At 57.6% G+C, this 57,671-nt stretch carries 51 protein-coding genes (1 of these 51 running past the window's edge); 17 read left to right on the forward strand and 34 right to left on the reverse strand.

Annotated elements, in window-relative coordinates:
* Window positions 1-115: 115 nt before the first annotated feature.
* Entirely contained in the window at window positions 116-682 is a 567-nt protein-coding gene (gmhB, locus tag AS136_RS09670; protein ID WP_008807333.1) for a D-glycero-beta-D-manno-heptose 1,7-bisphosphate 7-phosphatase, read from the reverse strand.
* Window positions 683-870: 188 nt separating this feature from the next.
* Between gmhB and metN the strand changes: the two genes are divergently transcribed.
* The 7 genes from metN (at window position 871) to AS136_RS09705 (ending at window position 7,360) form a co-directional block, all read left to right on the forward strand.
* Entirely contained in the window at window positions 871-1,902 is a 1,032-nt protein-coding gene (gene metN / locus AS136_RS09675) for a methionine ABC transporter ATP-binding protein MetN (protein ID WP_012968897.1), read from the forward strand.
* Entirely contained in the window at window positions 1,895-2,548 is a 654-nt protein-coding gene (locus tag AS136_RS09680) for a methionine ABC transporter permease MetI (protein WP_004204478.1), read from the forward strand. Before metN ends, AS136_RS09680 begins: the two co-directional genes overlap by 8 nt.
* Window positions 2,549-2,591: 43 nt before the next feature.
* Window positions 2,592-3,407 (forward strand): methionine ABC transporter substrate-binding lipoprotein MetQ, encoded by an 816-nt coding sequence (gene metQ, locus AS136_RS09685; protein ID WP_008807336.1) that lies wholly within the window; start codon window positions 2,592-2,594, stop codon window positions 3,405-3,407.
* Between the two features lie 107 nt (window positions 3,408-3,514).
* Complete coding sequence (rcsF, locus tag AS136_RS09690) at window positions 3,515-3,922, forward strand: Rcs stress response system protein RcsF (RefSeq protein ID WP_008807337.1); 408 nt, start codon at window positions 3,515-3,517, stop codon at window positions 3,920-3,922.
* A complete protein-coding gene (gene tsaA / locus AS136_RS09695; RefSeq protein ID WP_008807338.1) occupies window positions 3,919-4,626 on the forward strand; it encodes a tRNA (N6-threonylcarbamoyladenosine(37)-N6)-methyltransferase TrmO in 708 nt (235 codons plus the stop codon). The genes rcsF and tsaA overlap by 4 nt, the downstream gene beginning before the upstream one ends.
* A gap of 113 nt (window positions 4,627-4,739) precedes the next feature.
* A complete protein-coding gene (gene proS, locus AS136_RS09700) occupies window positions 4,740-6,458 on the forward strand; it encodes a proline--tRNA ligase (protein ID WP_012968899.1) in 1,719 nt (572 codons plus the stop codon).
* Between the two features lie 59 nt (window positions 6,459-6,517).
* Window positions 6,518-7,360, forward strand: coding sequence for a YaeF family permuted papain-like enzyme (locus AS136_RS09705; protein WP_063266756.1), 843 nt, complete (start codon window positions 6,518-6,520; stop codon window positions 7,358-7,360).
* 130 nt (window positions 7,361-7,490) lie between these two features.
* On the opposite strand, the gene nlpE is transcribed toward AS136_RS09705, so the two are convergent.
* Genes nlpE through AS136_RS09720 form a run of 3 tightly spaced genes read right to left on the reverse strand, consistent with a single transcriptional unit; the run spans window position 7,491 to window position 9,187 of the window.
* Window positions 7,491-8,189 (reverse strand): envelope stress response activation lipoprotein NlpE, encoded by a 699-nt coding sequence (gene nlpE, locus AS136_RS09710; protein WP_012542804.1) that lies wholly within the window; start codon window positions 8,187-8,189, stop codon window positions 7,491-7,493.
* Between the two features lie 42 nt (window positions 8,190-8,231).
* A complete protein-coding gene (gene arfB, locus AS136_RS09715) occupies window positions 8,232-8,645 on the reverse strand; it encodes an alternative ribosome rescue aminoacyl-tRNA hydrolase ArfB (RefSeq protein ID WP_008807342.1) in 414 nt (137 codons plus the stop codon).
* The gene (locus AS136_RS09720) at window positions 8,642-9,187 is read right to left on the reverse strand and encodes a YaeQ family protein (protein ID WP_012968902.1); all 546 of its coding nucleotides are present in this window, start codon (window positions 9,185-9,187) and stop codon (window positions 8,642-8,644) included. Before AS136_RS09720 ends, arfB begins: the two co-directional genes overlap by 4 nt.
* A gap of 196 nt (window positions 9,188-9,383) precedes the next feature.
* Here AS136_RS09720 and AS136_RS09725 point away from each other — a divergent pair, with 196 nt between their 5' ends.
* Window positions 9,384-9,584 carry a YaeP family protein gene (locus tag AS136_RS09725; protein WP_002889429.1) on the forward strand — a complete coding sequence of 67 codons (201 nt, stop codon included), beginning with the start codon at window positions 9,384-9,386 and terminating at the stop codon, window positions 9,582-9,584.
* On the forward strand, window positions 9,571-9,831 hold the full coding sequence (gene rof, locus AS136_RS09730) for a Rho-binding antiterminator (protein WP_002889424.1): 261 nt from the start codon (window positions 9,571-9,573) through the stop codon (window positions 9,829-9,831). The genes AS136_RS09725 and rof overlap by 14 nt, the downstream gene beginning before the upstream one ends.
* A gap of 12 nt (window positions 9,832-9,843) precedes the next feature.
* Here the strand turns inward: rof and tilS are convergent, their stop codons facing one another.
* The 20 genes from tilS to rpsB form a co-directional block, all read right to left on the reverse strand.
* Entirely contained in the window at window positions 9,844-11,157 is a 1,314-nt protein-coding gene (gene tilS, locus AS136_RS09735; protein WP_032740443.1) for a tRNA lysidine(34) synthetase TilS, read from the reverse strand.
* Between the two features lie 53 nt (window positions 11,158-11,210).
* Window positions 11,211-11,600, reverse strand: a complete 390-nt coding sequence (locus AS136_RS09740; RefSeq protein ID WP_002889387.1) for a VOC family protein — start codon at window positions 11,598-11,600, stop codon at window positions 11,211-11,213.
* A 46-nt stretch (window positions 11,601-11,646) separates the two neighbouring features.
* On the reverse strand, window positions 11,647-13,800 hold the full coding sequence (locus AS136_RS09745) for a lysine decarboxylase LdcC (RefSeq protein ID WP_004204462.1): 2,154 nt from the start codon (window positions 13,798-13,800) through the stop codon (window positions 11,647-11,649).
* Window positions 13,801-13,913: 113 nt separating this feature from the next.
* On the reverse strand, window positions 13,914-14,873 hold the full coding sequence (accA, locus tag AS136_RS09750) for an acetyl-CoA carboxylase carboxyl transferase subunit alpha (protein ID WP_008807345.1): 960 nt from the start codon (window positions 14,871-14,873) through the stop codon (window positions 13,914-13,916).
* A gap of 12 nt (window positions 14,874-14,885) precedes the next feature.
* On the reverse strand, window positions 14,886-18,368 hold the full coding sequence (gene dnaE / locus AS136_RS09755; RefSeq protein WP_008807346.1) for a DNA polymerase III subunit alpha: 3,483 nt from the start codon (window positions 18,366-18,368) through the stop codon (window positions 14,886-14,888).
* Between the two features lie 17 nt (window positions 18,369-18,385).
* A complete protein-coding gene (gene rnhB / locus AS136_RS09760) occupies window positions 18,386-18,985 on the reverse strand; it encodes a ribonuclease HII (RefSeq protein ID WP_012542806.1) in 600 nt (199 codons plus the stop codon).
* Window positions 18,982-20,133 carry a lipid-A-disaccharide synthase gene (gene lpxB / locus AS136_RS09765; RefSeq protein WP_008807348.1) on the reverse strand — a complete coding sequence of 384 codons (1,152 nt, stop codon included), beginning with the start codon at window positions 20,131-20,133 and terminating at the stop codon, window positions 18,982-18,984. Before lpxB ends, rnhB begins: the two co-directional genes overlap by 4 nt.
* Window positions 20,133-20,921 (reverse strand): acyl-ACP--UDP-N-acetylglucosamine O-acyltransferase, encoded by a 789-nt coding sequence (gene lpxA, locus AS136_RS09770; RefSeq protein WP_008807349.1) that lies wholly within the window; start codon window positions 20,919-20,921, stop codon window positions 20,133-20,135. The genes lpxB and lpxA overlap by 1 nt, the downstream gene beginning before the upstream one ends.
* Window positions 20,922-20,924: 3 nt before the next feature.
* Window positions 20,925-21,380, reverse strand: a complete 456-nt coding sequence (gene fabZ / locus AS136_RS09775; RefSeq protein ID WP_004145858.1) for a 3-hydroxyacyl-ACP dehydratase FabZ — start codon at window positions 21,378-21,380, stop codon at window positions 20,925-20,927.
* Window positions 21,381-21,485: 105 nt separating this feature from the next.
* A complete protein-coding gene (gene lpxD / locus AS136_RS09780) occupies window positions 21,486-22,511 on the reverse strand; it encodes a UDP-3-O-(3-hydroxymyristoyl)glucosamine N-acyltransferase (protein ID WP_008807350.1) in 1,026 nt (341 codons plus the stop codon).
* 3 nt (window positions 22,512-22,514) lie between these two features.
* Window positions 22,515-23,000 carry a molecular chaperone Skp gene (gene skp / locus AS136_RS09785; protein WP_002889325.1) on the reverse strand — a complete coding sequence of 162 codons (486 nt, stop codon included), beginning with the start codon at window positions 22,998-23,000 and terminating at the stop codon, window positions 22,515-22,517.
* A gap of 121 nt (window positions 23,001-23,121) precedes the next feature.
* The gene (gene bamA, locus AS136_RS09790) at window positions 23,122-25,551 is read right to left on the reverse strand and encodes an outer membrane protein assembly factor BamA (protein WP_008807351.1); all 2,430 of its coding nucleotides are present in this window, start codon (window positions 25,549-25,551) and stop codon (window positions 23,122-23,124) included.
* 31 nt (window positions 25,552-25,582) lie between these two features.
* Complete coding sequence (gene rseP, locus AS136_RS09795; RefSeq protein ID WP_008807352.1) at window positions 25,583-26,935, reverse strand: sigma E protease regulator RseP; 1,353 nt, start codon at window positions 26,933-26,935, stop codon at window positions 25,583-25,585.
* Between the two features lie 11 nt (window positions 26,936-26,946).
* Window positions 26,947-27,804: a phosphatidate cytidylyltransferase gene (cdsA, locus tag AS136_RS09800; RefSeq protein ID WP_008807353.1), complete on the reverse strand. Its 858-nt coding sequence runs from the start codon at window positions 27,802-27,804 to the stop codon at window positions 26,947-26,949.
* 12 nt (window positions 27,805-27,816) lie between these two features.
* Complete coding sequence (gene ispU, locus AS136_RS09805) at window positions 27,817-28,575, reverse strand: (2E,6E)-farnesyl-diphosphate-specific ditrans,polycis-undecaprenyl-diphosphate synthase (protein ID WP_012968905.1); 759 nt, start codon at window positions 28,573-28,575, stop codon at window positions 27,817-27,819.
* A gap of 237 nt (window positions 28,576-28,812) precedes the next feature.
* Window positions 28,813-30,015 (reverse strand): 1-deoxy-D-xylulose-5-phosphate reductoisomerase, encoded by a 1,203-nt coding sequence (gene ispC / locus AS136_RS09810; protein ID WP_063266757.1) that lies wholly within the window; start codon window positions 30,013-30,015, stop codon window positions 28,813-28,815.
* 227 nt (window positions 30,016-30,242) lie between these two features.
* On the reverse strand, window positions 30,243-30,800 hold the full coding sequence (gene frr / locus AS136_RS09815; protein ID WP_002889308.1) for a ribosome recycling factor: 558 nt from the start codon (window positions 30,798-30,800) through the stop codon (window positions 30,243-30,245).
* Between the two features lie 150 nt (window positions 30,801-30,950).
* Window positions 30,951-31,676, reverse strand: a complete 726-nt coding sequence (pyrH, locus tag AS136_RS09820; protein ID WP_004098747.1) for a UMP kinase — start codon at window positions 31,674-31,676, stop codon at window positions 30,951-30,953.
* Window positions 31,677-31,823: 147 nt separating this feature from the next.
* Window positions 31,824-32,675: a translation elongation factor Ts gene (gene tsf, locus AS136_RS09825; RefSeq protein WP_004151930.1), complete on the reverse strand. Its 852-nt coding sequence runs from the start codon at window positions 32,673-32,675 to the stop codon at window positions 31,824-31,826.
* A 119-nt stretch (window positions 32,676-32,794) separates the two neighbouring features.
* Window positions 32,795-33,520, reverse strand: a complete 726-nt coding sequence (rpsB, locus tag AS136_RS09830; protein ID WP_008807356.1) for a 30S ribosomal protein S2 — start codon at window positions 33,518-33,520, stop codon at window positions 32,795-32,797.
* A 323-nt stretch (window positions 33,521-33,843) separates the two neighbouring features.
* On the opposite strand from rpsB, the gene map reads away from it, so the two are divergent.
* The 4 genes from map to AS136_RS09850 all read left to right on the forward strand — a co-directional run bounded on the left by map (window position 33,844) and on the right by AS136_RS09850 (window position 38,708).
* A complete protein-coding gene (map, locus tag AS136_RS09835) occupies window positions 33,844-34,638 on the forward strand; it encodes a type I methionyl aminopeptidase (RefSeq protein WP_004204446.1) in 795 nt (264 codons plus the stop codon).
* 57 nt (window positions 34,639-34,695) lie between these two features.
* On the forward strand, window positions 34,696-37,359 hold the full coding sequence (glnD, locus tag AS136_RS09840) for a bifunctional uridylyltransferase/uridylyl-removing protein GlnD (protein ID WP_012542810.1): 2,664 nt from the start codon (window positions 34,696-34,698) through the stop codon (window positions 37,357-37,359).
* 30 nt (window positions 37,360-37,389) lie between these two features.
* Window positions 37,390-38,214: a 2,3,4,5-tetrahydropyridine-2,6-dicarboxylate N-succinyltransferase gene (gene dapD, locus AS136_RS09845; protein ID WP_002889295.1), complete on the forward strand. Its 825-nt coding sequence runs from the start codon at window positions 37,390-37,392 to the stop codon at window positions 38,212-38,214.
* 107 nt (window positions 38,215-38,321) lie between these two features.
* Window positions 38,322-38,708, forward strand: a complete 387-nt coding sequence (locus AS136_RS09850) for a DUF3461 family protein (protein ID WP_002889292.1) — start codon at window positions 38,322-38,324, stop codon at window positions 38,706-38,708.
* A 116-nt stretch (window positions 38,709-38,824) separates the two neighbouring features.
* On the opposite strand, the gene cdaR is transcribed toward AS136_RS09850, so the two are convergent.
* The 3 genes from cdaR to dgt all read right to left on the reverse strand — a co-directional run bounded on the left by cdaR (window position 38,825) and on the right by dgt (window position 43,233).
* The gene (gene cdaR / locus AS136_RS09855; RefSeq protein ID WP_002889289.1) at window positions 38,825-39,982 is read right to left on the reverse strand and encodes a DNA-binding transcriptional regulator CdaR; all 1,158 of its coding nucleotides are present in this window, start codon (window positions 39,980-39,982) and stop codon (window positions 38,825-38,827) included.
* Window positions 39,983-40,150: 168 nt separating this feature from the next.
* Window positions 40,151-41,584 (reverse strand): serine endoprotease DegP, encoded by a 1,434-nt coding sequence (gene degP / locus AS136_RS09860; protein WP_008807359.1) that lies wholly within the window; start codon window positions 41,582-41,584, stop codon window positions 40,151-40,153.
* Between the two features lie 134 nt (window positions 41,585-41,718).
* Window positions 41,719-43,233, reverse strand: a complete 1,515-nt coding sequence (dgt, locus tag AS136_RS09865; protein WP_008807360.1) for a dGTPase — start codon at window positions 43,231-43,233, stop codon at window positions 41,719-41,721.
* Window positions 43,234-43,316: 83 nt separating this feature from the next.
* On the opposite strand from dgt, the gene mtnN reads away from it, so the two are divergent.
* Genes mtnN through AS136_RS09880 form a run of 3 tightly spaced genes read left to right on the forward strand, consistent with a single transcriptional unit; the run spans window position 43,317 to window position 45,468 of the window.
* Window positions 43,317-44,015 (forward strand): 5'-methylthioadenosine/S-adenosylhomocysteine nucleosidase, encoded by a 699-nt coding sequence (gene mtnN, locus AS136_RS09870; RefSeq protein WP_008807361.1) that lies wholly within the window; start codon window positions 43,317-43,319, stop codon window positions 44,013-44,015.
* The gene (gene btuF / locus AS136_RS09875; protein WP_012542811.1) at window positions 44,008-44,808 is read left to right on the forward strand and encodes a vitamin B12 ABC transporter substrate-binding protein BtuF; all 801 of its coding nucleotides are present in this window, start codon (window positions 44,008-44,010) and stop codon (window positions 44,806-44,808) included. The genes mtnN and btuF overlap by 8 nt, the downstream gene beginning before the upstream one ends.
* Window positions 44,809-44,844: 36 nt before the next feature.
* Window positions 44,845-45,468, forward strand: coding sequence for a TRIC cation channel family protein (locus AS136_RS09880; protein ID WP_002889277.1), 624 nt, complete (start codon window positions 44,845-44,847; stop codon window positions 45,466-45,468).
* Between the two features lie 85 nt (window positions 45,469-45,553).
* Here AS136_RS09880 and erpA read toward each other — a convergent pair whose 3' ends face one another.
* Window positions 45,554-45,898 (reverse strand): iron-sulfur cluster insertion protein ErpA, encoded by a 345-nt coding sequence (gene erpA / locus AS136_RS09885; protein ID WP_008807363.1) that lies wholly within the window; start codon window positions 45,896-45,898, stop codon window positions 45,554-45,556.
* 81 nt (window positions 45,899-45,979) lie between these two features.
* Window positions 45,980-47,398: a H(+)/Cl(-) exchange transporter ClcA gene (gene clcA / locus AS136_RS09890; RefSeq protein WP_008807364.1), complete on the reverse strand. Its 1,419-nt coding sequence runs from the start codon at window positions 47,396-47,398 to the stop codon at window positions 45,980-45,982.
* Between the two features lie 180 nt (window positions 47,399-47,578).
* Here clcA and hemL point away from each other — a divergent pair, with 180 nt between their 5' ends.
* Window positions 47,579-48,859 carry a glutamate-1-semialdehyde 2,1-aminomutase gene (hemL, locus tag AS136_RS09895; RefSeq protein WP_022065539.1) on the forward strand — a complete coding sequence of 427 codons (1,281 nt, stop codon included), beginning with the start codon at window positions 47,579-47,581 and terminating at the stop codon, window positions 48,857-48,859.
* A gap of 223 nt (window positions 48,860-49,082) precedes the next feature.
* Here hemL and fhuB read toward each other — a convergent pair whose 3' ends face one another.
* The 5 genes from fhuB to mrcB all read right to left on the reverse strand — a co-directional run.
* Window positions 49,083-51,065 (reverse strand): Fe(3+)-hydroxamate ABC transporter permease FhuB, encoded by a 1,983-nt coding sequence (fhuB, locus tag AS136_RS09900; protein WP_022065537.1) that lies wholly within the window; start codon window positions 51,063-51,065, stop codon window positions 49,083-49,085.
* Window positions 51,062-51,955 (reverse strand): Fe(3+)-hydroxamate ABC transporter substrate-binding protein FhuD, encoded by an 894-nt coding sequence (fhuD, locus tag AS136_RS09905; RefSeq protein ID WP_012968911.1) that lies wholly within the window; start codon window positions 51,953-51,955, stop codon window positions 51,062-51,064. The genes fhuB and fhuD overlap by 4 nt, the downstream gene beginning before the upstream one ends.
* Window positions 51,955-52,752: a Fe3+-hydroxamate ABC transporter ATP-binding protein FhuC gene (fhuC, locus tag AS136_RS09910; protein ID WP_022065535.1), complete on the reverse strand. Its 798-nt coding sequence runs from the start codon at window positions 52,750-52,752 to the stop codon at window positions 51,955-51,957. The genes fhuD and fhuC overlap by 1 nt, the downstream gene beginning before the upstream one ends.
* A gap of 45 nt (window positions 52,753-52,797) precedes the next feature.
* The gene (gene fhuA / locus AS136_RS09915) at window positions 52,798-55,005 is read right to left on the reverse strand and encodes a ferrichrome porin FhuA (RefSeq protein ID WP_063266758.1); all 2,208 of its coding nucleotides are present in this window, start codon (window positions 55,003-55,005) and stop codon (window positions 52,798-52,800) included.
* Between the two features lie 234 nt (window positions 55,006-55,239).
* On the reverse strand, window positions 55,240-57,671 hold the 3' portion of the coding sequence (gene mrcB, locus AS136_RS09920) for a bifunctional glycosyl transferase/transpeptidase (RefSeq protein ID WP_063266759.1). 127 nt of this gene lie beyond the right edge of the window; 2,432 of the gene's 2,559 nt are visible here — the last part of the coding sequence; its start codon lies beyond the right edge, outside the window — the gene reads right to left on this strand; its stop codon occupies window positions 55,240-55,242.

Here is a 57,671-nt window from a genome sequence, read left to right on the forward strand (position 1 = left end):
TGTGAAGTGATTCACATCCGCCGTGTCGATGGAGGCGCATTATAGGGAGCTCTCCGGGAATGACAAGCGGAAAAATACAATTTTATTTCAACCGCTCATCTTTTAAACGCAACGCTTATTTTTGCTGCTTTTTAATCGCCGCAGGCAGCTCTGCCAGGCTATTTAGCACCCAGTCAGCCGCTTTTTCCGCTTCTTCAGTCAGGGGCTTACCGGTACGCACCAGCACTTTAGTACCGACATCTGCCGCCGCAGCAGCCTGCATATCTTCCAGTTTGTCCCCTACCATATAGGAAGAAGCCATATCGATATGCAGATAATCGCGGGCGGAGATCAGCATCCCCGGATGCGGTTTACGACAATCACAAGTCTGACGGTACTCCTCCACCGCACCCTGCGGGTGATGCGGGCAATAGTAGATACCGTCCAGGTCGACGCCACGATCGGCCAGAGACCAGTCCATCCATTCGGTCAGCGTTTCAAACTGGGCTTCGGTAAATTTACCGCGAGCAATACCGGACTGGTTAGTGACCAGCACCAGCGCATAGCCCATCTCTTTTAGTTCGCGCATCGCGTCAATGACGCCATCGATAAATTCAAAATTGTCGATTTCGTGGACGTAGCCATGATCGACATTAATAGTGCCGTCACGGTCGAGAAAAATTGCGGGTACTGACTTTGCCACCGGTTTGCTCCTGAAAAAGGCTAGTGCCGTTAGTATCGCATGTTTCAGCATGCAAGAAAGTGCTCATTATAAAGAGTCAGATTGATTTAGACGTCTGGATGCCTTAACATCCATTTCATTGACAGGCATCGCCTGGATACGGCAGAAGAAAATGCCACGGCAAACGGCTAAACGATAATAAATAACTGATGATTAAACTTTCCAATATCACCAAAGTGTTCCAGCAGGGGAATCGCAGCATTCAGGCGCTGAATAACGTCAGCCTGCATGTCCCTGCCGGACAAATTTATGGCGTCATCGGTGCCTCCGGCGCCGGTAAAAGTACGCTGATTCGCTGCGTCAACCTGCTGGAGCGCCCGACCGAGGGCAGCGTACAGGTTGACGGTCAGGAATTGACTGCACTGTCGGAAAAAGAGCTAACCCGTGCGCGCCGTCAGATTGGCATGATTTTCCAGCATTTTAACCTGCTGGCCTCCCGGACCGTTTTCGGCAACGTCGCGTTGCCCCTGGAACTGGATAACACCCCGCAGGCAGAAATCAAACGCCGTGTGACGGAGCTGCTGGATCTCGTCGGTCTGGGTGATAAGCACGACAGCTACCCGGCTAATCTCTCCGGTGGCCAGAAACAGCGCGTCGCTATTGCCCGCGCGCTGGCCAGCAACCCGAAGGTATTGCTGTGCGATGAAGCCACCAGCGCCCTCGACCCGGCCACCACCCGTTCCATTCTCGAACTGCTGAAAGACATTAACCGGCGTCTGGGACTGACCATTCTGCTGATCACCCACGAAATGGATGTGGTGAAACGCATCTGCGACTGCGTGGCGGTCATTAGCAACGGTCAACTGATCGAGCAGGATACGGTGAGCGAAGTCTTCTCCCATCCGAAGACGCCGCTGGCCCAGCAGTTTATTCAGTCCACGCTGCACCTCGATATTCCGGATGACTACCAGGCGCGCCTGAAATCTACCGCCGCAGCGGATAGCGTGCCGATGCTGCGTATGGAATTTACCGGCCACTCCGTCGATGCGCCGCTGCTCTCTGAAACCGCGCGTCGCTTCAATGTGAATAACAACATTATCAGCGCGCAGATGGATTATGCCGGCGGGGTGAAGTTCGGCATCATGCTCACCGAAATGCACGGTACACAGGAAGACACTCAGGCGGCCATCGCCTGGCTGCAGGAACATCATGTAAAAGTAGAGGTATTGGGTTATGTCTGAGGCAATGATGTGGCTGCTGTTGCGCGGCGTATGGGAAACGCTGGCAATGACCTTTGTCTCCGGCTTCTTCGGTTTTGTCCTTGGTCTGCCGGTGGGCGTGCTGCTGTATGTGACCCGGCCGGGGCAAATCGTCGCCAATGCCAAACTGTACCGTACTCTGTCGGCGCTGGTGAACATTTTCCGTTCCATTCCGTTCATTATCCTGCTGGTCTGGATGATCCCGTTTACCCGCGTAATCGTCGGCACCTCGATCGGCCTGCAGGCGGCAATCGTTCCGCTGACGGTGGGCGCCGCGCCGTTTATCGCCCGCATGGTGGAGAACGCCCTGCTGGAGATCCCGACCGGGCTCATCGAAGCTTCCCGCGCGATGGGCGCCACACCGCTGCAGATCGTCCGCAAGGTTCTGCTGCCTGAAGCGCTGCCGGGGCTGGTCAACGCCGCCACCATCACGCTTATTACCCTGGTAGGCTACTCCGCCATGGGCGGCGCGGTGGGCGCCGGTGGTCTGGGGCAGATTGGTTATCAGTACGGTTATATCGGCTACAACGCAACGGTGATGAATACCGTACTGGTGTTACTGGTTATTCTGGTTTATTTAATTCAATTCTCTGGCGATCGTATCGTCCGGGCTGTGACTCATAAATAACGTTATTGGCAGACAACACTCATTCTTACAGGAAGGAAATAACATGGCCTTTAATTTCAAAACCTTTGCGGCAGTTGGCGCGTTAATCGGTTCTCTGGCGCTGGTGGGTTGCGGTCAGGATGAAAAAGATCCGAATCATATTAAAGTCGGCGTTATCGTCGGGGCGGAACAGCAGGTCGCTGAAGTTGCGCAGAAAGTGGCAAAAGAGAAGTATGGTCTCGATGTTGAGCTGGTGACCTTCAACGATTACGTGCTGCCAAACGAAGCGCTAAGCAAAGGCGATATCGACGTGAACGCCTTCCAGCATAAACCGTATCTCGACCAGCAGATTAAAGACCGTGGCTATAAGCTGGTCTCCGTTGGCAACACCTTCGTCTATCCGATCGCGGGTTACTCGAAGAAAATCAAATCGCTGGACGAACTGCAGCCGGGCTCGCAGATCGCCGTCCCGAACGATCCGACTAACCTCGGCCGTTCCCTGCTGCTGCTGCAGCAGGTGGGTCTGATCAAACTGAAAGACGGCGTGGGCCTGCTGCCAACCTCTCTGGATATCGTCGAGAACCCGAAAAACCTGAAAATTGTTGAACTGGAAGCGCCACAGCTGCCGCGTTCGCTGGACGACGCACAGATTGCGCTGGCCGTCATCAACACCACTTACGCCAGCCAGATTGGCCTGACCCCGGCGAAAGACGGTATCTTTGTTGAAGGCAAAGAGTCTCCTTACGTGAACCTGATTGTGGCGCGTGAAGACAATAAAGATGCTGAGAATGTGAAGAAATTCGTTCAGGCTTACCAGAGCGATGAAGTTTACGAAGCGGCGAACAAGATCTTTAACGGCGGCGCAGTGAAAGGCTGGTAATCTTTTCTCACCGTAATATCATTCAGGACGGGCTTCACGCCCGTCTTGTCATTTATGCAAGCACCTGATTCAATAACGCCCTGTTTTTTATTCATTGAGGAAATACTATGCGTGCTTTACCGGTCTGTTTGTTAGCACTCATGTTAAGCGGTTGTTCCATGCTAAGCAGATCCCCCGTTGAACCTGTTCAAAGCACTGCAACCCCCCCGGTTAAATCTGAGCCGAGCAAACCACGCGCAACCCGTCCGGCGCCGGTACGTATTTATACCGATGCGTCAGAGCTGGTGGGAAAACCGTTCCGCGATCTGGGTGAAGTGACTGGTGAGTCATGCCAGGCCTCAAATCAGGATTCTCCGCCGAACATCCCAACCGCCCGCAAGCGTCTGCAGGTGAATGCGGCACGCATGAAAGCCAATGCCGTCCTGCTTCACCGCTGCGAAGTGACCAGCGGCACGCCAGGCTGCTACCGTCAGGCGGTTTGTCTGGGCTCGGCGCTTAACGTTTCGGCACAATGAGTGCATTCCAGTTCGCGCAGATAGGCGTTATCCGCTCGCCGTATAAAGAGAAATTTGCCGTTCCTCGCCAGCCTGGTCTGGTGAAACACGGCGGCGGAGAACTGCATCTGGTTGCGCCCTACAACCAGGCCGACGCCGTGCGAGGCCTGGAAAACTTCAGCCATCTGTGGATCCTGTTTGTGTTTCATCAGACCATGGAAGGCGGTTGGCGTCCGACGGTGCGCCCTCCCCGACTGGGAGGCAATGCGCGGATGGGCGTCTTCGCCACCCGTTCGACGTTTCGCCCCAACCCCATCGGCATGTCGCTGGTTGAGCTGAAAGGCATTCGCTGTCAGAAGGATCAGGTGATCCTGGAACTCGGTAGCCTCGATCTCGTCGACGGGACGCCGGTGGTTGATATCAAACCGTATCTTCCTTTCGCCGAAGCCCTGCCGGATGCCAGCGCCAGCTATGCGCAACAGGCGCCGCTGGCGGGTATGAACGTCAGTTTTACACCGGAAACAGAAGCACAGTTACTGACCCTGGAAAAACGCTACCCGCATATCAAAGCGTTTATCCGCGAAGTATTGGCGCAGGATCCGCGCCCGGCCTACCGTAAAGAGGAAGAAGCAGGAAAAAATTATGCCGTCTGGTTGCTGGATTTCAACGTCCGCTGGCGGGTGATTGCCTCTGGTTTTGAAGTCTTTGCCCTCGAAGCGCGCTAATTTTATTTTTCCTCTCTTTTGGCATCTTTGCCACACTGGTAAACTAAACCACTTTTTTTGTTTCAGGCTGGGCAACCAGCCTGTTCCGCTCGTTTAACTGGAACCGTTACAACATGCGTACTAGCCAATATCTGCTCTCCACTCTGAAGGAGACACCTGCCGACGCCGAGGTAATCAGCCACCAGCTGATGCTGCGCGCCGGGATGATCCGCAAGCTGGCCTCCGGGTTATACACCTGGCTGCCGACCGGCGTGCGCGTCCTGAAAAAAGTCGAAAACATCGTGCGTGAAGAAATGAATAATGCCGGTGCGATCGAGGTGTTAATGCCGGTCGTTCAGCCTTCTGAACTGTGGCAGGAGAGCGGTCGCTGGGAGCAATATGGCCCGGAACTGCTGCGCATTGCCGATCGCGGCGATCGCCCGTTCGTCCTCGGACCAACCCACGAAGAGGTCATTACCGATCTGATCCGCAACGAGCTGAACTCCTATAAGCAGCTGCCGCTGAACTTCTATCAGATCCAGACCAAATTCCGCGACGAAGTGCGCCCGCGTTTCGGCGTGATGCGCTCCCGTGAATTCCTGATGAAAGATGCTTACTCTTTCCATACCTCTCAGGAATCGCTGCAGGAAACCTACGACGCGATGTATACCGCTTACAGCAAAATCTTCAGTCGTATGGGGCTGGATTTCCGTGCGGTACAGGCTGACACCGGTTCTATCGGCGGCAGCGCCTCTCATGAATTCCAGGTGCTGGCGCAGAGCGGCGAAGACGATGTGATCTTCTCCGACAGCTCCGACTACGCGGCAAACATCGAGTTTGCGGAAGCCGTTGCGCCAAAAGAGCCGCGCGCAGCCGCCACCCAGGAGATGACCCTGGTTGATACGCCGAACGCCAAAACCATCGCCGAGCTGGTTGAGCAGTTCGACCTGCCGATCGAAAAAACCGTGAAGACCCTGCTGGTGAAAGCGGTTGAAGGTAGCGCCTCCCCGCTGGTTGCCCTGCTGGTGCGCGGCGATCACGAGCTGAACGAAGTGAAAGCGGAAAAACTGCCGCAGGTCGCCAGCCCGCTGACCTTCGCCACCGAAGAAGAGATCCGCGCTCTGGTGAAAGCGGGTCCGGGCTCCCTGGGTCCGGTGAACCTGCCGATCCCGGTGGTTATCGACCGTACCGTCGCGGTAATGAGCGATTTCGCCGCTGGCGCTAACATCGATGGCAAACACTACTTCGGCATCAACTGGGATCGCGACGTCGCGACTCCGGAAGTTGCTGATATTCGTAACGTCGTTGCCGGCGATCCGAGCCCGGACGGCAAGGGTACTCTGCTTATCAAGCGCGGTATCGAAGTGGGCCACATCTTCCAGCTGGGTACTAAGTACTCTCAGGCGATGAATGCCGCAGTTCAGGGCGAAGATGGCCGTAACCAGATCCTGACCATGGGTTGCTACGGTATTGGGGTGACCCGTGTGGTGGCCGCCGCTATCGAGCAGAACTTTGACGATCGCGGGATTATCTGGCCAGACGCCATCGCGCCGTTCCAGGTGGCAATTCTGCCGATGAATATGCACAAGTCCTATCGCGTGCAGGAGCTGGCCGAGAAGCTGTACGCCGAGCTGCGTGCGCACGGCATCGATGTGCTGATGGACGACCGTAAAGAGCGTCCGGGCGTGATGTTCGCCGATATGGAACTGATCGGTATTCCGCACACCATCGTGCTGGGCGATCGGAACCTCGATAACGATGATATCGAATACAAGTATCGTCGCAATGGTGAGAAGCAGCTGATTAAAACCGGTGATATCGTGGAATATCTGGTTAAAGCGATAAAAGGCTAAGCAACCACCTCAGGGCCCTGAACGGATGTCAGGGCCTTTTTTTTACAAGGAAAGTACCCATGACTGCACCTATCCTCAGCAGCGGATTGCTTACTTCCGCCCTGCTGCTGCTTACCGCCTGCACCATAGACGTCGGCCGCAGCGCCGCTTCCGCATCCGCTACCGAGGGCCGCTCCCCGCCATGGGCTGTCACTCTCCAGCGTCAAAGCTCGATTTCCGGCAGCGGGCTCCACGAAATTGACGAAAGCGATCTCAGTTCCGGCGACCTGCTCTTCTCGTCCAGCCTGGGTATCACTTCGCTTGGGATCCGCGCCTTCAGCGCCTCTTCCGTTAGCCACGTCGCACTGTATCTTGGCGAGGGTCAGATCGCGGAAGCCACCGGCGCTGGCGTACAGGTGATTTCTGTTCAGCAGGCGCTGGCGCATAGCGATAAACTCTTTGCCCTCAGGGTGCCCGACCTGACGCCGGACCAGGCAACGGCGATGAAAAATTTTGTCTGGCAGGTCAAAGACAGCGGGTATAACTATCGCGGCATTATTCAGTTTATCCCTTATATGGTCACCAAACCGCTCTGCTCGCTCAACCCTTTCTCGCGTAACTTTCGTCAGCAGTGCGTGAGCGGCCTGGCCAAAGCGCAACTGGGCGATGCGGCAAGCGCCGACAAGAAAGCGTGGTTTTGCTCGGAGTTTGTCAGCGAGGCCTTCGTCAGAGCCGGGCATCCGCTGACCCTGGCGCAGGCGGCGTGGATAAGTCCTTCCGATCTGCTGCACATGCGGGAAGGAGACGTCGCCACGTTTAAACCCGAAACGCAGCTACAGTATGTCGGGCATCTGAAACTGGGCGTTTATCTTCAGGCCGGCAAGCTGGTGGGGCTGAATAAACCGAAGGACGATGCGGAGTAAAGAAAAGATTTGCGCTTTTCCGCCAGCCAGACCCACGCTCACTCTGTATATGACAGGGCGAATAGCAGGAGCAAGTAGGGGGACTGTGTGGGATCATCCCCTGCCCGTTTCCCGGGCAGGGGCCTGACAATCAATGGCTACAGTCTTTACCGGGAATAAATTTGCCGGCCTGGTCCGTCATCAGCGTCTTCATCATTTCGCCGGTGTCCGGGTTCGCCTCGAGGGTAAAGTGCCCCTCCACCACCAGCAGCACCGGTCGTGAATCATTGCCGCGGGCAGCGGCATAATCCCGCTCAAGCTGGGCATTGTTCGCCACCGCGACGCGTTTACCGGTCGCGCAATCGGTAAAGGTTGCCGCATCGGCCATATAGAAATACATGCCGCGCATCGCCATCGGGGTGGTCGGCAGGCTGGCCTTCACCGGCTCCAGGGTATAATTGAGAGGAGACTGAACGGGGCTCCCGTTGCGGTCAAGCATCTCCAGCTTGTCGCCCTTCGCGCGAAAATATGATTTCTCGCCTTTGCTGTCGGTCAGCACCAGTTTATCCGCTGTGCGAGCCCAGGTGCCATAAGAGGCAAAAGATGACGGTTCACGACGAGCGCCCTGGTAGTGCTCGTTCATCACCCAGGTACCGTCTTTTTCCAGGAACAGCGAGGTGTCGATACCTTCACAATCCGCGCAAGGCAGCACCCCACGCCAGCTTTGCTGCATCGGTTTGAGCTCTTCCATCGCCGCTGGCTGTACGGTGTCAGTCTCGGCGCGATGGTTACAACCAAACAGCGCGAACAGCGAGCAGGCCGCTATCACGGAGAATACGATTTTCTTCACTTTGCTTTCCTTATCATCCATTTCACCCGTTCGCCGACGTCTTCACTGGCGAACTTTCCCACGCAGCGCCTTGACTGAGGACTTCTGTGCCTTGGAAGCAAGGCGTCGCTCTTTGGATGCCCGAGTCGGTCGCGTCTCCCGGCGACTTTTTTGCACTGCGGTTAATTCTTTTATGAGGGCCACCAGCCGGGCAATCGCCGCTTCGCGGTTCATCTCCTGGCTGCGGTATTCCTGAGCCTTAATGATAACCACACCGTCAGCAGAAATTAAGTGGTGCCTGGCGGCGAGCAGGCGCTCTTTGTAAAACTCCGGCAGGCTTGAAGCTTTAATATCAAAGCGCAGATGGATTGCCGTCGACGCTTTGTTCACATGCTGGCCCCCGGCCCCCTGGGCACGAATACCTTCCAGCGTGACCTCGTTATCGGCAAGGGTCACGCTGCGGCTAATGGTAATCATGCCGGTGCTTGCCAGGACGTCAAATGAATTTCCAGATTATTCCGAGCATCGGATAACCAGATACTACCGTCCTGCAGAGTGGCCTGCAGTGTCATGGTACGGTCGGCAAAGGCGCTAAGCTGCGCCAGTTGCGCGTCATCAAGATACCAGATGGTTAACTTCGGGTACGCCGCAAGCTTGTTCTGATTCTGCTGCCACCAGATTTCAGCGGCCCGGCTATTATAGGCAAACAGCGCCACCGCCTGCGCCCGTGAGCAGGCTTTCTTAATCCGCCGCTCATCCGGCAGACCCAGTTCGATCCACAGATCGACCCCGAGATGATCGTTAAGCAGCCACAGCTCCGGCTCGTCGTCCGACGACAGGCCGCGGGTAAACTGCAGCCGTTCATCGGCATATTTGATCCACGCCAGCAGGCGCAGCATCATGCGCTCCTGGGTTTCCGAGGGGTGCTGCGCCAGCGTCAGGTTAGCATCCAGAAACTGGTTGCGATCCAGATCGGCTACATTTACCGCAGCTTTATATATTGTCGCTTTCAGCGCCATGAATAAACTCCTGAAAAGAATGGCGGACATTGTAGCGAAACTGGCGGCAAAAGGCTGTCGTCAATCGCAGCAACCTGTTTCATCCTGCTGAAATTGCTTAAATGACTATGATATAGTTCCCTTGCTAAACAGAGTTTATCTTCGTAGGCTTAAACTTGCATCCCACGGTTGAGTCAGAACGCTGACAGGAGGGCATGTGGACCACTATTGTGAGTTAATACGCAAGCGGTATGCGGAAATAGCCAGCGGAGACTTAGGGTATATCCCGGATGCGCTGGGTTGCGTGTTGAAAGTATTGAATGAGATTGCGGCGGATGAGGCCCTTTCGGAGTCAGTCAGGGAAAAGGCCGCTTATGCGGCAGCAAACTTACTGGTGAGCGATTATGTCAATGAATGATACTTATCAACCCATTAACTGCGATGATTACGACAACCTGGAACTGGCTTGCCAGCATCACCTGGTGCTGACGCTGGCGCTGAAGGATGGCGAACAGCTGCAGGCAAAGGCCAGCGATCTAATCTCGCGTAAAAATATCGAGTATCTGGTGGTCGAACTCGCCGGCAACGTCCGCGAGCTGCGCCTGGATAAAATCGCCAGCTTCAGTCACCCGGAAATCGGCACCGTGGTGGTGAGCGAATCCTGAATCAAAACGGGCTTAACCGCCCGTTTTCCTCCATGACAGCCTGACCCCTTCCCCGTCCTTCACTTCACCTTCGGTGGTCACAAACAGATCGTCCGCTGCAGCGATCGGCGTTTCGCCGTAAAACAGCAGCGGCGTAGTGTCTCGTCGCCAGGGAGGAACGCCCAGCTCCTGCCAGATCTTCTTCAGCTTACGTCCGCCGTGGCGTCCGACGATATGCAGATGGCCGCTGGCGCGAAAGCGGACAGTGACCGGCTCATCCGCAGACGGCGGGCGCAGCCTGCCGCCGGGCTGCAGCATCAGCTCGCCGAGACCGTCTGCCAGCCGCAGCGGCTGGCGCCAGTCGGGCCAGTGCTGGACACTTTCCGTCTGGCCGGGAAGATACTTCACCCAGTACAAACGCTGTTGAAAACGGCGGACGGTAAAATCCCCGAGCCGCAGACAAGGGCTGGCATCTTCCCGCGCCAGCGCCACCTCATGCCAGAGGCGCTCTGGCACCTCCCGGGCTGGCATCGGCGCCTGCTGCCCGGCGAGCCAGCGACGCAGCAGCGCCGCGCGACGGGGTGGGCTCATCGACGTCAGAGGCGTGATAGCCAGCGAGCCATCTTCGGCCACCAGCGACGCCAGCTCCGCCGCCAGCATTTCGTCCAGCAGTTGTTCCTGCTCGGCGCACAGGCTGGCGCTGCGGGCAACGGCCTCGCTAAAGTGCGGCCAGCGCTCGCGCAGGACCGGGATCACCCGCAGGCGCAGAAAGTTGCGGTCATAGGTATCGTCCTGATTACTCTCATCTTCAATCCACGACAGCTGATGGGCGAGCGCCCACTGGCGTAGCGATTCGCGGGTTTCATTGAGGAGAGGACGCAGTAGTCGACTGTCGGCAAAGGCAGAGGATGGCGCCATCGCCGACAGACCAGTAGGACCGCTGCCGCGTTTTAACGCCAGCAGCAGCGTTTCGCACTGGTCATCCTGGTGCTGAGCGGTCACTAACACCTCGCCGGCATTGAGCGTATCCTGAAAGGCCTGATAGCGCGCCGCACGGGCATGGGCCTCCACGCCGAGACCGCCCCTGGCTAACGTCACATGATGCACCACCAGCGGCACCTGCCACTGCAGGCAAATCTGCCGACAATGCGCCACCCAGTCGTCTGCATGGGCGCTCAGGCCGTGGTGAACATGCACCGCCCGCAGCGTCAGCGAGGGATCCTGTTCCCGCAGCAGCACCAGCTGGTGCAGGAGAACCGTCGAATCCAGACCGCCGCTGAAGGCCACCAGCAGCTGGCGATGGGGATGAAGCGTATGCGCAATATCAGCCGTCATATCCACGAACATACCGAGAAGTGATGGCCCGGCACGTTACCGGGCCAGGGTCGCGCTGGCAAGGTTTACTGCTGATATATTTCCAGCGGCAGGTCGTCCGGATCGCTAAAGAAGGTAAAGCGTTTGCCGGTAAAGGGATCGACGCGAATCGCTTCGCACTCGACGCCATGCGCCGTCAGATGCGCTACCGCGGCGTCGATATCATCCACGCTAAAGGCCAGATGACGCAGCCCGCAGGCTTCGGGGCGACTGGGGCGGGCCGGGGGAAACGGGAACGAGAACAGCTCAATCACGTACTCGCCATTGAGCGCCAGATCGCCCTTCCAGGAGTCGCGCTCGGCGCGATAGAACTCACTTTGCAGCGTAAACCCCAGAATATCGCAATAGAACGCTTTACTGCGGGCGTAGTCAGTCGCAATGATGGCAATATGGTGAACCCGTTTCAAACCCAGCATGGTCAAACTCCTTCTGTTAAGCCAGCCACGTTACTCGTGCGCGCCGTTAACGCGCAAGCCTTTCGTCATTTTTTAAGACTCGTACCCGATACACGCCGTCCTCATCGCGCTTCGCCCCGTGAATATCGGTCTCAAACCCCGGATAATGACGGCCGATGGAGCAGAGCATCAGCAGGAAATCGAGCACTGCCCGGCTCTCCTCCGTGATCATCTCTCCCGGCATCAGCAGCGGTACGCCCGGTGGATAAGGGAGGATCATGTTGGCCGAAATCCGGCCGACCAGGTTCTCCAGTTCAATGGTTTCCACCTCACCCTTAATCTGGCGCTGCCAGGCGTGATGCGGCGTCATTTTCATTTCCGGCAGGACGTCAAAGGCGCTGAGCATCAGCTGCGGCAGCTGGTGCTGACGGATCAAGCGGTGGATCCCCTGTGCCAGATCCTGGATCCGCATGTTGCGGTAGAAGTCGGGATCTTCCGCGTACAGATCCGGCAACATATTTTTCACCCGCAGATTAAGATCGTAGGCGCGTTTGAACTCGGTCAGACCGCGCAGCAGCCCCATCGCCCGGGTTTTATCAATACCGATGCTGAACAGGAACAGCAGGTTGTAGGGGCCCGTTTTTTCCACCACCACGCCCCGCTCGTCGAGGAACTTCGCCACCAGCGCCGCCGGGATCCCCTCTTCATCCATATTCCCCTGCTCGTCCATGCCCGGCGTCAGAATGGTGACCTTCACCGGATCGAGATACATATGATCCGCATCGGCATCTTTGAAACCGTGCCAGTCTTCGCCAGGCGCCACCGGCCAGCACTCGGCTTTATCCACCGCTTCCGGCTGCCAGATATCAAAGAACCAGCCGTCCGACTCCTCGCGCAGTCGCTGCACCTCTTTGCGGAAGTCCAGCGCCCGCTCAATGGAGCGCTGGATCAGGCGCTTACCGGAGTTACCGCGCAACATCGCCGCCGCGGTCTCAATTGACGCGACGATGGGATAGCTCGGCGACGTCGAGGTATGCATCATAAAGGCTTCATTAAAGGTCTCTTCATCATAGTTGCCCTTAATGTGGATCAGCGAGGCCTGCGACAGCGCGGCCAGCATCTTATGCGTGGACTGCGTCTCGAAGATGACTTTTCCGGGGATCCGCTCACCGCTCATGCCGCTTTTCCCCTGATATATCGGATGGAAATGGGTATAGGGCACCCAGGCGGAATCGAAATGGATCGACGGGACGTCGAGCGTCTCCTTAAGCCAGGTGGTGTTATAGAGCAGACCATCGTAGGTGGAGTTGGTGATCACCGCATGCACGGGCCACTGCGCCCCGCCCGTGTCGCGCACTTTCTGCTGAATGCTGTCGCGGGTAAATTCGCGCCGGGGGATACCGCCGAGGATCCCCAACGCGTTGCGGGTCGGCTTCAGCCACAAGGGAACCACATCGCTCATCATCAGCAGGTGGGCCAGTGATTTGTGACAGTTACGGTCAATCAGCAGCGTGCTGCCGGCGGGCGCCGAGTACATACCGACAATTTTGTTGGACGTCGAGGTGCCATTGGTCACCATGTAGCTCTGTTCAGCGCCAAAGGCGCGGGCAATATACTCCTCCGCCTCCAGATGCGGGCCGGTATGATCCAGCAGGGAGCCCAGCTCGGTGACCGAAATCGAGACATCCGCCTTCAGCGTATTTCCGCCAAAGAAATCATAGAACAGGCAGCCCACCGGGCTTTTCTGATAGGCGCTACCGCCCATATGGCCCGGTGTACAAAAGGTATACTTCCCCTCCTGTACATAGTTAAACAGCGCGCGGGTAAACGGCGGGGTGATATTGTCCAGGTACTCGCGGGTATACTGCCCAATGCGGGTGGCGATCTCTTCGGAGAGTCCCAGCGCATATTCGAAGAACCACAGCGTCATGCGTAGATCTTGACTGCTGACGTCCATCGTGGAGTGGGCATTAATAAAGGCGTACAGGGGCAGATATTCATTGAGCTGATTGATATCGCTGCACAGATCGACGCTGTATTCATCCCAGTCGAAGATCACCCCGCAGATGCGCGGGTTGTGCTCAATAAACTGCAGCAGGTCGGCGCTGTTTTGCGGCCAGATGGTCTGGAAGCCCTGGCGCTGCAGCGCCGCTTCCAGTTCTTTGATCGGCTCGTCTTTATGGTAGACGCCGTGAGGCCCCATGATGGCGATGATATTCACGCTTTCCTCCTGGTATTCACCTAAGTCAAGCATCATAGCAATCCCCTGGGCGCATCGCACACAAAAAAAGGGCCGGAAAATCCGGCCCTTAGTGTTTTTCGCTAGCGGAAAACTTAGGCGTAACCGTAGCTCATCAGACGCTGATAGCGGCGGTTCAGCAGCTCTTCTTCGCTGAGCAGATCGAGATCGGCCAGGTCTGCCAGCAGCTGCGCTTTCAGGCTCGCTGCCATTGCTTCCGGGTTGCGGTGCGCGCCGCCCAACGGTTCCTGAACGATAGAATCAATCAGCTTCAGCTCTTTCAGACGCGGTGCGACGATACCCATCGCTTCCGCGGCCAGCGGTGCTTTATCCGCGCTTTTCCACAGAATGGACGCGCAGCCTTCCGGCGAAATCACCGAATAGGTGCTGTACTGCAGCATATTGACCTTGTCGCCCACGCCAATCGCCAGCGCGCCGCCGGAGCCGCCTTCGCCGATCACGGTGCAGATAACCGGCACGCTCAGACGCGACATCTCACGCAGGTTGCGGGCAATCGCTTCCGACTGGCCGCGCTCTTCCGCGCCGACGCCCGGGTAGGCGCCAGGGGTGTCGATGAAGGTGATGATCGGCATTTTAAACCGCTCGGCCATTTCCATCAGGCGCAGCGCTTTGCGGTAGCCTTCCGGGGCCGGCATACCAAAGTTGCGACGGATCTTCTCTTTGGTTTCGCGACCTTTCTGGTGGCCGATGATCATCACCGGACGACCATCAAGACGCGCGATACCGCCGACAATCGCTTTATCGTCAGCGTAGGCGCGGTCACCGGCCAGTTCGTCAAATTCGTCGAACGCCAGGCGGACATAATCCAGGGTATAAGGACGGCGCGGGTGGCGCGCCAGTTGCGCAACCTGCCATGCACCGAGATCGGCGAAGATTTTGCGCGTCAGCTCTACGCTTTTCTCGCGCAGACGATGCACTTCTTCGTCGATGTTAATATCCAGTTTCTCATCCTGACGGCTTACCGCAGTCAGGGAATCGATTTTCGCTTCCAGCTCTGCAATCGGCTGTTCAAAATCTAGGAAATTCAGACTCATAGTATTCCTGTATTAGTCAAACTCCAGTTCCACCTGCTCCGAGCCGATAAGGCCACGCAGATCGTTAAGTAAACGATCGCTCGGAGAGACGCGCCATGTTGCGCCGAAACGCAACCGCGCGCGTGCATCCGCCCTCTGATAGTAGAGGTGCACTGGAATGGTTCCCGAACGGTGGGGTTCCAGAGACTGACGGAGTCGGTTTAAAAGCTGGTCATCAATTTGCCTGTCCGTCAGCGAGATAGCAAGCCCGCGAGCATATTTTTCCCGGGCTTCGTCAATGTCCATGACTTCGCGGGCGGTCATTTTAAGCCCCCCGCTAAAGTCATCAAAGCTGACCTGTCCGCTGACGATAAGTATGCGGTCTTTTTCCAGCAACTGCTGATATTTATCCAGCGCGTCGGTGAACAACATCACCTCCAGACGCCCGGAACGGTCATCCAGGGTACAGATGCCGATACGATTGCCGCGCTTGGTGACCATTACCCGCGCCGCAATCACCAGCCCCGCCGCCGTGGTCACTTTACCACGATCGGTCGGATGCATGTCTTTGAGCCGCACGCCGCCGACGTAGCGCTCAATCTCTTTCAGGTACTGGTTAATCGGGTGCCCGGTCAGGTATAGCCCCAGGGTTTCCCTTTCACCATCCAGCACCACCTGCTCAGGCCATGGCTGGCAGCTGGCGTAGGACTGTTCTATTTGTTCAGGCTCTTCCGCCAGTACGCCGAACATATCGGCCTGGCCAATAGCCTCCGCTTTCGCGTGCTGGTCGGCGGCTTTCAACGCATCGCCCAGCGAGTTCATCAGCGCCGCGCGATGCGGACCGAGACGATCGAACGCCCCGGACATAATCAGTTTTTCCAGCACCCGGCGGTTGAGCTTTTTAATATCGGTCCGCGCGCAGAGGTCGAACAGCTCGCGGAAATAACCGCCATTGTTGCGCGCCTCAATGATCGCTTCGATCGGCCCTTCGCCAACGCCTTTGATGGCGCCGATGCCGTAGACAATCTCGCCGTCGTCGTTAACGTGGAAATGGTACAGGCCGGAGTTAATATCCGGGGGCAAAATTTTCAGCCCCATGCGCCAGCACTCGTCCACCAGGCCAACGACCTTCTCGGTGTTGTCCATATCGGCGGTCATTACCGCCGCCATAAACTCAGCCGGATAGTGCGCCTTAAGCCACAGCGTCTGGTAGGAGACCAGCGCGTAGGCGGCGGAGTGCGACTTGTTAAATCCGTAACCGGCGAATTTCTCCACCAGGTCGAAGATTTTCATCGCCAGTTCGCCGTCAACGCCGTTTTTCTTCGCCCCATCTTCAAAGATAGAACGCTGCTTGGCCATCTCCTCCGGTTTTTTCTTACCCATCGCACGGCGCAGCATATCCGCGCCGCCGAGGGTATAACCGGAGAGCACCTGGGCAATCTGCATGACCTGTTCCTGATACAGGATAATGCCGTAGGTCGGCTCCAGCACCGGTTTCAGGCTCTCATGCTGCCACTGCACGTCCGGGTAGGAAATCTCTTCGCGGCCGTGCTTACGGTCGATAAAGTTATCTACCATCCCCGACTGCAGCGGACCCGGGCGGAACAGGGCCACCAGCGCGATCATATCTTCGAAGCAGTCAGGCTGCAGACGCTTAATCAGATCTTTCATGCCGCGCGATTCAAGCTGGAAGACCGCGGTGGTTTCCGAGCGCTGCAGCATGTCGAAGCTTTTCTTGTCATCCAACGGGATAGCGGCGATATCCAACGGCCCTTCGCCGTTTTTCGCCCGCCGCTTGTTGATCATCTCCAGCGCCCAGTTAATGATAGTGAGCGTACGCAGACCGAGGAAGTCGAATTTTACCAGCCCGGCGTATTCCACGTCGTTTTTGTCAAACTGGGTAACCGGATGCAGCCCCTGCTCATCGCAATACAGCGGCGCAAAGTCGGTAATTTTAGTGGGAGCGATAACCACCCCACCGGCGTGTTTACCGGCGTTTCGCGTCACCCCTTCCAGCTTACGCGCCATGTCGATCAGCGCTTTAACTTCTTCGTCCGCCTCATAGATTTCCGGCAGCTGCGGTTCGGCTTCAAACGCTTTCGCCAGCGTCATACCCGGATCGGGCGGCACCAGCTTGGAGATACGGTCGACAAAGCCGTACGGGTGACCCAGCACGCGGCCCACATCGCGGATGACCGCTTTCGCCGCCATGGTACCGAAGGTGATGATCTGCGATACCGCATCGCGGCCATACATGTCCGCCACGTGCTCAATAACCTGGTCGCGTTTCTCCATGCAGAAATCGACGTCGAAGTCGGGCATCGAGACACGTTCCGGGTTAAGGAAACGTTCGAACAGCAGGTCGAATTCCAGCGGATCAAGATCGGTGATCTTCAGCGCGTAGGCCACCAACGAGCCGGCGCCGGAACCGCGGCCCGGGCCAACCGGCACGCCGTTATCCTTCGACCACTGGATAAACTCCATGACGATCAGGAAGTAGCCCGGGAACCCCATCTGGTTGATCACCTGCAGTTCAATATCCAGACGCTGGTCATACTCCGGGCGCTTTTCAGCACGGACGGCAGGATCCGGGAAGAGGAATTCCAGCCGCTCTTCCAGACCCTCTTTCGATTTCATGACCAGGAAATCTTCCGTGGTCATATCGCCGGTCGGGAACTGCGGCAGGAAATATTCGCCAAGCCGCACGGTGACGTTGCAGCGTTTGGCGATCTCGACGCTGTTCTCCAGCGCTTCCGGGATATCGGCGAACAGCTCGCACATCTCCTCCTCACTGCGCATATATTGCTGCGGCGAGTAGTTGCGCGGCCGTTTCGGGTCGTCGAGCGTAAAGCCGTCGTGGATCGCGACGCGGATTTCATGGGCGTCGAAATCGCTGGTGTCGAGGAAGCGGACATCGTTGGTCGCCACCACCGGCAGGCCGCGCGCTTCCGCCAGCGCCACGGCGGCGTGGAGATAGGCCTCTTCATCCTGACGACCGGTGCGGATCAGCTCAAGAAAATAACGGTCCGGGAAATGCTCTTCATAGAACGCGACGCACTGTTCCACTAACGGCATATTGCCGCGGATCAGGCTAACGCCGACGTCGCCTTTACGGCCGCCGGAAAGCAGAATCAGCCCTTCCTGGTGTTCCACCAGCCAGTCGCGGTCAATCCACGGCCCCAGCGCGCCGTAGCCGCGCTGATAGGCGCGGGAAATGAGCAGCGTCAGGTTCTGGTAACCGGTGTTGTTCGCCGCCAGCACGGTCAGCTCGGTAAACTCATCGCCGAGCAGGTCGCACTGCACGTGAAAATCGGCGCCGACAATCGGCTTAATACCCGCGCCGTGTCCCGTCCCGTAGAACTTCACCAGCCCGCACAGGTTGGTGAAATCGGTGATCGCCAGCGCCGGCATGCCAAGCGAGGCCGCCTTCTTGACCAGCGGCCCGGTCTTTGCCAGCCCATCGATCATGGAATAGTCGCTGTGCACCCGCAGGTGTACGAAACGTGGTTCAGCCATCTTTAGATCCCGGTGACTTAGTTGGACGCCAGGCCCAGGGCACGCTTCACCGGACCAAAACTGCGCCGGTGATGCTCTGTTGCGCCGTGTTCCTGCAGCTTCTGCAGGTGAACAGCGGTGGGATAGCCTTTATGCTGGGCAAATCCGTAGTGGGGAAATGCGAGGTCCAGCGTGGCCATTTCGGCGTCACGAGTGACTTTTGCCAGAATAGACGCTGCGCTGATTTCTGCCACCCGGCTGTCGCCTTTCACCACCGCCAGAGAGGGCATCGGCAGCGACGGACAGCGGTTGCCATCGATCAGGACAAACTCAGGAACAATGCTCAGGCCGGCGACGGCGCGCTGCATCGCCAGCATAGTGGCATGCAGAATATTCAGCTCGTCGATTTCGTGCGGCTCGGCACGCCCCAGGCTCCAGCACAGCGCTTTCTCTTTAATCTCATCGCACAGCGCCAGGCGACGCTTTTCGCTGAGTTTTTTGGAATCATTCAGACCCACAATCGGCTTCGCCGGATCGAGGATCACCGCCGCGGTCACGACCGCGCCAACCAGCGGCCCGCGGCCAACCTCATCAACGCCGGCAACCAGATGGGTATGCGGATAGACGAACTCCATCATTGTTTTGCTAACTCCAGTACGGCGTCCGCGGCCTGCTCATCGGCGTTGCAGCGGATCTGCTGATGCAGCGCGCGGAACGTCTCATGCATCTCGTGGCTGGTTTTGCCATCGGCCAGCAGCGGCTGCAGGGCGGCGGCCAGCGCCTGCGGCTCGCACTCATCCTGCAGTAGCTCTTTGACCAGCTCGCGACCGGCCAGCAGATTCGGCAAGGAGACGTAGTCGGTTTTCACCAGACGCTTTGCCAGCCAGAAGGTGAACGGCTTCATGCGGTAGCCAACCACCATCGGGCACTTCGCCAGCATGCACTCCAGCGCCGCCGTCCCGGAGGCCAGCAGCGCGGCGTCGCTGGCGATCATCGCATCGCGCGCCTGACCGTCCAGCATATGCACGATCATATCCGGCGCCGTCTCAGCTTTGATTCGCTCAAACTGCTCCCGCCGTTTGGCATTGACCAGCGGCACTACCACCTGCAAATCGGGATAGGTGACGCGTAACAACTGCGCGGTTTTCAGAAAGTCCGCGCTGAGCATTTCGACTTCCGCGCCGCGGCTGCCGGGCAGCAGCGCCAGACAGCGCACATTGTGCGGGATCCCTAACCGGTCGCGCGCAGCGCCTTTGTCAGGATCCAGCGGCATCGCATCCGCCATGGTATGGCCGATAAAGCGGCAGGGGACGTTAAATTTGTCATAAAACGCTTTTTCGAAAGGCAGAAAAGCCAGCACCAGGTCGGTCGCTCTGCCGATTTTGAAAACGCGTTTTTGTCGCCAGGCCCAGACCGACGGGCTGACGTAGTGAATCGTTTTGATGCCCTGCTTTTTCAGATTCCCTTCGAGGGTAATATTGAAGTCAGGGGCGTCGATGCCGACGAAGACATCGGGGCGCAGCTCGCCAAAGCGGCGGGTAAGATCGGCGCGAATATGCAGGAGACGGCGTAAGCGACCGAGCACCTCAACAATGCCCATCACCGCCAGCTCTTCCATTTCGTACCAGGCTTCGCACCCTTCCGCCTGCATCAGCGGCCCCGCCACGCCGACAAAGCGCGCGTCAGGGATGCGCGCTTTGAGAGCCCGGATGAGGCCTGCACCAAGAATATCGCCGGAGGTTTCTCCGGCGACCAGGGCAATCGTCAGGGGACGCGGTTCAGCCATTAACGAATCAAGCCGCGAGTGGAACGGGCAAAGAAATCAACAAACGGCTGAACTTCAGGATGCTGAGTCGCCAGTTCGGCGATTTCCGGTTTGGCTTCGTCCAGCGTTTTGCCGCTGCGGTACAGCAGTTTATACGCGTTACGAATCGCGGTAATCGCCTCACGGCTAAAGCCGCGGCGTTTCAGCCCTTCGATGTTGACGCCAAACGGCGTCGCGTGGTTACCCTGGGCAATCACGAACGGCGGAACATCCTGCGCCACGCCGGAGCATCCGCCTACCATGACGTGTGCGCCGATGATGCAGAACTGGTGTACTGCGGTCATGCCGCCGATGATGACGAAATCATCCAGAGATACGTGACCGGCCAAGGTTGCGTTATTGGCCAGAATGCAGCGATCGCCAAGCGTACAATCGTGCGCCACATGGGCGTTGATCATCAGCAGGTTATCGTTGCCCACCTTTGTTAATCCACCGCCCTGTACTGTGCCGCGATGAATGGTGACGCTTTCGCGGATGCGGTTGCGATCGCCAATTTCCACCCGGGTCGGTTCGCCAGCATATTTCAGATCCTGGTTAACTTCGCCGATGGAAGCGAACTGATAGATCTCATTGTCACGGCCGATTTTGGTATGGCCGTTAACGACGACATGAGACTTCAGTACGGTGCCTTCGCCAATTTCGACGTTAGCGCCAACAATACAAAACGGACCAATGTGAACGTTAGCACCAATGACGGCGCCTTCTTCTACAATGGCGGTAGGATGAACAAAAGCGGTTTTATCAATCACGTATCAGGCCTCCCGGCTACGCGCACACATCATCGTCGCTTCGCAAACCACTTTACCGTCAACCAGCGCGACGCCTTTGAAACGGGTCAGGCCGCGGCGGGTTTTCTCGAAAGTGACTTCCATAATCATCTGATCGCCTGGTACTACCGGACGTTTGAAGCGCGCTTCGTCGATGCCTGCGAAATAATACAGCTCGCCTGGCTCCAGTTTTCCGACGCTTTTAAATGCCAGAATCCCGGTGGCCTGCGCCATCGCTTCCAGAATCAGCACGCCAGGCAAAATCGGCTTACCAGGGAAGTGCCCCTGGAAAAACGGCTCGTTTACAGAAACATTTTTTACTGCGCGCAGAAAACGACCTTCTTCAAAATCCAGCACGCGGTCTACCAGCAGGAACGGGTAACGGTGAGGCAGAAGTTCCAGAATCTCTTCAATGTGCAGAGTATGAGTGTCAGTAGTCAAAATACTCTTCCTGTCTAAATGTACTAAAAGGCAATAATAACACGGCCTGCGGCAATCTTTTAGCGAATGCAACAGGCCGGAAATGTCATGTGACCAAATGATGAATTAGTCTTGTTGATTAACCTTGCGCTCAATCGCTTTCAGGCGCTTGCTCATCTCGTCAATATTCATCACCAGCGCCGCAGTTTTACGCCACGCCTTGTTCGGCTGCAGCGGAATACCGGAGGAGTATACGCCAGGTTCAGAGATAGGACGCATCACCATCCCCATCCCCGTGACGGTGACTTTATCGCAGATTTCCATATGGCCGTTAATCACGCTGGCGCCGCCAATCATGCAGTAGCGGCCAATTTTCAGGCTGCCCGCCATGATAACGCCGCCGGCAACCGCGGTATTGTCGCCAATCACCACGTTATGCGCAATCTGACACTGGTTATCAATGATAACGCCGTTACCGATAAGGGTATCGTCCAGCGCGCCGCGATCGATGGTGGTGCAGGCGCCAATCTCCACGCGATCGCCAATAATGACGCGACCCAGTTGCGGGATCTTGACCCAGTTACCGCGATCGTTAGCATAACCGAAGCCATCCGCGCCGATCACCGTGCTGGACTGGATCAGGCAATTCTCGCCGATCTCAATCTCATGGTAAATGGTCACATTGGCCCACAAACGCGAGCCGGCACCGATTTTCGTATTTTTCCCAACGAAGCAGCCTGCGCCGATCACCACGTTATCGCCCAGTACAACACCGGATTCGATAACCGCGTTAGCGCCGATCGCCACGTTGTTACCCAGCTTCGCCGACGGATCGATGACCGCGCTCGGCGCGATATCCTGTGCCGGCTGCGGCGTGGTATCAAGAATTTGAGCCATGCGCGCGTAGGTCAGGTAGGGATTACGCACTACCAGCGCGGCGCTATGGGCAAAAGGCAAATCATCCTGCGTCATGACAACGGCAGAAGCCTGACAAGCGGCCAGGTGTTCACGGTACTTAGGGTTGACCATGAAAGTGATTTGGCCCGTTTTCGCGCTCTGCATGGACGCAACGCCGGTGATGACGATATCGCCATCACCGTGTAATTCTGCATCCAACTGCTGCGCGAGATCAGCCAGTCGAATTGAAGGCATTACTTATTTAACCTGTTTCAGCACATCAGCGGTGATGTCTTTTACATCGCTGCTGTTGTATGCAACGGCATTTGCGTCAACCACCAGATCGATGCTCTGATCTTTCGCTACGCTCTGTACAGCAGTCTGGATGCGGGTAACCAGTTTGCCACGCTCTTCGTTGGAACGACGTGCGCGATCCTGTTCAAACGCCTGCGCTTTCTGGGAGAAGGTCTGGCGCTGAGCCATCACGTCTTTTTCCAGTTTGGTACGATCGGCGCCCGGCTTCATGGACTGCAGACGCTGCATTTTAGACTGCAGGTCGCCTTCCATACGCTGCAGTTCGCTAGCGCGGCCTTTGAACTCGTTTTCCAGCGTGTTGGAAACGCCAGTTTTCTGGGCAACCTGTTGGAACAGGCTGTTCATGTTCACCAGGGCAATTTTATCTGCCGCCTGAGCGGAAGTTACCATTGCCAAACCCAGACCTGCAGCTAATAACCACTTTTTCACAATAAACTCCTTACCATCCCATGAGTACCCAGGGGTACCGTTATTTGCGTGGCGAGGCGATAACCGCGTTATCGCCTACAGTCAGCGCTATACTGCACTTGCATTCCGTTGCCGCCAACAATTACCAGGTTTTACCAATGTTAAACTGGAACTGTTCGGCTTTGTCTCCATCGTACTTTTTGAACGGTTGGGCGTAGGAGAAGACCAACGGCCCCAACGGCGACATCCACTGCACGGCAATACCCGCAGACATACGGATGTTGCTCGGATCACTGTAATCCGGGTAACCGCCATAGGCGTTCGAATCCCAGTGAGTATCCCATACGGTACCCATATCCCAGAAGACGGAAGTACGGACCGAGTTCGCATATTTGTCACTAATAAACGGCGTCGGGGTAATCAGCTCCAGGCTGGCCACCGCCATCGCGTTACCGCCCACCGCATCATCGGATTTACACGGCGCGGATTCGGTGCTCTTACAGTCATTGGTATAACCGCTATCGCCATCATGACGGCTGCTCGACGGGAAGTACACCGCCTTCGGACCAATGGTGTTCGACTGGAAGCCACGCACGGTGCTGGAACCACCGGCATAGAAGTTCTCATAGAACGGCATCTCTTTGCCGCCGATACCATCGCCATAGCCAAAGCGGGTACGACCCAGCACTACCCACTGGTGATCGTTGTCGATCGGCACATAGGTGGCGGTATCCAGCGTCGCTTTGTAGTATTCGTTGTCTGAGCCCGGAATGGTCACCTTACCGTTCAGGTTGACGCGCGAACCTTCTGTTGGGAAGAAGCCGCGGTCAAGCTTGTTATAGGTCCAACCGTAGTTGAAGGTGAAGTCATTCGCACTGAACGAGTTCCGGTCGTTGGTGTTGTCCGGATACTGGCCCATCGAGTTCAGGTAACGCCACATCGCCACCTGCGGCTGCATATTGGACAGGGAGTTATGAACATAACCGACCCCGGCGCGCAGCGTGTTGTATTCGTTGACCGGGAAGCCCAGCGTGACGTCTGTACCATAACTTTTGTTGGTATAGTCAGACAGATCCGCATCGTTCGCATCGAAGTCATTATAGAAGATACGGCCGCCGAGGCTCACACCGTCAACGGTGAAGTACGGGTTGGTCACCGACAGTTCGGTATAGGTCTGGTAATCGTTTTTGGTGCCGTTGATCCCGACCGCATAACCGGTACCTAACCAGTTATCCTGCTGGACGCCCGCCTGGAAGCTGACGCCGCTTTCGGTACCGTAGCCGATACCGAAGTTGAAGCTACCGGTGTTACGCTCTTTCACCTTGTAGACAACGTCGACCTGGTCCGGGCTGCCCGGCACGCGTTGGGTATCGGTATCCACCGTTTCGAAGAAGCCTAAACGGTTGAGGCGGTCTTTACCCTGATCGACGAGATCGCTCCCCAGCCATGCGCCTTCCATCTGGCGCATTTCGCGGCGCAGGACGGCATCTTTGGAGGTGTCGTTACCTTCGAAGCGAATTTTACGCACGTAATAGCGGTTACCCGCATCGACGTTGACGTGCAGTTTGACGGTCTTATCGCTGTCGTTGATTTCCGGCTGCGACTGAACGCGCGGGTAGGCGTAACCATAACGACCCAACAGTTTCTTGATGTCGTTTTCCATCTTGGTTACTTTCGCGCCGTTGTACAGTTCGCCCGGCTCGACTTTGGTCAGCGCTTCGATTTCGGCCGAATGGCCCGCGAGATCGCCCGTTACCTGCACCCCGGAAAGCTTGTACTGATCGCCTTCGGTGATGTTGACGGTAATGTAGATCCCTTTCTTGTCCGGCGTCAGGCTAACCTGAGTAGAATCGATGTTGAAACGGGCATAACCGCGATCCAGATAGTAGCTGCGCAGGGTTTCAAGGTCGCCCGCCAGCTTCTGCTTCTGGTATTTACGGTCGCCGACCACGTTCCACCACGGTACCTCATCGCGCAGCTGGAAGTGGGAGATCAGTTCATCGGTCGAAAACGCATGGTTGCCGACGATGTTAATCTGCTGAATTTTTGCGGAGACGCCTTCCTGGAAGACCAGCTTCAGATCGACACGGTTACGCGGCAGCGGCGTCACAACCGCTTTGACGCTGGCGCTGTATTTACCGACGCTGTAGTAGAAATCCTCCAGACCCTTCTCGATATCCGCGATGGTCGTGCGGTCAAGCGACTCGCCCACCCGAACGCCAGAGGCCTCAAGGTTCTGCTTGAGCATGTCATCTTTCACCGACTTATTGCCGGAGAAGGTGATGCTGGCGATCGTCGGACGCTCTTTCACCTGCACCAGCAGGGTATCACCATCGCGCAGGACGCGGACGTCCTCAAAGTTGCCAGTGGCAAACAGCGCGCGAATAGTGTTACTGATATCATCGTCGGTCACCGTATCGCCAGGACGCACTGGCATACTGAGGAGGGCCGCACCAACAGCGACACGCTGCAAGCCTTCGAAATGAATGTCCTTCACCACGAACCCTTCAGCACCGTATACAGTCGCGCTGCTAAACAGCAGCGACGCTATGAGCAACTTTTTCATCGCCATCGTTATTATGCGTTCTTCCTAACAAACTCTCTTATAACCGAGAGAAATCATTGAAAAGTGCAAGCCCCATTAACAGCACCAGCAGTATTGAGCCAATGCGATAACTAAAGTCTTGAACTCGCTCGGATACCGGCCCGCCCTTCAGCTTTTCGATCGCTAAAAACAGCAGATGTCCCCCATCCAGTACGGGCAGTGGGAACAGGTTGATGATTCCGAGGTTCACGCTAATCAGCGCAAGGAACATCAGATAATAAATCAACCCAAACTCCGCTGACATTCCAGCCCCCTGAGCGATAGAGATCGGCCCACTGAGGTTGTTCAGTTTGACATCACCGGTTATCAATTTACCCAGCATCCTGACCGTCAGTGACATCAGCTGCCAGGTTTTATCCGTGGCTTCAGCGATGGCGGCAAACGGTCCGTACTGACGTACTGTCTTGTATTCCTCAGGTAGCGGGATGACCTTTGGCACCACCCCTGCGAACCCTTCTGCCTTACCTTTTACCGTTTTCGCATCCGGCGTCAGGGTTAACGGCAGCGCACTCCCCTGCCGTTCAATCTCCAGCGCCAGCGCTTTGCCCGGATTATCGCGCACCAGATTAACAAACGTCATCCACTGCGTTAACGGTTGACCATCGACTTTAACGATCCGATCGCCCGCTTGCAAACCCGCTTTCTGAGCTGCCGAGCCCGTCTGGACCTCCGCCAGCACCGTATCAATCTGCGCGCTGCGCGGCTGGATCCCCAGCGAGGTCACGGGATCTTGCTTGTCTGGCTCAAACGCCCAGTGCCGCAGATCGACGATTTTATCCTGGCGCTGATTGGTCCCGAAAGGGGCGACGGTAAGTATTGTTTGCGGGTTGCCGATTTTGGCGACCAGCTGCATACGCACCGCATCCCAATCAGGCGTTTCGATACCATCTATCGCTTTAAGTTCCGTTCCTTTTGCAATTTGTGCTTGCGCGGCAACCGAATTGGGCGTTATTTCACCCACCACCGGCCGCACGCCAGGAACACCGATAATAAAGACCAGCCAGTAAGCAAAGATAGCGAAAATGAAGTTAGCGATGGGGCCGGCGGCAATCACCGCCGCACGCTGGCCGACGGTTTTATTGTTGAAGGCGTAGTGGCGCATCTCCGGCGCCACCGCCTCGACGCGCTCGTCCAGCATCTTGACGTAGCCGCCCAGCGGGATCAGGGCAATCACGAACTCCGTGCCCTGCTTATCCATCCGCCGCCACAGCGCTTTGCCAAAGCCGATAGAAAAACGCTCAACCCGGATGCCGCAGCGGCGCGCCACCCAAAAATGGCCAAACTCATGCACCGTAATCAGTACGCCAAGCGCAATGATAAAAGCTGCCAGATTCCAGAGCACGCTCAGCATATAACCTTCCGTCAAATCGTCCTGAAGACCAACAGTAGCAGACAGGCGAAGACCGGTACCGCCGCCGTCAGGCTGTCGATACGATCGAGAATACCGCCGTGTCCGGGAATCAAGTGCCCGCTATCCTTAATGCCGGCCTCGCGCTTAAACATACTTTCCGTCAGATCGCCCAGCACGGAAGCCAGGGCCGCCACCACGGAACAGACCAGCAGCACCGTCGGCGTGACGTCAAGATGCGCCCACACCCCGTAAGCCCAGGAGATCACGGCCGCCGTCAGCAAACCGCCAAAAAAACCCTGCCAGGTTTTTCCCGGTGAAACCTTTGGCGCCAGCTTATGCTTGCCGAACATTTTGCCAAACATGTAGGCGCCAGAGTCGGCTCCCCAGACCAGGATCATGACGTACAGCAGCCACACCGCACCGCTGTAGTGGTTATCGGTATAGTGCCAGGCGCGCAGCGCCAGCATGCCCCAGAAAAACGGAACAATGGTCAATATGCCGAAGATAAGGCGCAGCACTTTGGAATGGCGCCAGAATGCCGCCGACGCCGGGTACGATAACACCAGCAACAGCGCGACGATCCACCAGGCGAATGAGGCCCAGAGTGAACCTTCCACCATCGGTTGATGAACGTCATAATGGTATTCAGGCAGCAGAAAAAGCATGGCAGCCAGCAGAAGGCCGCACAGCACCGCCAGCCAGACCCGCTGCGACGTTGAGGTGAAACCGCTCAGTTGCCCCCACTCCCACGCGGCGAGCATGCAGACCACGAGGGTCACGATAGCAAATCCCATCGGCGGCAATAAGAACAGCGCCGCAATGACGACGGGAATTAAGACGAAAGCAGATATCAGGCGATACTTCAGCAAAAGTGACCCCCATCAGGCATGACTGCCACCCGGCTCAGTGCCGCCGAAACGACGCTCTCGATTAACAAAGGCATGGAGTGCACCTTCAAAGTCCTGTTCAGCAAAATCGGGCCAAAGAACATCCGTAAAGTAAAGTTCGGCATAGGCAATTTGCCAAATCAAAAAGTTACTTATTCGGTGCTCTCCCCCGGTCCTAATAACTAAATCAACGGGAGCCAGTTCATGCATGCAGACCTGCTGACTCAGCATCTCTTCCGTGATCTCTTCAGGCAGCAGCGTCCCGTCCTGTACTTGTTTCGCCAGCAGACGAACGCCCTGGGTAATATCCCAGCGACCGCCGTAATTTGCCGCAATGTTCAGCGTTAAGCCGGTATTGTTTGCGGTCAACGCTTCCGCTTTGCGGATGCGTTCCTGCAGGCGCGCATTGAAGCGCGTGGTGTCGCCAATGACCCGCAAACGCACATTGTGTCGGTGCAGACTTTTGACTTCGCTATCCAGCGCCCAGACGAACAGTTCCATCAGCGCGCTGACTTCCTGGGCTGGACGGTTCCAGTTTTCGCTGCTGAACGCGTATAACGTTAACGCCTCAATTCCATTATTCGCCGCGAAGGAGACCGCGCGACGCACGGATTTCGCACCGGCCTTGTGCCCGAAAGCGCGAATTTTACCTTGCCGTTTCGCCCAACGGCCGTTGCCATCCATAATAATGGCGACATGACGGCAGCCATGAGTTGGCGATATTTCGCTGACAGTTTGATTAGCAGACAACATCACGCGTTTTAAGTCCATAATAAGGATTAACTAGCCACCAAACAGAGGCCACCGGGCCGCGCTGGATACGCATTTTTATCCGATGCCGGGGCTGCAGCCAATCGCAGAGAACAACCAAAAGCTTTACGCAAAAAAGCCGTGTTTTGCCACGGCCACCGTAATCTTTAACAACAAAATGCAACGATCGGGTGGCGCAGACTATATCACCGAAGCCTTTCGCCCACAAATACCACCGCGTTACGCCTGCGCGCCCAAACGATTAAGCTGCTGGTGAGCTACCGCACGAGCGTCAGCGTCGATAACCAGAACATCATCAATGCTTTGCGGCTCCTGCAGGTTCATCTTATCCAGCACCGCCAGATTCACCGCCGCAATATCGGTAAAGCGGATATCGCCATGCAGAAACGCGGCAACCGACTCTTCATTGGCCGCATTCAGCGCCGTGGTGGCCGCCTGGCCGACGTCAAACGCGTCCATCGCCAGCTTCAGGCAGGGATAGCGGGCGTAGTCCGGCGCGGAGAAGCTCAGGTTGCTCAGCTGGCAGAAGTCCAGTGGTTTGACCCCGGAGCTCAGGCGCTGTGGCCAGCCCATGGTATGAGCAATCGGCGTGCGCATATCCGGCTCCCCAAGCTGGGCCAGCACGCTGCCGTCCTGATAGCGAACCATCGAGTGGATCACCGACTGCGGGTGGATCAGCACTTCCATCTGCTGCGCCGAAGCATTGAACAGCCAGCGGGCTTCAATATATTCCAGACCTTTGTTCATCATCGTGGCTGAATCGACGGAGATCTTACGTCCCATCGACCAGTTGGGATGGCGGCAGGCCTGATCCGGGGTCATCGCCGATAGTTCAGCCACGTCCGTCTCGCGGAAAGGCCCCCCGGAACCGGTTAACAGAATGGACGAGACGCCATTCCGGGTGAGGTCAGCGTATCCCAGATGCTGTTGAATTGTCTCCGGCATACTCTGAAAAATCGCGTTATGTTCGCTATCGACCGGCAGCAATCGCGCCCTCGACCGCTGAACGGCCTCCATGAACAAGCGACCGCAGGTCACCAGCGATTCTTTATTCGCCAACAACACGGTTTTCCCGGCGCGGATCGCCGCCAGCGTCGGTACCAGCCCCGCCGCGCCGACGATTGCCGCCATCACCTGATCGACCTCATCCAGCGCCGCGACCTCAGCCGCCGCCTGCTGGCCGCTCAGCACTTCGGTACGGCAGCCATGCTCATGCAGACGGATGCGCAACCGCTCAGCGCTTTGCGCATCATCCATCACGGCGTAACGCGGAGTAAATTCCAGGCATTGTTCAACCATGCGGTCAACGTTTTTCCCCGCGACCAGCGCGGCGACGGAAAAGCAACCAGGGTTATGGCGTACCACGTCCAGCGTGCTACAGCCAATGGAGCCGGTCGAACCGAGAACGGTTAATTGCTTCATGAGACGTCCAGAAGAAAGGAAACAGAATAAAAAGCAAAACGCCGCCAGCAAGCCCCTACGCAACAACTATCGGGGATAAGGCGGCGGCATCAGGCCTTCAACTTAGCGCTAAAGGCTACAAGGCCAGCCGGCTCAACGCAATCCCGAGAATTGAGCGTACAGTCTTCTGTACGGCGTTTCAGATTTTACTCAGGCCAGGAAGTATCGGCCCGAGCAACAGCAGAGCATCAGAACTGCATCAGTTCCGCTTCTTTATCTGCCAGCGCCGCGTCAACTTTCTTGATGGCGGCGTCAGTCATTTTCTGCACGTCGTCCTGAGAACGGCGATCGTCATCTTCGCTGATCTCTTTCTCTTTCAGCAGCGCTTTAACTTTGTCGTTCGCGTCACGGCGAACGTTACGCACGGCGACACGCGCCTGCTCAGCTTCGCCACGGACGATCTTGGTCAGATCTTTACGACGCTCTTCGGTCAGCGGCGGCAGCGGAACACGAATATCGCTGCCGGCGGAGCTTGGGTTCAGACCGAGGTCAGACGCCATGATCGCTTTTTCAACGGCCGCAGACATAGAACGGTCAAAGACGTTGATTTTCAGGGTACGGGAGTCTTCGACGGTGACGCTGGCCAGCTGGCGCAGCGGAGTCGGCGTACCGTAGTATTCAACAACAATCCCGTCCAGCAGGCTCGGAGAAGCACGACCCGTGCGAATTTTGCTGATTTGGTTTTTGAATGCTTCGACGCATTTTTCCATGCGGATTTCAGCATCTTTTCTGATATCGCTAATCACGTTACGAATCCTTGAAAGCTTGTCTCAGTCAGACCAGACGGGACACCCGTCGGAAAATGAGCTAAGTATAGTCAGATTTAATGAAAATCACCGGGCAATATCCCCGCGAAAGTAAAGCGGAATATTACCCGGATTTGGCGCTGACGGGAATTATTCCGTGATCAATGTGCCTTCTTTTTCGCCCATGACCACGCGACGCAGGGCGCCGGGTTTGTTCATGTTGAAGACGCGAATCGGCAATTTGTGGTCACGCGCCAGGGTGAAGGCCGCCAGATCCATCACTTTCAGCTCTTTATCCAGCACTTCGCTGTAGGTCAGCTGATCGTACATGGTGGCAGAAGGATCTTTGGCCGGATCCGCGGTAAACACACCGTCAACCTTGGTCGCTTTCAGCACCACGTCGGCTTCAATTTCAATACCACGCAGGCAGGCTGCGGAATCGGTGGTAAAGAACGGGTTGCCGGTGCCTGCGGAGAGGATCACCACGCGGTTGTTGCGCAGCAGGCTGATCGCCTCTGCCCAGCTGTAGTTGTCGCACACGCCGTTCAGCGGGATGGCGGACATCAGACGAGCGTTCACATAGGCGCGGTGGAGCGCATCACGCATTGCCAGGCCGTTCATGACCGTTGCCAGCATGCCCATGTGGTCGCCCACAACGCGGTTCATACCCGCTTTCGCCAGACCAGCACCACGGAACAGGTTACCACCACCAATTACTACGCCAACCTGAATACCCAGCTCGACCAGCTCTTTGATCTCCTGAGCCATGCGGTCAAGTATGCTTGCATCAATACCGAAGCCTTCTGAGCCCTGCAGCGCTTCGCCACTTAATTTCAGCAGAATACGTTTGTAGACGGGTTTTGCATTGGTAGCCATGTTTCTTTCCTGAGACTGTCAACGAATGAGATATGAGAATTCTGGCGACATTGTATGTCGCATTTCAGCGCGGTCACTATACGCAGTTGGCTGAATTTACAAAATGGGCGCAAAAAGAAGCCGCCCTCAGGCGGCTCCTTGTAAAAATTAAGACTGCTTGGACATCGCAGCAACTTCTGCTGCAAAGTCAGTCTCAACTTTCTCGATGCCTTCGCCCACTTCAAAGCGGATGAAGCCAGTCACGTCAGCGTTGTGCTCTTTCAGCAGTTGACCAACAGATTTGCTCGGCTCCATAACGAAAGGCTGACCCGTCAGAGAAACTTCGCCGGTGAATTTCTTCATGCGGCCTTCAACCATTTTCTCTGCGATTTCTTTCGGCTTACCGGACTGCATCGCGATGTCCAGCTGAACCTGGTACTCTTTCTCTACCACTTCAGCAGACACGTCTTCCGGCTTAACGAATTCCGGCTTGCTTGCAGCAACGTGCATTGCCAGCTGCTTAACCAGCTCTTCGTCAGCGCCTTTAGCGGCAACCAGAACACCGATGCGCGCACCGTGCTGGTAGCTACCCAGAACGTCGCCTTCCAGAACAGCGATACGACGGATGTTGATGTTCTCACCGATTTTAGCAACCAGCGCAACGCGTTCTTCTTCGAACTGCGCTTTCAGAACTTCAACGTCGGAGATTTTACCCGCAACAGCAGCGTCCAGTACTTTGTCAGCAAATGCCTGGAAACCACCATCTTTAGCAACGAAGTCAGTCTGGCAGTTAACTTCCAGAATGTAACCGTAGTTGCCTTCGATTTTGGTTTTGATCACGCCGTCAGCAGCCACGTTGCCTGCTTTCTTCGCCGCTTTGATCGCGCCGGATTTACGCATGTTTTCGATTGCCAGCTCGATGTCGCCATTCGCTTCAGTCAGCGCTTTTTTGCAATCCATCATGCCTGCGCCAGTACGTTCGCGCAGTTCTTTTACCAGGGAAGCGGTAATTTCAGCCATTCTAAAATCCTCGGGAGATGTGGATACTGCCCGGCCAACGGCCAAACAGCGTAAATTGAAAAAAGGGGCCTGTAATGGGCCCCTATTCATACACGGTACTAATAAGGGCTTAAACCTTATTATTCAGCTTCTACGAAGCTTTCTTCCGCCTGAGAAGCCAGGTCCTGAGAGCGACCTTCACGAACGGTAGCAGCAACAGCGCCCAGGTACAGGCTTACTGCGCGGATTGCATCGTCGTTACCCGGGATAACGAAGTCTACGCCGTCCGGATCAGAGTTGGTATCAACGATAGCAAATACCGGGATACCCAGGTTGTTTGCTTCTTTGATAGCGATGTGCTCGTGGTCAGCGTCGATAACGAACAGTGCGTCCGGCAGGCCGCCCATGTCTTTGATACCGCCCAGGCTGTTTTCCAGCTTGTCCAGCTCACGAGTGCGCATCAGCGCTTCTTTCTTGGTCAGCTTGTCGAAAGTACCGTCCTGGGACTGAGTTTCCAGGTCTTTCAGACGTTTGATGGACTGACGAACGGTTTTCCAGTTAGTCAGCATACCGCCCAGCCAGCGATGGTTCACGAAGAACTGGTCGCAGCTGTTAGCAGCTTCTTTTACCGCTTCGCTTGCAGCGCGCTTAGTACCCACGAACAGGATCTTGCCTTTACGGGCAGAGATTTTGTTCAGCTCAGCCAGAGCTTCGTTGAACATCGGTACCGTTTTCTCAAGGTTGATGATGTGAACTTTGTTACGCGCGCCGAAGATGAAAGGCTTCATTTTCGGGTTCCAGTAACGGGTCTGGTGACCAAAGTGAACACCAGCCTTGAGCATGTCGCGCATGGAAACAGTTGCCATGTTTAAAACCTCTATAGATTAAATTGGGGTTATGCCTCCACGTATCCCATATTACCGACCCCAAAGGGCACCCCGGAATATGTGTCGATACGTGTGTGTTATTTACACAATATGAGTATGTCGCTTACGTCCCATCCTTGTGTATCTGAGATGGAACGGAAGTCCGGCGCGCTTTATACCACAAAATCCGCCCAGACACCAACTCTTGTTGACGCCACGTGCTGTTAATGATTCTCAATTTGGCACCAGCCTGCCCGGACTGTTACCATTGGCAGGACTTACTCTATTATTGTCGAAAATATCGACACTGCTGGACATACTCCATGGCTATCTCTATCAAGACATCTGAAGACATTGAAAAAATGCGCGTTGCCGGCCGCCTGGCCGCTGAAGTGCTGGAAATGATCGAACCCTGGGTTAAACCTGGCGTCAGCACCGGCGAACTGGACCGCATCTGTAACGACTATATCGTTAACGAGCAGAAGGCCATTTCCGCCTGCCTCGGCTATCACGGCTATCCGAAGTCCGTCTGCATTTCGGTCAACGAAGTGGTTTGCCACGGTATCCCTGACGACGGCAAACTGCTGAAAGATGGCGATATCGTTAACATCGACGTGACGGTCATTAAAGATGATTTCCATGGCGACACCTCCAAAATGTTTATCGTCGGTAAACCGACGATTCTCGGTGAGCGCCTGTGCCGCATCACTCAGGAAAGCCTGTATCTGGCGCTGAAAATGGTGAAGCCGGGGATCAACCTGCGCACCATCGGCGCGGCGATCCAGAAATACGTTGAAGCCGAAGGTTTTTCCGTGGTGCGCGAATACTGTGGCCACGGTATCGGCCGCGGCTTCCATGAAGAGCCGCAGGTGCTGCACTACGACTCACCGGAGACCAACGTTGTGCTCAAACCCGGCATGACCTTCACCATCGAGCCGATGGTCAACGCGGGTAAAAAAGAGATCCGCAGCATGAAAGACGGCTGGACGGTGAAAACTAAAGACCGGAGCTTGTCTGCGCAGTACGAGCATACTATTGTGGTGACAGACAACGGCTGCGAAATTCTGACGCTACGCAAGGATGACACCATCCCGGCGATAATCTCGCACGATGAATGATGAAAAGCCGGCGCCCGCCGGCTTTTTTATTAGATAGTTTTTTCTTATGGTGACGCGATGAGCAACTCATTACCTGACACAGCCTCCCCTCTTCTGCCCGTCCCGCCGGAACATCCGGTGAGCTGGCCGCAGGGCGATCTGAACTGTGCTGCAATTAAGGCGCACATCGATACCTTCCAGCACTGGCTGGGCGAGGCGTTTGACTCCGGCATCGCCGCGGAGCAGCTCATTGCGGCGCGCACCGAATTTATCGACCAGCTGCTGCAGCGGTTGTGGATCGCCTACGGTTTTGAATCCGTCTGCGATCTGGCGCTGGTCGCCGTCGGCGGCTATGGCCGCGGCGAGCTGCACCCGCTCTCTGACGTCGACCTGCTGATCCTCAGCCGCAAAAAGCTGCCGGACGACCAGGCGCAAAAGGTCGGCGAACTGCTGACGCTGCTGTGGGACGTCAAGCTGGAGGTGGGCCACAGCGTGCGCACCCTCGAAGAGTGTCTGCTGGAAGGACTTTCGGATCTCACCGTCGCCACTAACTTGATTGAATCGCGCCTGCTGATCGGCGACGTCGCGCTGTTCCTTGAACTGCAAAAACATATTTTTAGCGACGGCTTCTGGCCATCGGAAAAGTTCTTCGCCGCCAAGGTGGAAGAACAGAACGTCCGTCATCAACGCTATCACGGCACCAGCTATAACCTGGAGCCGGACGTGAAAAGCAGCCCCGGCGGCCTGCGTGACATCCATACGCTACAGTGGGTGGCTCGCCGTCATTTTGGCGCCACCTCGATGGATGAGATGGTCGGCTTCGGCTTTCTGACTGAAGCCGAGCGCAATGAGCTCAACGAGTGTCTGCATCAGCTGTGGCGCATCCGTTTCGCGCTGCATCTCGAGCTCACTCGCTATGACAACCGTCTGCTTTTCGACCGTCAGCTCAGCGTCGCCCGCCGGCTTGGCTATGAAGGCGACGGCAACCAGCCGATTGAACATATGATGAAGGACTTCTTCCGCGTCACCCGCCGGGTGAGCGAGCTGAACCAGATGCTGCTTCAGCTGTTTGAAGAGGCTATTCTCGCCCTGACCGAGGATGAAAAACCGCGCCCGATAGACGATGACTTCCAGCTGCGCGGCACCCTTATCGATCTGCGTGACGACACGCTGTTTATTCGCGAACCGCAGGCCATTCTGCGGATGTTTTATATGATGGTACGCAACAGCACCATCACCGGCATCTACTCCACGACGTTGCGCCATCTGCGCCATGCCCGGCGCCATCTGACCCAGCCGCTGTGCTATATCCCGGAGGCGCGCACGCTCTTTCTCAGCATGCTGCGCCATCAGGGGGCGGTCAGCCGCGGACTGCTGCCGATGCATCGCCACAGCGTGCTGTGGGCCTATATGCCGCAGTGGTCACATATCGTCGGCCAGATGCAGTTCGATCTGTTTCACGCCTACACCGTCGATGAACACACCATCCGCGTGATGCTGAAGCTGGAGAGCTTTGCCAAAGAAGAAACCCGCAGCCGCCACCCGCTGTGCGTGGAGCTATGGCCGCGCTTAACGCACCCGGAGCTGATTTTAATCGCCGCCCTGTTCCACGACATTGCGAAAGGGCGTGGCGGCGACCACTCGATCCTCGGCGCGCAGGATGTGCTGAAGTTTGCCGAGCTGCACGGACTGAACTCTCGCGAAACGCAGTTGGTCGCCTGGCTGGTGCGTCACCATCTGCTGATGTCGGTCACCGCCCAGCGGCGCGACATTCAGGATCCGGAGGTGATTAAGCAGTTCGCCGAGGAAGTGCAAACGGAAAATCGCCTGCGCTATCTGGTGTGCCTGACCGTCGCCGACATCTGCGCCACCAACGAAACGCTGTGGAACAGCTGGAAGCAGAGTCTGCTGCGCGAACTCTATTTCGCCACCGAGAAACAGCTGCGTCGGGGCATGCAAAGCACCCCGGATATGCGCGAACGGGTGCGTCATCATCAGCTGCAGGCGCTGGCCCTGCTGCGGATGGACAATATTAATGAAGAGGCGCTGCATCAGATCTGGAACCGCTGCCGCGCCAACTATTTCGTGCGGCATACGCCGACGCAGCTCGCCTGGCACGCCCGCAACCTGCTGCGTCACGATCTGAATAAGCCGATGATCCTGCTGAGTTCGCAGGCCACCCGCGGCGGTACGGAGATTTTTATCTGGAGCCCGGATCGCCCTTATCTGTTTGCCGCGGTGTGCGGCGAACTGGACCGCCGCAACCTTAGCGTCCACGACGCGCAGATCTTCACCACCCGCGACGGCATGGCGATGGATACCTTTATTGTCCTCGAACCCGACGGCAGCCCGCTTTCCGCTGACCGCCACGACGCGATTCGCCACGGTCTTGAACAGACGATAACTCAGCGCAGCTGGGAACCCCCGGCCCCGCGTCGTCAGGCGGCAAAACTGCGTCACTTCTCTGTGCCGACAGAGGTGAATTTCCTGCCGACCCATACCGATCGAAAATCGTTTCTCGAGCTGATTGCGCTCGATCAGCCAGGGCTGCTCGCCCGCGTCGGCCAGGTGTTCGCCGACCTCGGTATTTCGCTTCACGGGGCGCGAATTACGACAATTGGTGAGCGAGTAGAAGATTTATTTATAATCGCCACCGCCGACCGGCGTGGCCTTAATAATGAGCTACAACAAGAAGTGCAACAACGGTTGACAGAGGCCCTCAATCCAAACGATAAAGGGTGACGTATTTTTTTTAGTGAATGGAAAGAAACAATGCAGCAGTTACAGAACGTTATTGAGTCCGCCTTCGAGCGTCGCGCCGACATCACGCCGGCCAATGTGGATACCGTGACCCGCGAAGCGGTAAACCAGGTTATCGCCCTTCTGGATTCCGGCGCGCTGCGCGTCGCTGAGAAGATCGATGGTCAGTGGGTGACGCATCAATGGCTGAAGAAAGCGGTACTGCTCTCTTTCCGTATTAACGATAACCAGGTTATCGATGGTGCGGAAAGCCGCTACTTCGATAAAGTACCGATGAAATTCGCTGACTATGACGAAGCGCGTTTCCAGAAAGAAGGTTTCCGCGTGGTGCCGCCGGCAGCGGTACGTCAGGGCGCATTCATCGCCCGCAACACCGTGCTGATGCCGTCCTACGTTAACATCGGCGCCTACGTTGACGAAGGCACCATGGTTGATACCTGGGCTACCGTCGGCTCCTGCGCGCAGATCGGTAAAAACGTTCACCTGTCCGGCGGCGTCGGCATCGGTGGCGTACTGGAGCCGCTGCAGGCGAACCCGACCATCATCGAAGACAACTGCTTCATCGGCGCGCGCTCTGAAGTGGTTGAAGGGGTGATTGTCGAAGAAGGCTCCGTCATCTCCATGGGCGTTTACCTGGGTCAGAGCACCAAAATCTACGATCGCGAAACCGGTGAAGTCTTCTACGGCCGCGTACCGGCTGGCTCGGTAGTCGTGTCAGGCAACCTGCCGTCGAAGGATGGTAAATACAGCCTGTACTGCGCGGTGATCGTTAAGAAAGTCGATGCCAAAACCCGCGGCAAAGTCGGCATTAACGAACTGCTGCGCACCATCGACTAAAGCAAATAAAAAGCGGGAGATATCCCGCTTTTTTTATATTTGATGCTGGCGAAAATGGATTTTTTCGTTAATTATTCAATGGTTATGATGCTATCAAAGGTACCGTTATGTACGATAATCTGAAAAGTCTTGGCATTACCAACCCTGATGAGATCGATCGCTATAGCCTGCGGCAGGAAGCTAACAACGACATCCTGAAAATCTATTTTCAGAAAGACAAAGGCGAATTCTTCGCCAAGAGCGTGAAGTTTAAATACCCGCGTCAGCGCAAAACCGTTGTCGCCGACGGCGTCGGCCAGGGCTACAAAGAAGTCCAGGAGATCAGCCCCAATCTGCGCTACGTCATCGACGAACTGGATCAGATCTGCCAGCGCGATCGCACTGAAATCGATCTCAAGCGTAAAATCCTCGACGATTTACGCCATCTGGAAAGCGTGGTCACCAATAAGATCAGCGAAATCGAAGCCGATCTGGAAAAACTTACCCGTAAGTGACAGCGTTCCCGGCGGCGCACCGCCTGACCGGGCAACCAATATAATCTGCCGCTTACGCCATGCATCCTCCAGGCCGGGTAAGGCGAACCGCCTCCCGGCATTTTTATCTCGACTCCCTATCGTTGCTCATCCAGCTGCAGGGCTATATAGAGCAGCAGCCGATCGTCAAAGCTGCCGAGATCCAGACCGGTCAGCTCCGAGATACGGTTCAACCGATACTCCAGGGTATTGCGATGAATAAACAGCGCCTTTGATGTCGCCAGCGGCTGCACGTTATGGCGAAACCACGCCTGCAGCGTACGCCGCAGCAAACCGTTGTTATCCATAGCCTTCAGACGCGCCAGCGGACGGGCCAGTTCATTGGCCTGCCAGCCGCCACGCAGGCTGTCGAGCAGCACCGGCAGCATCAGATCCTGATAGAAATAGCTGCGGCTCTCCGGCATTCGTTGCTTACCCACCATCATGGTCGTCCGTGCGGTACGGTAAGAGCGGGCGATACTCCCGGGACCGGTGAAGAAGTTGCCCAGCGCCACGCGAAAGCGGAGCTGACCATTCTCTTTCATCCTGGCGATAAGCTGCTCGACGCGGCGGACGTGATCGTCGGCGTCCCAGCGGCCAAAGCTGTTCAGCGCCGGTTTCAGCACCACCATTTCCGTGAGTGACACAATGGCCACCAGATTATTGCGATCGGGGGTGGTCAGCGCGTTCTGCAACTGCTGCAGTTCCGCCATCGCGCTGTCCACGCCGAGCTGGCCGCTGTCCACCTCAATCATCGCCACCACCCGCGGCTGATTGAGATCGATACCTAACCGCTGAGCCCATTCGTTCAGCGCCGGGGTATGCTCTTCCGCCTGAATCAGGTTCATCACCAGCTCTTCGCGCAGGCGGCTGTCCTGCGCAAGGAGATGCATCAGCCGCGACTGCTCCAGCATCATCTCTGCCGTCATGCACACCAGCTCGCCATATTTCCGCAGCGACTCCGGCTCGCCGGTCAGGCCGATCACCCCGACGATTTCACCTTCGAGGCGTAGCGGCAGGTTGATCCCCTGACGCACGCCGTGCAGATGGCGAGCGACCGCATCGTCGATATCCACCACCCGCCCCTGGGAAAGCACCAGCAGCGCGCCTTCGTGCAATTCACCAATTCTTTCCCGATCGCCGCTGCCGATAATCCGCCCGCGGGCATCCATCACGTTGATGTTGGTATCGATGATGCGCATCGTGCGCGCCACAATATCCTGCGCCATTTTGGTATCAAGATGCCAGCCAGCCATGTAATCCTCCCCTATGCAGGGCACCAGCATAAAAGAGTCTCCGTCCTGCTGCATTGTGCATATGCCCGAAGGCGGGGCGAGATATGTGGAGTTGTGGAAGTGGTCACAGAACGAAAAAAAAGCCCCTGCCCTCGGCGAGGGAAGGGGCTGTGGCGCTTGCGCTGACGATTACTGCAACAGCAGGTAGATAGAGGCGTCGCCGCGCTGAATGTTCAGCGCCAGCACGGACGGTTTGGCGTCGAAGATTTTCCGCAGATCGGCGATGTTTTTCACCGGCTGCTGATTCGCCCCGACAATGATGTCGCCTTTCTTAAGGCCAATCTGCGCCGCCGGGGTGCCAGCTTTCACATTATTGACCACCACGCCCTTGTCCTGACCCTTGTTACTCATTTCCGCCCCTTCAATCCCGTTGAAGATGGTGCTGGAATCCACCTGGGTCTGGTTGCTCTGCTGCAGTTCGACGGTAACGGTGACCGGTTTGCCGTCGCGGAGCAGGCCAAGCTCAACTTTGCTGCCGATAGGCATGGTGCCGACCTGAGCACGCAGCGCGGCGAAGCTGCTGATCGCCTTGCCGTTGAGGGTAGTGATCACGTCGCCGGCTTTAATGCCCGCTTTGGCGGCTGCCGAACCTGGCATCACCTGGCTGACAAAGGCGCCGCGCTGGGCGTCAACTTTCATCGCTTTCGCCAGTTCAGAGTTCAGTTCGGTGCCCATGATGCCGAGCTCACCGCGTTTCACCTGGCCATATTTCACCATCTGCTCGGTCAGGTTTTTCACCATGTTGCTCGGGATAGCAAAACCGATACCGATGTTGCCGCCGTCCGGCGCCAGGATGGCGGTGTTAATGCCGATCAGCTCGCCGTTGAGGTTCACCAGCGCGCCGCCGGAGTTCCCGCGGTTAATCGCCGCATCGGTCTGGATAAAGTTTTCGTAGTTTTCCACGTTCAGGCCGCTACGGCCCAGCGCGGAGACAATCCCGGAGGTCACGGTTTCGCCCAGACCAAACGGGTTACCGATAGCCACGGTGTAGTCGCCGACGCGCAGCGCGTCAGAATCAGCCAGCTTAATCGCCGTCAGGTTTTTCGGATCCTGAATCTGAATCAGCGCGATATCAGAGCGCGGATCTTTGCCAACCACTTTGGCATCAAACTTACGGCCATCGCTCAGTTGAACCTTAATTGTGGTGGCGTTGTCCACGACGTGGTTGTTGGTCACCACATACCCTTTGGCCGCATCAATGATGACGCCGGAGCCCAGCGCCATGAATTTCTGCTGCTGGCCGCCGTCAGGCTGACCGCCCTGTCCACCGCCCTGGCAAAACGGTGAACTCTGGAAAGGAGAACCGTCCTGGCAGAACGGCGAGTTATCGCCAAAGAACTGCTGGAAGTTACGCGGCATCCGTGGGGTATTAACAGTAGTGCTACCTTCAACGTTAATGCTCACCACCGATGGCATCACCTTCTCCAGCATCGGGGCCAGGCTTGGCATCTGCTGTGCATTAGTGGCCGAAGATGCCGTTTCTGCCGCGCTCGCAGAGAGCGGGGACAACGCCAGACCTAAACTCAGAGCCAGTGCACTCATTGCTAACGTGGTTTTTTTCATCAGTTTCAATCTCAATATCAGATAACGAAAGTTGCTGTGTACGTGACTATCAGAGTCATTTTATAGCGCTAAGTTCCGGAATTAAGTTTCTGGAAAAAGTAAAAATTTATTGTCCATCTTTACAAAACTCCAGCCTATTCCACCGCCATCAGTCGCCGATATTCATCCCACGCATACAAATCCGTCATTCCGCTGATATAATCCTGGATCAGACGGCAGCGATAATAGTATTCCATCAGCGCAAATTCAGGCGCCGTGCGCACCAGCTTATTTACTGCTTCAACATAGGCCAGCCGATGACGGGTTGAAAGTTTCTGATACAGCCGGGAGGCAATGGGTAACCGCCGTACCCGCTCCTGCGCCACTAATTCGCTGAAATCCTCCAGAGATAATTTCAGCAGCGGCTGATAGATATCCAGCAGGCCGCTAATCACCCGGTAGCCCTGCAATTCCAGCTGCTCGACATCCGGATGGCTAAAGACCTGTTTCATCGCTACATTTTTATAGAGTTCCAGCAGCTGGCTGCAATCGCTATCGTCCTCAAGCAGCGCATGATTAAAGTCGCCAGTGAAGATGGCCGGCAGGTTATCAATAAATCGGCGCGCCGCGTAGGGCACCAGCTTATTCAGCGTGTTTACCCGCAAATACATAAAAAACTGATCTTCCGCGCTCTGTCGCAGGTAATTAGCTCGCGATTTTTCCCAGGCATTTTCCACTACCTGAGAGAATAACGATCCTTTTTCATGGTTGCCCCAGGCGTCGTAAAGATGCTGATAAAGCTGCTCGGCGCTGAAAATACGTTTTTCAACCGCGTCCTCGAGATCCGCGACGCAATATGAGATGTCATCCGCGGCCTCCATAATCCAGGTTAATGGGAATCGATTGTAAGGTGCCAGATCCAGTTCTTTACGCAGGCGCGCGACATACTCTTCTTCGGCTAAATAATAGCCAGGCTTCTTCATTAAATAACTGTGACTGGCTGGCGTCGCCTCGAACCACCACGCCGGTCGGGTATATTTCAGGATACAGCCCACCTGCGCCCAGGTCAGATTCATCCGCATCAGCGTGTGGACCAGACGAATCCCCTGCGCGTTGCCCTCAAAGCTGCAGAGATCCTGGCGCACTTTACGCCGCAGCGCATTCAGCGCCGTTTCCCCTTCGTGCAGGCGTAACGCCTGCACCTCGCAGCGATCGTCGGTCAACGGCTGGCCGAGCGCATCGCCGGGGGCCAGGCGCTGGCGAAACCAGTCGTTAATCGCCGCCTCGCCAAAGTGGCCAAACGGCGGGTTGCCAATGTCGTGCATCAGGCAGGCCATCTCAACCACGCTCTCGAATGGCCCGGTCAGCTCTTCCAGGCCATACTCTTCCAGTAGCTTCTGCTCTTTCAGCCTGCTCAGCACTTCTTTGGCGATATAGCGCCCCACCTGCTGCACCTCCAGCGAGTGGGTCAGGCGAGTACGGACCGCCGCGTTGCGCTCCAGCGGGAAGACCTGGGTTTTTTGCTGTAGGCGGCGGATGGCCGGCGAGTTGACGATCCGCCCGCGATCGCTTTCGAAGATCCGCAGGATGTCGCGCTCCGTCTCCACCCGCGGCGGCGAACGGAAGCGTCGACGCCAGTTTATCTTGTTGCGAAAATCAATCTTTGCCATAGCCTCTCCCGCGCGAGCAATACGCTTCCCCTTAAGCGCATGATAGACTATGCAACTAAACCTGACACATCGCGAGTAAATCTATGAAAATTGGCATTATTGGCGCTATGGAAGAGGAAGTTACCCTCCTGCGCGACAAAATCGAAAACCGCCAGACTATCACTATTGGCGGGAGCGAAATCTATACCGGCCAACTTCACGGCGTTGACGTCGCTCTGCTGAAGTCTGGTATCGGGAAAGTGGCGGCGGCGACGGGCGCGACCCTGCTGCTGGAGCGCTGCCAGCCTGACGTGATCATTAATACCGGTTCTGCCGGCGGCCTCGCGCCGACGCTGAAGGTCGGCGATATCGTCGTCTCCGATGAAGCGCGCTACCACGATGCCGACGTCACCGCCTTCGGTTATGAGTATGGCCAGTTGCCTGGCTGCCCGGCGGGCTTTAAAGCGGACGATAAGCTGGTGGCCGCCGCCGAAGACTGCATTAAAGCGTTAGATCTCAATGCCGTTCGCGGCCTGATCGTCAGCGGCGATGCCTTCATTAACGGCTCCGTCGCGCTGGCGAAGATCCGCCATAATTTCCCGCAGGCAATCGCCGTGGAAATGGAAGCGACCGCCATCGCTCACGTCTGCCATAACTTCAAGGTTCCCTTCGTGGTGGTTCGCGCCATCTCCGACGTGGCCGATCAGCAGTCCCACCTCAGTTTTGAGGAGTTCCTTGCGGTCGCCGCCAGACAGTCCACCCTGATGGTGGAGAATCTGGTACAGAACCTGGCACGTGGCTAAGTCGCTATCCTTCGCGCTTGCCGCGCTGCTGTTACTCGCCCCGGCGTGGCTACTGGCCGCGCCGCGGGTGGTCACCCTCTCCCCCGCCAATACCGAACTGGCCTTTGCCGCCGGGATCACGCCGGTCGGCGTCAGCAGCTATTCCGATTATCCTCCGCAGGCCAAAACCATAGAACAGGTTGCCAGCTGGCAGGGGATGAACCTGGAGCGCATCGTGGCGCTAAAGCCAGACGTGGTGCTGGCCTGGCGCGGGGGCAATGCCGAACGCCAGGTTAACCAGCTGCAGTCGCTGGGTATTCATGTCCTCTGGGTGCAGACCTCGACGATAGAAGAGATCATCGCCACCTTGCGTCAGCTGGCGCAGTGGAGCCCGCAGCCGGAAAAAGCGCAGCAGGCGGCGCAGGCGATGCAGCAGGAATACGATACGCTGAAAGCGCGCTATGCCAATGCGCCGAAGAAACGCGTCTTCCTGCAGTTCGGATCCGCGCCGCTATTCACCAGTGGTCCCGGTTCGATTCAGGATCAGGTGCTGGGGCTGTGCGGCGGCGAGAATATCTTTGCCACCAGCCGTGTTCCCTGGCCGCAGGTGAGCCGCGAACAGGTGCTGGCCCGCCAGCCGCAGGCGATCGTGGTGACCGGCGACGCCAGCCGCATTGCCGAAGCGCAGCGCTTTTGGCAACATCAGCTCACCATTTCGTTGATTGCGTTACACAGCGACTGGTTTGAACGCGCAAGCCCACGTATTATCCTCGCCGCCAAACAACTTTGTGCGGCGCTTGACCAGGTAAAATAATCATCCGGCACACCGGATGTTCAGTGGGAATCAACGATGCTTGTCTATTGGCTGGATATTATTGGCACGGCTGTCTTCGCGATCTCCGGCGTTCTGCTGGCGGGAAAATTACGCATGGACCCATTCGGCGTGCTGGTGTTAGGCGTGGTGACGGCGGTGGGCGGCGGAACCATCCGCGACATGGCGCTGGCGAATGGCCCGGTATTCTGGGTCAAAGATCCCACCGATCTGGTGGTGGCGATGGTCACCAGCATGCTGACCATCCTGCTGGTCCGCCAGCCGCGTCGGCTGCCGAAATGGATACTGCCCGTTCTTGATGCCGTCGGTCTGGCGGTGTTTGTCGGCATCGGCGTCAATAAAGCCTTTCTCGCCGGCAGTGGTCCGCTGGTGGCGGTCTGCATGGGGGTGGTCACCGGCGTCGGCGGCGGGATTATCCGTGACGTGCTGGCGCGCGAAATTCCCATGATTCTGCGCACCGAGATCTACGCCACCGCCTGTATTGTCGGCGGCATTGTCCACGCTACAGCACACGACACCTTTCATCTCCCGCTGGAGAATTCGGCGATGATGGGCATGGTGGTGACACTGGTGATCCGTCTGGCGGCGATCCGCTGGCACCTGAAGCTGCCGACGTTTGCCCTGGACGATAACGGGCGGTAGTAAAAGCAAAACGGTAACCTTAAGGTTACCGTTTTTCGCGTTGGCTCCCTCTCGCTGGAGGAGAAGGCGCCCGGTCGCACTCGCTTTAAACGCTGAATGAGGAACCGCAGCCGCAGGTGCTTTTCGCGTTCGGGTTGGTCACGATGAAACGCGAACCTTCCAGACCCTCGGTATAGTCGACGGCGCCGCCGACCAGATACTGCAGGCTCATTGGGTCAACCACCAGGCCGACGCCCTGTTTCTCGATGGTCATATCGCCTTCGTTCACCTGATCGTCAAAGGTGAAGCCATACTGGAAACCGCTGCAACCGCCGCCGGTGATATACACGCGCAGTTTCAGGTTCGGATTATCTTCATCCGCAATCAGGTGTTTTACTTTGTTGGCTGCGGCTTCGGTAAACTCCAGCGGCAACGCTACGTCATCACTCATTTTTTGCTCCCATTGATACTTCCGGCCGGTTAAAGAATAACCGGACCTTTTGAGCCATTATCTAATACCCTGGTAAATCGTTCAAGTATTCTCCCGCGGTGCCTGCTGCGCTTTTGCCGCCTGCTCGGCCTCCTGCTTCGCCAGAGTACGTTGCAGAATGGTCGAATACAAAGGCTTACCGCCGAGGAATTGCGCCAGTAGTGTTGCGCCAAGGCAGGTAATAATCATTGGCAAAATGAGCTGATAGTTATCCGTCATCTCCAGCACCAGCACAATCCCGGTGAGCGGCGCGCGCACCGAGGCGGCCAGCAGCGCCCCCATCCCGGCGATGGCGAAGGTGCCGGCATCGAGATGGTAGGCCGGAAACAGCGGAATAGCCGCCATGCCGAACGCCGTGCCCAGCAAGGTGCCCAGCGCCAGCATCGGCGCGAAGATCCCCCCCGGCGCGCCGGAAGAGAAGCAGATCAGCGTGGTCACCACGCGGGCAATAAAGATAAACAGCAGCAAACCGACGGAGAAATTACCGGCGGCGGCGATGGGGATCAGGTTAAAGCCACCGCCCACCGCGGAGGGCTGCATCAGCCCCAGCAGGCCGCAGATCCCGCCGATGACCCCGCCCATCAATACCCATTTTTTGATATTGCCACCGTGGATGCGCTGGAAGATATCCTGGGTGCGCAGCACCAGGAAGTTAAACAGCGGACCAAAGCAACCAAAGAGCATGCCCAGCACCAGATACAGCCACAGGGTATTCACCGGGGCGTTGCTCAGCTTGCCTACCTCAATGATCGCCGCTTCGCCATTGAAAATACGAAACACAATGCTCGACATGATCACGCCGGTAAATACCGCTTTAATGGAGATCAGGTTGTAGCGAAACTGCGGGCGCATCTCTTCGATGATAAACAGAATACCGGCCAGCGGCGCATTAAAGGCCGCCGAGAGCCCCGACGCCGCACCGGTCGCCAGCAGCGTGTGCCGCGCCTCCGGACTGCGCATGCGGAAGATATCCAGCACCATGCGTCCAATGTTGCCGCCAAGCTGCACCATCGGCCCTTCGCGTCCCAGCACCATTCCGGCGCCCAGGGTCCCCATGCCGCCGATGAATTTCACCGGCAGCACGCGCCACCAGCGCACCGGCCGCAGCTCCTCCAGCGCCCCTTCGATTTCCGGGATCCCGGAGCCGCCCGCCTCCGGCGCAAAGCGGCGCACGAGAAAATAACCGACCATTGCCAGCAGCGCCGACAAGATAAACGCCAGCGGCCAGACCAGATACCAATGATCGGCCACCTGCGCCAGCGCGCCGATCCGCTGGTTCTGCACCCAGTTCACGCTCTTTTCAAACGCCACGCCCACCAGACCGGCCAGCGTGCCAACCACCGCCGCCATCAACAGGACCGCCAGCGGCGTTTTATCGCGCTGAATCAAACGGCGCACCGCATCGCCGCGACGTACCCGCACGAACTGATGTGCTTCAAAAGAGGGAGTTTCTGCTTTCATGCCATTATCAATTATTGGTAATACAAATGAAGAGAGAGGCATTTTAGCCGTCCCGGCGCGCTGCGTCGTCAAAAAAATGCCCTTGCGGCACATTGTTTCAATTGGGCAAAACTTTCATAACCATCCTGGAATAACTTAGAATAGCCGATAAAACATTTTTCACGAACCAGGACCCTGGCCATGAGCAAATCTGAAAATCTATACCATGCTGCGCGCGAACTGATCCCCGGCGGCGTTAACTCGCCGGTGCGCGCCTTCACCGGCGTCGGCGGCACGCCGCTGTTTATCGAACGCGCGGATGGCGCCTATCTTTATGACGTGGACGGGAAGGCCTATATCGATTATGTCGGCTCCTGGGGTCCGATGGTGCTGGGCCACAACCACCCGGCTATCCGCAATGCGGTGATCGAAGCGGCGTCCCGCGGCCTGAGCTTTGGCGCGCCGACCGAAATGGAAGTGAAAATGGCGGAGCTGGTGACCGAGCTGGTCCCGACCATGGATATGGTGCGGATGGTGAACTCCGGCACCGAAGCGACCATGAGCGCCATTCGCCTGGCCCGCGGCTTCACCGGCCGCGATAAGATCATTAAGTTCGAAGGCTGCTATCACGGCCATGCCGACTGTCTGCTGGTGAAAGCCGGTTCCGGCGCGCTGACCCTCGGCCAGCCAAACTCGCCGGGCGTGCCAGCCGATTTCGCGAAACATACCCTGACCTGCACCTATAACGACCTCGCCTCGGTACGCGCGGCGTTCGAGCAATATCCACAGGATATCGCCTGCATCATCGTCGAGCCGGTCGCCGGGAATATGAACTGCATTCCGCCGCAGCCGGAGTTCCTGCCGGGCCTGCGCGCGCTGTGCGATGAGTTCGGCGCGCTGCTGATTATCGACGAAGTGATGACCGGTTTCCGCGTCGCGCTGGCGGGCGCCCAGGCTTATTACGGCGTGGAGCCGGATCTGACCTGTCTCGGGAAAATCATCGGCGGCGGGATGCCGGTGGGCGCCTTCGGCGGCCGCCGCGAAGTGATGGACGCGCTGGCACCGACCGGCCCGGTGTACCAGGCTGGTACGCTCTCCGGTAACCCGATCGCCATGGCCGCTGGCTTCGCCTGCTTAAGCGAAGTGGCGCAGCCGGGTGTGCATGAAACCCTGACCGATCTGACCAACCAGCTGGCGGATGGCCTGCTGAACGCGGCGCGCGAAACCGGGATCCCGCTGGTGGTCAATAACGTCGGCGGCATGTTCGGCATCTTCTTTACCGATGCCGAAACCGTCACCTGCTATCAGGACGTGGTGAAGTGCGATGTCGAACGCTTCAAGCGCTTCTTCCACCTGATGCTGGAGGAAGGCGTGTACCTGGCGCCGTCGGCATTTGAAGCCGGCTTTATGTCCATCGCTCACAGTGAAGAGGACATTAACAACACCATCGACGCCGCCCGTCGGGTGTTTGCCAAACTGTAAGGTACTTGAAGGCCTGGTGGCGCAGGGATTTTCCCGGAGGCGGCGCGCTGCGCCTTATCCGGGCTACCAAATCGTACAGCGCTGTAGCCCCGGTAAGCGCTAGCGCCACCGGGGATTTTCCCTGAGGCGGCGCGCTGCGCCTTGTCCGGGCTACCAAATTGCACAGCGCTGTAGCCCCGGTAAGCGCTAGCGCCACCGGGGATATTGAGGCCATCCAGGATCGTTAGCGGCTCTGCTTTCTCAGCAAATAGATAAAGTACGGCGCGCCGATAAAGGTCGACAACAGCCCCGCCGGGATCTGGTAGGGGAACATCATCATTCGCCCGCACCAGTCGGCGAACACCAGCAGCATCCCGCCCGTCAGCCCGGAAATCACCATATGCGGCATCGTCCGACGAAAGCCCAGCATCCTCGCAATATGCGGCGCCATCAGGCCAACGAAACTTAACGGCCCAATGGTGAGCGTCGCCGTCGCCGTCAGGCTCGCCGCCAGCAGCAGCAACCCGATACGCGATGGCGTCAGCGCCATCCCCACCGCCCGCGCCGCCTCGCCGCCCAGCGGCAAAATGGTCAGCCAGCGGCGGCAGAGCGGCGCCAGCGCCAGCAGCGCCAGCATCACCACGCCACTACGCAGCGCCATCTCCGGCGTCGCGCTATAGGTCGAACCGGACATCCACGTCAGGATCTGCGCCATTCGCGGATCGCCGCTGGCCTGCAGCATCATCAACAGCATGGTGAAGGCGGTACTCAGCGCCATCCCCGCCAGCAGCATCCGGTGCGGCGAGAAACCGCCGCGCCCGGCGGCGATCAGAATAACCAGCAGCGTTGCCGCCGCGCCAAGGCTGCCGGCAGGCAGCAGCCAGACAAAGGCGTTGCCCGGCACGAAGAACAGCATCAATACCACACCGAACGCCGCGCCAGAGCTGATGCCCAGTACTTCCGGGCTGGCCATCGGGTTGCCGGTCAGGCGTTGAATGATGCAGCCCGCGACCGCCAGCATCACCCCGGCGAACAGCGCCGAGAGCACACGTGGCCAGCGCCAGGGCATCAGTTGCGCCAGCAGATCGCCGCTGGCCCACTGCCAGCCATGGGCATCGCGACCAAAGGTCAGCGCGGCGGTTATCGCCAACAGCAGCAGCGCTAAGCCGCCCAGCGCGAACCACGGCACGTGGCGGCGCTCGATCAACGCTTTATCGCCGCCATTCATCACCGGGGCGCTGATGCTGCGCAGCCGCGGCAGCAGCCACAGCAATAAAGGCGCGCCAATCAGCGCGGTGACTGACCCGGTCGAGACTTCCCGCCAGACCCGGCTGAGCCAGAGAATAATTTGATCGGAAAGCCACAGGATCAACGCGCCAATTAGCGCCGCCAGCAGCAATCGCGGCAGCAGGCGGCGGGCGCCGAGCATTTTCGCCAGCAGCGGCGCGAACAGACCGATAAAGCCGATAATGCCGACCGCGTTAACCAGCAGCGCGCTGATGACAATCGCCAGCGTCAGCACGCCAAGCCGCGCCAGAGACAGCGCCAGCCCAAGGTTGCGCGCCACGCCATCATCGAGTCCCATCAGGGTTAACGGGCGTAGCAATAACAGCGTCAACATCGCGCCGCCGAGCAGCTGCGGCCACAGGCGTTGCACCACGCTCCAGTCGGTCTGCGTCAGGGTGCCAGTACTCCACAGGAACATGCTTTGCAGCTGATCGTGATGGAAAATCACCATCAGCTGATTGACCGCGCCGCAATAGAGACTCACTACCAGGCCGGCCAGGATCAGCGTCACCGGCGACAGACGTTTGCCCCACGAGACGCCAAACACCAGCGCCCCCACCAGACAAGCCCCAGCCAGCGCCGCAAACTGCGAGGCCAGCACGCCAGGGATGGCCCATAGCGTCGTCACCGTCATTCCCAGCTGTGCGCCGGTGGCGACGCCGAGCGTGGTTGGCTCCGCCAGCGGGTTACGCAGCACCTGCTGGAACAGCACGCCGACCAGCCCCAGCCCGGCGCCGACCAGCAGCGATATCGCCAGCCTCGGCAGCAGGCTGTAATGGAACAGCATCTGGGCGATATTATCGATATCCGGCTGCCACAGCGCCTGACGCCATTGCGCGTAAGGTAAAGCGACATTGAGGTTGACGATGCTCAGCGCGAAAGCGGCAACCAGCAGCCCGGTCAGCAGGAGAATGGCTAACGGCGAGAGACGCGCGTTCATACCGCCGCCCTCCCCTGCGCATCGGCCAGCACGCGGGCGAAATGCATCGCCGACAGCGTCGCGCCATAGAACCACACCGCCGGAACCCGCTGGAAACGCCCCGCGCGCACGAACGGCATCGCCTGCCACAGCGGGGTCGCCAACAGCTGGGCCATCTCCCGATCGTTGCCATGATCGAAACAGATCACATCGGCCTCGTTAAATGCCGCCAGCCGGTCAATACCGACGGTGACGCTGCCCCAGAATGCCGCTTCGCCGCGCCAGGCGTTTTGAATGCCAAAGCGGTCAAGCACCTCCTGGAACAGGCAGTTCTCACCAAATACCAGCACGTGGCGGGCATCGAGCAGCGAAATCATCAGCAGTGGGCGATCGCCACGCCGGGCAAATCGCGGACGCAGGTTCTCCATCAGCGCGTCGAACTCCGCCAGATGGCGCTTCGCCTGCTGTTGTTTACCCAGCAGGTCGGCCATTTCCAGTAGCGAACGCTGGGCCATCGCCAGCGGCCGTTTGCCGTCGCTGAAGGTGAAACCACGGCCAGGCGCGATACGCGCCAGCTTTTCTGGAGACGGGCCATAGCCTGCCGACCAGACGATAAACGACGGTTTCATCTGCGTCAGCAGCTCAAGATTGGGTTCGGTGCGCAGGCCGACATCGATTACCGACGCGGGCAGCGCGGGTTCGTTCACCCACAGGCGATAGTTGGGAATGTCGGCCACGCCGTAGGGCGTGACGCCAAGCGCCAGCAGCAGTTCGGCCGGCAGCCACTCCAGCGCGACGACGCGCTGCGGGTCAATGTTCGCCGCCTGCGCGCCGCGCATCTGCCACAGCAGCGGCGAGAGCGCCATCGCGGTCAGCAGGCGGCGTCGGGTTATCAGAGTTGGGTTCATCATCAATAGACAAAACTTACCGGCGCCGCGCCCGCCGGGTGCGGCAGGATCCCCATCGGGATGCCGTAGATTTGTTCCAGCGTGTCGCTGCGCATCAGTTCTGCTGGCGTCCCCTGGGCGATCATTTCCCCACCGCGCAGCGCGACCAGATAATCGCAGTAGCGGGCAGCCATATTGATATCATGCAGGACCGCGATCACCGTCAGGCCACGCTGCTGGCTGAGACGATGCACCAGCGCGAGCACATCGACCTGATGGGCGATATCCAGCGCCGAGGTCGGTTCATCAAGCAGCAGACAGCGGCTATCCTGCGCCACCAGCATGGCGATCCACGCCCGCTGACGCTCGCCGCCGGAGAGACTGTCCACCAGACGCTGCGCCAAAGGCTTCAGCCCCACCAGCGCGATCGCCTCTTCCACCTTTTCGCGATCCGCCACGCCGAAGCGCCCCAGCGCGCCATGCCACGGGTAGCGACCTATCGCCACCAGCTCGCGAACTGTCATCCCTTCCGCCGCCGGCAGCTGCTGCGGCAGATAGGCCACTTTGCGGGCAAACGCCTTGCTACTCCAGCTCTCCAGCGGCTGGCCGTCCAGCAGCACCTCGCCCGCGGAAGGCGGCTGATGGCGGCCGAGCATTTTCAGTAATGTGGATTTGCCGGAACCGTTATGGCCTATCAGGCCAGTCACTTTTCCTGCCGGGAAGGTTAACGAAAGGGGGTGAAGCAGCGTGCGACCCGGTACGCGAAAGGTCACGCCATTTAACGCAAAGGTGGTCTCAGAGTGCGGAGTCTGTTCCTGCATAGCAACAACCTGATGTTGGGCGCGGCGAACCGCGCCCGTGAGTAGTTAGAAGCGGAAGGTTGCGGTCGCGACAACCTGACGTCCCGCACCCCAGTAGCAGGCGTATTCGCTATAGCAGCTGGAGACATATTCGCGGTCAAACAGGTTGTTGACGTTGACGCCGACCGAAGAGCCCGGCAGGCCAAAGCGCGCCAGATCGTATTTGACCGTCGCATCCATCAGCGCATAACCGGCCACATTGAAGGCATCATTTTTGTTACCGGTGCTGGTGTCAGTTTTGTAATAGCTGACCGTAGAACCGATATAGCGCGCCCCGGCGCCGACCGTCAGACCGCTGAGCGCGGTTTCGTGGAAGGTGTAATCCGCCCACAGCGACGCCATGTTACGCGGCACTTCCGCCGGACGCTTGCCGTTGAACACCGTATCGTGAGTGTATTCCGCATCGGTATAGCTGTAGGCCGCGGTGACGTTGATATTGGCGTTCACCGCCGCTTTCGCCTCCAGCTCAAGGCCGCGGGAGCGGATCTCGCCGGTCTGGATGCTGAACGCCTGGTTAGCCGGATCCGCCGTCAGGTTCTTATCTTTGGTCAGCTGATAGACCGCGGCGGTGACCACCACTGGCATGTCTTTCGGCACATATTTCACGCCAGCTTCATACTGCTTGCCACGCGACGGATCGAACGGCTGGCCGTTAAGCCCGGAGCCCGATACCGGCTCGAAGGATTCGCTGTAGCTGAAGTACGGAGAGATGCCGTTATCAAACAGGTAATTGATACCGCCGCGCCAGGTGAACTGCTGGTCGTGATTCTCCGCCAGGCTGTTGCTGGAGCGAGTTAACGTTGAGGTGGTGGCGTAATCGTAACGGCCGCCCAGGGTCATGACCCACTTATCCCACTCCATCTGATCCTGCGCGTACAGGCCCGTCTGCTCCATTCGGTTGAGGACCGCGTACGGGAAAGTGACCTGAATATTCGGGTTGCCGTATTGCGGGTTGCTCATGCTGATAGGATCCGCCGTCCCGTAGTCGGCATCCACATCGTTGCGCATCCGCGAGTAATCCACGCCGGTCAGCAGCGTATGGCTGACCGCGCCGGTGGCGAAAGCAGACTGCAGCTGGGTATCGACGGTAAAGGTGTTCAGGTGCTCATCAGAACGCACATAGGCGCGATTCATGTAGCCCGGGGCGACATAGCCATTCCCGTACACCGAGCGATACAAGGTATCAACCTCGGCATAGCGCAGGTTCTGCCGCACAGTAAAGGTGTCATCAAACTGATGGGAGAAGCTATAACCCACCATCTTCTGGCGGCGCGAGATCTTATTATCCGCCTCGCCTTCGTTGAAATCAGTCGGCAGCTTGTGCGCCTTCCCGTTGGCGTCGTAATACGGCACCACGGTGCCTTCGCGCGGCAGCCAGCCGTAGTAACCCGCATCCGGGTCATTCTGGAAGTTGCTCAGGAAGGTGAAGTCGGTTTTATCGTCCGGGCGCCAGCTAAAGGACGGCGCCACCGCATAGCGGGTAGACTTCGCCATCTGCTGCTGGGTATCCTGGCTGCGGCCCAGGCCGGTCAGGCGATAGGACCAGACGCCGGCATCATCAATGGCGTCGCTGAAGTCAAACCCGGTCTGCCACAGGTTGTCGGTGCCCATCTTGAACTGCACTTCTTTCAGCGGCTCAGTGGTCGGGCGTTTGCTGACCATGCTGACGATACCGCCCGGGTTGCTGTTGCCGTACAGCACCGAGGTTGGCCCGCGCATCACTTCCACGCGCTCGAGGAAATACGGGTCCATGGAGACTTCAGAGTAGTTATTTCCCTGCAGCTTCATGCCGTCCAGATACTGGTTGGTATTGACGGTCGTCGAGGTAGTGAAACCGCGGATGGTGACCACATCATAGGTGGTCGAGCTACCGCGGGTGGAGAAGACGCTCGGCGTATAGGAGAGCGCCTCTTTTACCGTGGTCGGCTGGCGCATCTCCATCTCCTGGCGCGTGACCACCGAGACAGACTGCGGCGTTTTTTCGATCGGGGTATCGGTTTTCGTCGCCGTGGCAGAGCGTTTTGCCGCGATGGTCGGCGCCGGTCCCCAGGCGCTTTCCTGGGCGGCCGGTGCCGCAACGACGGTGATAGTCTCTTCTTGTTTCGGTTGTTCCGCAGCCTGTGCATAGACAGACATGCCGCTAACCGCCGTGGCTACTACGACTGCGATTTTACGCAGCGAGTGATTTGGCTGAGCAGTTTTTGGACGCACCATGGGTATATCTCTGATGAAAGTGAATGATAACGTAAACGATAATTATTATTATGACGGGCGATATAATAGGCGAAACGCCGAAGGCAAGGCAAGCGATATGCCAGCCTGGCGAGACCGAAGGCCGAATTAATAACCAGATAGTTATTATGGAGTTAAAGAGGCGTTAACTTTTTTACAGGTATAAAAAAACCCCTTAATACTTTCGTATTAAGGGGTCGGGTTGTGCGGCCAAAATCAGTTACTGCCGAACATATCCTTGATCCAGCCCGCGACGCCGTCGCTCTTATCCTGCTGCTTCGGCTGTTGCTGCTGTTGCTGCTGCTGTTGCTGCTGCGGCTGCTGTTGCCCGGACTGATTAAACGGGTTGTTCGCTTCCTGCTGCTGCAACTGCTGCTGCTGCATCATCTCGCCCTGGCGGCACAGCGCATCCGGCTGCGTCGTCCAGACCGGCAGCGAACGGACGCCACCGCTGCAGACGAGGTTGCCGTTGCTGTCCACGCCCATGTCGACCACGTCTTCCGGCGCCGTCAACGCCAGCGGCGTCGGCGTCTGGTTCGCCAGATAGCGCTGGTAAATCGACATCGCGCCGCTGGCGCCGTACAGTTTGGTCGGCTGGTTGTTGTCGCGGCCCACCCAGGTGATGGTCACCTGGCTACCGTCGATGCCGGCGAACCAGGTATCGACGTTATTGTTGGTGGTCCCGGTTTTTCCCGCCAGATGCAGGCCCGGATACTTCGCGCCCAGCTGACGCCCCGTGCCGCGCTGCACCACCTGCTGCATGGTCCACAGCGTCATGTAGGCCGCCTGGGCAGGCACGGCGCGTTCCGCCTGCGGGTAGCTCTGGTAAAGCACCGTGCCATCTTCCGCAATCACTGACCGCAGGGCGGACAGCGGCGCACGGTTGCCGCCGCTGGCAATCGTCTGGAAGGCCTGCGCCACTTCAATCGGCGTCAGGTTCAGCGCACCCAGCAGCATCGCCGGCACCGCGTTGAGCTGATTCTTCGGCGCCCCCAGTTTAGTCCAGGTATCGACGACCGCCGGCAAGCCCAGCGCCATCCCGAGGTTAACCGTCGGGACGTTCATCGAGCGGGTCAAGGCATCCACCAGCATCACCTGGCCGCTGAAGCGACGATCGTCGTTCTGCGGGGACCACGTCTGGCCGTTGGACAGGCGAATGGTCACCGGCGCATCGGCGATCCAGGTGTTCAGGCGATACTGGTTCGGCTGGCTCAGCGCGGTCAGATAGGTCGCCGGCTTGGCCAGAGAACCAATCGACCGGCGGGCCTGCATCGCGCGGTTGTAGCCGGCGAACTGCGGCTCCGCGCCGCCGACCATCGCCCGCACTTCACCGGTAAAGCGGTCCACCACCACCATGGCGGTTTCCAGATCTGCCAGCTTGCGCTGTTTCTTCAGTACCGGGATCCCTTCAGTAGCCGCTTTTTCCGCCGCATCCTGCGCCACCGAGTCGAAGGTGGTGAAGATCTTCACGCCGGAGAGATCTTTCACTTTATCGCCCAGCTTCGCCTGCAGCTCCTGACGAACCATCTGCATAAAGGCCGGCTGCGGTGAAATCACCCCGCCGCGCGGCTGCACGCCCAGCGGACGCGCGCTCAGCATATCGTACAGCTCCTGGTCGATAACCTGCTGCTGCTGCAGCAGACGCAGCACCAGATTGCGTCGCTCAAGGGCCAGTTTCGGGTTGCGCCACGGGTTATACACCGACGCCCCTTTCACCATCCCCACCAGCAGCGCCTGCTGATCGAGGCTCAGCTCTTCCACCGGACGGCCAAAGTAGTACAGGCTGGCCAGCGGGAAGCCGCGAATTTCATTATCGCCGCTCTGGCCGAGGTACACCTCGTTCATATACAGCTCAAGGATGCGATCCTTGCTGTAGCGGGCATCGACGATCAGCGCCATATACGCTTCGTTGGCTTTACGCCAGTAGGAGCGCTCGCTGGAGAGGAACAGGTTTTTCACCAGCTGCTGGGTCAGGGTACTCGCCCCCTGCACCGTACGACCTGCCGTCAGGTTCGCCAGCACCGCGCGGCCGATGGAATACAGGCTGATACCATCGTGCTCGTAGAAGTGGCGGTCTTCGGTCGCCAGCAGCGTATCCACCAGCAGATCCGGGAAGCCACTGCGCTTCACGAACAGGCGCTGCTCACCGTTCGGCGACTGCAGCATGGTAATAAGACGCGGATCGAGACGGAAGAAACCGAACTGGCGGTTATTATCCATATTCTCGATGGTCTCCAGATGGTCGCCATCGAAGGTCAGACGCGCGCGCACCTGCCCTTCTTTACTGTCCGGGAAATCGAACGGACGACGGATCATCTCGATGCTGTTGGCCTGCACGGTGTATTCGCCCGGGCGCGTCATCGCGCTGACCTGACGATACTGGGTGGCGTTCAGCAGACGCACCATCTCGTTTTTGCTGATCTGCATGTCCGGCTCAAGGTTCACCATCCGGCCATAAACCGCGGCCGGCAGCTCCCAGACTTTACCGTCAATGCGGCTGCGGATTTTCTGATCGAGGTAGACGCCATAGGCGGCAATCAGCACCGCGAAGACAATCCCCAGCTTGACCAGCAGCCACAGCCAGCGGCGCTTACGACGAGGTTTGCCACCGTTGCCTTTTCCTTTTCTCGGCACCGGTTTCTCATCCT

It is taken from the genome of Klebsiella sp. D5A, assembly GCF_001620885.1.
GTDB classification, from domain to species: Bacteria; Pseudomonadota; Gammaproteobacteria; order Enterobacterales; family Enterobacteriaceae; genus Klebsiella; species Klebsiella variicola.

What these genes read in the sequence shown, in the direction of transcription:
- metN (WP_012968897.1), top strand. Translation starts at nt 871, where the DNA reads ATGATTAAACTTTCCAATATCACCAAAGTGTTCCAGCAGGGGAATCGC.
- AS136_RS09680 (WP_004204478.1), top strand. Translation starts at nt 1,895, where the DNA reads ATGTCTGAGGCAATGATGTGGCTGCTGTTGCGCGGCGTATGGGAAACG.
- metQ (WP_008807336.1), top strand. Translation starts at nt 2,592, where the DNA reads ATGGCCTTTAATTTCAAAACCTTTGCGGCAGTTGGCGCGTTAATCGGT.
- rcsF (WP_008807337.1), top strand. Translation starts at nt 3,515, where the DNA reads ATGCGTGCTTTACCGGTCTGTTTGTTAGCACTCATGTTAAGCGGTTGT.
- tsaA (WP_008807338.1), top strand. Translation starts at nt 3,919, where the DNA reads ATGAGTGCATTCCAGTTCGCGCAGATAGGCGTTATCCGCTCGCCGTAT.
- proS (WP_012968899.1), top strand. Translation starts at nt 4,740, where the DNA reads ATGCGTACTAGCCAATATCTGCTCTCCACTCTGAAGGAGACACCTGCC.
- AS136_RS09705 (WP_063266756.1), top strand. Translation starts at nt 6,518, where the DNA reads ATGACTGCACCTATCCTCAGCAGCGGATTGCTTACTTCCGCCCTGCTG.
- arfB (WP_008807342.1), bottom strand. Translation starts at nt 8,645, where the DNA reads ATGATTACCATTAGCCGCAGCGTGACCCTTGCCGATAACGAGGTCACG.
- AS136_RS09720 (WP_012968902.1), bottom strand. Translation starts at nt 9,187, where the DNA reads ATGGCGCTGAAAGCGACAATATATAAAGCTGCGGTAAATGTAGCCGAT.
- rof (WP_002889424.1), top strand. Translation starts at nt 9,571, where the DNA reads ATGTCAATGAATGATACTTATCAACCCATTAACTGCGATGATTACGAC.
- tilS (WP_032740443.1), bottom strand. Translation starts at nt 11,157, where the DNA reads ATGTTCGTGGATATGACGGCTGATATTGCGCATACGCTTCATCCCCAT.
- AS136_RS09740 (WP_002889387.1), bottom strand. Translation starts at nt 11,600, where the DNA reads ATGCTGGGTTTGAAACGGGTTCACCATATTGCCATCATTGCGACTGAC.
- accA (WP_008807345.1), bottom strand. Translation starts at nt 14,873, where the DNA reads ATGAGTCTGAATTTCCTAGATTTTGAACAGCCGATTGCAGAGCTGGAA.
- dnaE (WP_008807346.1), bottom strand. Translation starts at nt 18,368, where the DNA reads ATGGCTGAACCACGTTTCGTACACCTGCGGGTGCACAGCGACTATTCC.
- rnhB (WP_012542806.1), bottom strand. Translation starts at nt 18,985, where the DNA reads ATGATGGAGTTCGTCTATCCGCATACCCATCTGGTTGCCGGCGTTGAT.
- lpxB (WP_008807348.1), bottom strand. Translation starts at nt 20,133, where the DNA reads ATGGCTGAACCGCGTCCCCTGACGATTGCCCTGGTCGCCGGAGAAACC.
- lpxD (WP_008807350.1), bottom strand. Translation starts at nt 22,511, where the DNA reads ATGCCTTCAATTCGACTGGCTGATCTCGCGCAGCAGTTGGATGCAGAA.
- bamA (WP_008807351.1), bottom strand. Translation starts at nt 25,551, where the DNA reads ATGGCGATGAAAAAGTTGCTCATAGCGTCGCTGCTGTTTAGCAGCGCG.
- rseP (WP_008807352.1), bottom strand. Translation starts at nt 26,935, where the DNA reads ATGCTGAGCGTGCTCTGGAATCTGGCAGCTTTTATCATTGCGCTTGGC.
- ispU (WP_012968905.1), bottom strand. Translation starts at nt 28,575, where the DNA reads ATGTTGTCTGCTAATCAAACTGTCAGCGAAATATCGCCAACTCATGGC.
- ispC (WP_063266757.1), bottom strand. Translation starts at nt 30,015, where the DNA reads ATGAAGCAATTAACCGTTCTCGGTTCGACCGGCTCCATTGGCTGTAGC.
- pyrH (WP_004098747.1), bottom strand. Translation starts at nt 31,676, where the DNA reads ATGGCTACCAATGCAAAACCCGTCTACAAACGTATTCTGCTGAAATTA.
- tsf (WP_004151930.1), bottom strand. Translation starts at nt 32,675, where the DNA reads ATGGCTGAAATTACCGCTTCCCTGGTAAAAGAACTGCGCGAACGTACT.
- rpsB (WP_008807356.1), bottom strand. Translation starts at nt 33,520, where the DNA reads ATGGCAACTGTTTCCATGCGCGACATGCTCAAGGCTGGTGTTCACTTT.
- map (WP_004204446.1), top strand. Translation starts at nt 33,844, where the DNA reads ATGGCTATCTCTATCAAGACATCTGAAGACATTGAAAAAATGCGCGTT.
- glnD (WP_012542810.1), top strand. Translation starts at nt 34,696, where the DNA reads ATGAGCAACTCATTACCTGACACAGCCTCCCCTCTTCTGCCCGTCCCG.
- dapD (WP_002889295.1), top strand. Translation starts at nt 37,390, where the DNA reads ATGCAGCAGTTACAGAACGTTATTGAGTCCGCCTTCGAGCGTCGCGCC.
- AS136_RS09850 (WP_002889292.1), top strand. Translation starts at nt 38,322, where the DNA reads ATGTACGATAATCTGAAAAGTCTTGGCATTACCAACCCTGATGAGATC.
- cdaR (WP_002889289.1), bottom strand. Translation starts at nt 39,982, where the DNA reads ATGGCTGGCTGGCATCTTGATACCAAAATGGCGCAGGATATTGTGGCG.
- degP (WP_008807359.1), bottom strand. Translation starts at nt 41,584, where the DNA reads ATGAAAAAAACCACGTTAGCAATGAGTGCACTGGCTCTGAGTTTAGGT.
- dgt (WP_008807360.1), bottom strand. Translation starts at nt 43,233, where the DNA reads ATGGCAAAGATTGATTTTCGCAACAAGATAAACTGGCGTCGACGCTTC.
- mtnN (WP_008807361.1), top strand. Translation starts at nt 43,317, where the DNA reads ATGAAAATTGGCATTATTGGCGCTATGGAAGAGGAAGTTACCCTCCTG.
- AS136_RS09880 (WP_002889277.1), top strand. Translation starts at nt 44,845, where the DNA reads ATGCTTGTCTATTGGCTGGATATTATTGGCACGGCTGTCTTCGCGATC.
- erpA (WP_008807363.1), bottom strand. Translation starts at nt 45,898, where the DNA reads ATGAGTGATGACGTAGCGTTGCCGCTGGAGTTTACCGAAGCCGCAGCC.
- clcA (WP_008807364.1), bottom strand. Translation starts at nt 47,398, where the DNA reads ATGAAAGCAGAAACTCCCTCTTTTGAAGCACATCAGTTCGTGCGGGTA.
- hemL (WP_022065539.1), top strand. Translation starts at nt 47,579, where the DNA reads ATGAGCAAATCTGAAAATCTATACCATGCTGCGCGCGAACTGATCCCC.
- fhuB (WP_022065537.1), bottom strand. Translation starts at nt 51,065, where the DNA reads ATGAACGCGCGTCTCTCGCCGTTAGCCATTCTCCTGCTGACCGGGCTG.
- fhuD (WP_012968911.1), bottom strand. Translation starts at nt 51,955, where the DNA reads ATGATGAACCCAACTCTGATAACCCGACGCCGCCTGCTGACCGCGATG.
- fhuC (WP_022065535.1), bottom strand. Translation starts at nt 52,752, where the DNA reads ATGCAGGAACAGACTCCGCACTCTGAGACCACCTTTGCGTTAAATGGC.
- fhuA (WP_063266758.1), bottom strand. Translation starts at nt 55,005, where the DNA reads ATGGTGCGTCCAAAAACTGCTCAGCCAAATCACTCGCTGCGTAAAATC.